A 57,671-nucleotide genomic window follows, 5' to 3' on the forward strand; every position below is an offset into this window, starting at 1 on the left:
AGGGTCGAGTAGACCTGCCCGTATGCCAGGGAACGGTTCTGGCCGAAGCGTTCGTCGTAGGCCCGCTTGAGGTCGTAACCGTGCCGCGAGCCGCCTTCCAGGAGCCCGAGCAAGGTGAGACCGATCGACATGGGGAGAACTATACACACGGTTTATACGCGCCATCTATACACCCGGTTCATAGATGGCGCGCACGGCGTAGCCGATACTTCGGCCGGGGATTTACCAGGGATTTCAAGGCGAGAGAACGCATGCTCGGCGATGGACCGACACCGGCACTCCCTCGGCGCTACGAAGGCGGCGTGCCCATGGAAAAATCGCGCTCGCCCGCGACGACTACGATCACGCCCGGTACCGGGGGACATCAGTGTCGATCACACCGAGGCGACGGGAGTTGCTCCTTGCACAAGACCGATCCCGGCCGGAGCAACGAGAACGCAGCGAGGAAACCCGCCCGCCTCGGAATGCGGAGAGCCACCGATACGGGGCCACGGCCGAGGATCCTCACCATACCGGCAGGCCGTACCCTGGCGCGTAAGCTTTCCTGTTCTGCGATGCGATGAACTTACAGCAGCTGTACCTGGCGCTGCTGGTGGGCGGCCTCGTCCTGCTGGCCAGCATCATCGCCACGCGCTTTGCCTCCCGCATCGGACTCCCCAGCCTGCTGGTGTTCCTGATGGTCGGTATCGCTCTCGGCGAGGACGGCCTGGGCGTGGATTTCGACGATGCCCAGATCGCTCAGAACCTCGGTACGGCGGCCCTGGCAATCATCCTGATCGAAGGTGGGCTGACCACCAAGTGGTCCGATGTGCGCAGGCTGCTGGCCCCTGCCGGGGTATTGGCCACCGTCGGCGTCGGCGCCAGTACGGTGATCACCGCCGCGGGCGCGCATCTCCTGCTGGGCCTGGACTGGCAGCTGTCCCTGCTGCTCGGCGCGATCGTCTCCTCCACCGACGCCGCTGCCGTGTTCTCCGTCCTGCGGGTGTTGCCGCTGCCCCGGCGGGTGGCCGGTCTGCTGGAAGCGGAATCCGGCTTCAACGATGCCCCGACCGTGATCCTGGTCCTGCTGTTCAGCACCACCCCATTGCAGCTGGAGCCGTGGAGCATCGCCGGTGACCTGCTCTACCAGCTTTCCCTCGGTGCAGCGCTCGGGCTCGCCCTCGGCTGGCTCGGCGCCAAGGCGCTGCCCCGCATCGCGCTTCCCGCCTCCGGTCTGTATCCCCTGGTCGTCTTCGGACTCGGCATCGTGGCCTTCGCCGCCGCCGGTGCGGCCCAGGCCAGTGGCTTCATCGCCGCCTACCTCACCGGAGTGGTGCTGGCCAACGCCGGACTGCCGCACCGCTCCGCCACACGGTCCTTCGCCGAGGGGCTGGGCTGGCTCGCCCAGATCGGTCTGTTCGTCCTGCTGGGCCTGCTGGTCACCCCCAGCGAACTGCATCACGAGCTGCTGCCCGCACTGGCCGTGGGACTGGTGCTGCTGCTGTTGGCCAGGCCCATCTCGGTGCTGGCTTCCGTGGCCGGGTTCAGGGTGCCGTGGCGGGAGCAGGCCTTCCTGTCGTGGGCCGGTTTGCGGGGAGCAGTGCCGATCGTGCTGGCCACCTTCCCCGTCGTACAGGGCGTCCCCGGCAGCGACCGCCTGGTGGACATCGTCTTCGTCCTGGTCACGGTCTTCACGCTGGTGCAGGGGCCGAGCCTGCGCCCGTTGGCGCGCAGACTGGGGCTGATCCCCGCCGAAGCCACCCGTGAACTCCAGGTGGAATCCGCACCCCTGGATTTCCTCGGGGCCGAGCTGCTGACGATCACGATTCCCTCCGGGTCCCTGCTGCACTACGTGACCATCGTCGAACTCCGGCTGCCCGACCCCAGCGTCATCACCCTGACCATCCGCAAGGGACATACATTCGTGCCCCAGCCCGACACCTGGCTGGAGTCCGGCGATGAACTGCTCATCGTCACCACCAGCACGCAACGCGAGGCCACCGAACGCCGACTGCGCGCGGTCAGCCGCCGCGGCAAGCTCGCACACTGGTTCGGCGAATACGGCGGTCCCGACTGAGCACGGCCGGAACGGCTCGTCGCAGCACCGGTGTTTGTGCCGACGTTGCGCCGGGGATCTCTATACGGGCGTCGTAGATCGCGATGAGGGTGAAGCATGGACGAGTCGCAGCACAGCCACAGCGCTACGGGCACGCTCGCTCGCGCCTCGATGGCGGATGCGGTGCGATTCACCGGAAAGGTCGTGCTCCCGATGCTTGCCGGTGGACTCATCGCACGCCGTCCGAGGGCGATGGCCGCGATCGAGCGATGGCAACTGGATCGCACGGCGGTGGCAGCACTGCAACGGCTGCGGCGACGCTACGGTCCCGGACCACTTCGGCTGCGGGTCGCGGGCCGCTCGCTGGTCCTGCTCCTGGCGCCGGCGGACGTGCAGCACGTCCTTGCCGAGTCCCCGGAGCCGTTCACCCCGGCCAGCCGCGAGAAAGTGGGCGCACTCGCGCACTTCCAGCCGCACGGCCTCCTCATCTCCCGGGGAAACGTACGCACGCAGCGGCGGCACTTCAACGAGACCGTGCTGGAGGCCGACCGGCCGCTGCACCGGCTCTCGGAATCCGTACTGGCCAAAACCCGTGCGGAGTTCGGCCTTGTGTCCGAGGACGCGGGCTCGGCGGGACATCTGGACTGGGAGATGTTCAGCACCGGCTGGTGGCGCACGATCCGGCGTATCACTCTCGGCGACGGCGCACGTGACGCCGAGAACGTCACCGACCTGCTCGGCAGCATTCGTGCCGATGCCAACTGGGCTTATCTCCGAGCAGCACGCACGGGGCTGCGGCACCGTTTCCTGCGCGAACTCCGCACCCACATCGACGCCGCGGAGTCGGACAGTCTGGCCGCACTGCTCCGCGAGACGCCGGCGGAGCAGGGGGTGGACCGACACGGCCAGGTGCCGCACTGGCTGTTCGCCTTCGACGCGGCGGCGATCGTGGCCTTTCGAGCGCTGGCCCTGCTGGCCACCCATCCGCAGCAAGCCCGGCAGGCCCGTGCGGAACTGGCCGGGCTCGACCTGTCCCGACCGCAGGAGCTGCCCTATCTCCGGGCCTGCCTTCTCGAATCGGTACGGCTGTGGCCGACCACGCCCGCGGTGCTGCGACAGAACATCACGGCAATACCGTGGCACGGCCGGATGATCCCGTCCGGGACCTCGTTCCTCGTGTTCACGCCGTTCTTCCACCGCGACCGGCAGACCGTGCCCCACGCCCACGAGTTCGCCCCGGACATCTGGCTGGACGGCCGTGCCGCCGACCACCCCGCCCTGGTGCCCTTCAGTGACGGAGCAGCCCGGTGCCCGGGGCGGAACCTGGTGCTGTTCGTGGCCGGCACCGTGCTGGCCACCCTGCTGCAGCGACACCGGTTCCACCTTCGCGCACCGGCACGTCTCGATGCCGACCACCCGCTGCCGTTCTCGCTGAACAACTACGGTCTCGACTTCGCGGTCGAACCGATACCGCGCTGAGCGGCGGTCGGTGCGAGCGCCGGTAACTCCCTCGCCCTCTGCACCACGACCAACCGGCCGGACACGCTCAGTCGGGACTGGCGAGACGGTTCCTCTCGTGCAACTGCTCCTTGATCTGCCCGATGCGCCGGGCGTCGTTATACAAATCGGCGTTGTGCATGGACTGCCGCAGCAGGTCGAAGCCGTCTTCCAGTTCGACCGTGAAGACATGCCGCGTCATGGTGGGCAGAACGCGCTGGAGTCGGTTGAGGAGTGTCCGCTGATCGCTCGGCTCCAGACGCGGCAATGCTCGCGAGAGAGCGATGAGTACGTCGCTGCAGGTCTGGTGTTGTCCCGAGATACCGGAAGCCGCGATGGCACCGGTGAGTCCGTCGATGATCCTGTCGGTCACCCGATCGTTGTAGACCAGCGGCAAGGGACCACCGAATGACTCGGCAGGTGGATGGATGTCCGGACCGCAAAAGTCCGCCAGCAGACTGTGCAGCGTCTCCACCGCAACCCGTGCCCCCTCCAGATCACCCGAGACCGCCGTGGCCGACCACGCCATGCTGCTCAATTGGTCCACGGCATACCCGGCATCGCGGTCGATGTCACGCATCCGGCCCAGGGTGAGCGCGTCGAGGACCGTCTCGGCAAGCCGATGCCGCTGCAGTGCGCTGCCACCGCGCACTTCGGCCACGGTGGCCCCCGGCACCACGTGATCGCCCATGGCCACGACCAGTTCGACCTCCACCGCACCCCCGGTGCGGTCCAGGGCCTCGGCCAGCAGTCTCCCGTCGATGTGCACGAGGTAGCCGACCCGTTCCGCGATGACCTCGGCGCTGGGCGCACCCTCCTGCTGCGACTGTGCCCGGCAGCGGGCCAGCAACGGTCGCTGGCCCGCCCGAGCGCGCAGCGCCATCTCCTGGATGAGCCACACGGTCGAACTCGGTCGCATCTGATCAACCGTGCTGTAGACGAACACCAGCAAGAGGATGAACGTGGCCGAGGACAGCAGCAGCGTCAACGTGCCCGAGATGATCGCCTCCCCCGGTGGCACGAGGGTGAGGATCAGCAGGCAATAGATGGTCAGGCCGATGAACATCCCGAAGAAGGACTGGTTGATCTTTCGACGCAGGAACTGATCGAAGACCACGGGGCTGTACTTCGACGACTGGTGCTGCACGGCCATGAGCAACACGAAGAAGATGATCGAGATGACCGTGAGCAGACCGGGGGTCACGGTCGACAGCAGCATGCTGGCTGCCTGTGGGGACACGACAACGGCCACGGCCTGACGCACGGCCTGCCCCCAGAGCCCCGCGTTGCGGTCCAGGACGATTCCCCCCGCCGCGAGGGCGAGCCACACGCCGGTGATCAGCAGCGGCAGCAACAGAAATTCCTGGAGCGCGTACCGTGCTCGGTTCCGATGGCGCGGGCGCGCCCGTCCACGGCGGTCGGTGCTGCCTCCGTCGACCTGTTCGGCCATGGCCGCACCGACCTCCGTTTCACCGTGGACAAGACTCATCCGCATCCGCATCGAAGGCTGCGGACACCAACCCGATGCACGCGACGAGCACACCGGGCTTCTCCGGGTATGCCCACCACGGCGCAATTCCTAACTCCTTCGCGAAGTCAACGATTTTCCGCGCACCTGCCTGATCGTCCCGACATCCGCTGCGAGCTCCGCCGAGCCGCGGCGGTACAACCGTGGGGACACAAAAAGTTGATCAGTAGCGGAGTTCCGCCGCAGGCTGCCCGCCCGTTCTCGGCCGGGATCGCCAGCGGGAATGTTGTGCTCCCGAAAGGATGTGAGGCTGCGTGCGCCGTCACGATCGATCCGCCGATACGACTCGTCGTGTGGCCGGTGATGCCGCATGATGCGCGCCGGACATGCGATCACCGGCCTGTGTGCCGGACTTGCCGCCGCACCCGCGTTGGGGGTGACCAGCCCGTCGGCGGTGGTGCTCGGCGGAGTCGTCACCGCCGGGGCCGCGTTGTTGCCGGATCTGGATCACCCGGGAGCCACCGCGAGTCGTCGGCTCGGTCGGCTGACCCGAGGTCTCTCCCATGGTCTGCGGGCCTGTTCCGCGAGCCTGTACGCGGCGACGAAAGGCCCCCGCGATGAGAACGGCAACGGCAAGCACCGGCACATGACCCACTCGCTGCTGTTCGCCGTGCTGCTCGGTGCGCTGGTGTGGTTCGGCTCCCAGCTCGCGGCCGAATGGCATCCGGCCGCCGGATTCGCCGCCGTCGTCGCGCCCGTCCTGTTCTGTCTGATGTTGGCCCAGGCCCAATTCGGACATTGGGTCGCCGTGGCCACCACCGCGGCCGCCATGCCGATCCTGACCGGCCAGGACGGACCTGTCGCCGCGATGAACGACCTGGCCGGGCCGATCGGCGTGCTGATCGGCCTCGGATGTTTCGTGCACTGCTTGGGCGATGCAATCACCAAGGCCGGGTGCCCGTTTCTGTTCCCGATCCCCATCGCAGGCGAAACCTGGTACGAGATCCGCCCACCTGCATTCCTGCGGTTCCGCGCCGGAGGCCGCGTGGAGAAGGTCCTGACCACGGTCGTGTTCATCCCGCTGGCCGTGTGGCTGCTGCTGATCACCCTCGCACCACTGGATCCGACCGGTCTCATGGCCACCATCGGGCTCTGATCCGGCACGTGTCGCTGCGCAGCGCCCAACTCGAGCCGCAGCGGCCGAGGCAGGCGAGTCGGTCCACCAGCGTTGGTCAATTTCTCGAGAAATTGACCACGGAGGTCTCAGGACACGGTGGTGCCGGTGCGGCGGGGCAACCAAATCCAGGCGATGGCGGCAGCGATCAGGATCAGCCCGGCACCGGCGAGGTAGGCCGTCTGTGAGGCGCTCATCCACGAGGTGGCCACCTCCTGTGCGAGAGCCTGCCCGCGCTCACCCAGCGACTCGGCGACCATCATCCCACCGGGCAGCGAGGACTCCGCCATCTGCTGGGCTTGTTCGGGAAGCCCGGTCAGCGCACCACTCACCTGTGCCGCATAGCTGCCACCGAGGATGCTGCCGAGCACGGCCACGCCCAGTGCGGCACCGACCTCGCGAGTGACGTCGTTGGTGGCCGACCCCATGCCGGCGCGTTCCTTGGGCACATGCGCCATGAGCTGGTCGGTGGCCGGTGCCATGGCCAGTGACATGCCGGTCGCCGTCACGGCCAGCGGAATCAGCAGATGCCAGTAGCCGGACTCCACCGTCAGCGTGCTCAGACCCGCCATGCCCAGTGCGGCCACCACCAGTCCCCCGGCGATGGTCATCCGGGGCCCGAAGCGCCCGACGATGCGTGCCACCTGCGGCGCCACGACCATCATCATGACCGCCATCGGCAGCATCGTCGTCGAGGCACCCAGCGGGGTGTAGCCGTACACGATCTGCAGGGTCTGGCTCAACGCGAAGAACACCCCGATCATCGCGAAGAACACCAGCGTCAACGCCACGGCCGAGGCCGAGAAGCCGCTGCTGCGGAACAGCCGGACGTCGAGCATCGGATCGGTCACCCGTCGCTCCCAGACGACGAACGCGGCCACCAGCACCAGCCCGATCGCGACCATGACCAGGGTCTGCGGGGCCAGCCAACCGACGTGCTGGGCCTGGATCAGCGCGTAGACGACCAACGTGATGCCTGCCGTGGACAGCAACGCGCCGAGCAGGTCGAGGCCGCCGTGCCCGCCTCCCCGACCGGTGCGTGTCGGGACGTAGCGGATACCGCCCAGCACGGCGAGCACCACGACCGGGACGTTGATGGCGAACACCGACTCCCAGGAGTAGTACTGGATGAGCAGGCCCGCGATCACCGGGCCGAGTGCGCTCCCGGCTCCGGAGATCGCCGCCCAGATGCCCACTGCCCTGGTGCGTTCCCCACTGGGAAAGACACTGGTCAGCACCGACAACGTCACCGGCATGATCATCGCGCCGCCGAGGCCGAGCAAACCGCGTGCTGCGATCAGCTCGGCACTGGAGGTCACGAACAGCCACACGTACAGCGAGACCGCACCGAACAGCACCAGTCCGGCCTGCAACATGCGCTTGCGTCCGTAGCGGTCGGCCAGCGCCGAGGTCGTGAACAGCAGTCCGGCGAACACCAGCGCGTAGGCATTGGAAAACCACTGCTGTTCGGCCGTGGAAGCCCCCAGGTCCCGGGAGAGCATGGGCAGAGCCACGCTCAGCGAGGTATTGGCCAGCATCGTGGCCGACAGCGCCAGACACAGGACGATCAGCGTCGCCCAGCGCCGCCGATAGACCGCCACATCGATGCCCTCGGCCAGCGCGCCGCTCTCCCCTGTTGTCGCCGCACCATCGACCGTGTTGCTCCGAGACACCCGTGCTCCCCTTCCGACACCAACCATAGTATGGCAGTACTGCCATATGTCACTGGTGACACCAGGCACAGTTGACTCTCACCTGCTGAACGACGAACCTGACACCATGACGACTGCTGCAACCGAGGCAACCGAGGCAGCCGGGGCCGCCGAAGCCGGCGACGACACCGCCGCCGAAGCCCCGATGGGCAGGCGGCAACGCAAGGCCATCCGGACCCGGGCAAGCATCGAGGACGCCGCCCTGCGGTTGTTCACCGAGCAGGGCTTCGATGCCACGACGGTGGAGCAGATCGCCGAGGCCGCCGACATCGCACCCCGGACGTTCTTCCGCTACTTTCCGAGCAAGGACGCGGTCCTGTTCGGTGATCTCGGCGGTGAGACCGAGCGAATGCGGACGATCATGGACAGCCGCGCCTCCCACGAGCACCCCATGCGGTCCCTTGCCGCCGCGATGCTCGACGCCGCAGAGCGGATGGAACCCGACCGCGAGCAGCACCTGATGCGGGCCGAGCTACTCCACGCGCTGGACAACGCCGGAGACTACGAGCTGCACCTGCTGCGGCAGCAGTGGATGCAGGATGTGACGAACCTGGTCGCCGAACATCTCGGTGTCGATTCGGGCACCGACCCGCGTCCCGGTGCCTGGTCGATGACGCTGGTGAGCTGCTTCGGTTCCGCCATGCACGCCTGGCTCGTGCGCACCGACGACAGCATCACCCTGCGGCACATCCTCAGCGGGGTTCTCGCCGCCACATCCGAGGGGTTGGAACAGGCAACCGACGAGATCGCCTCAGCACCACGCTAACTCGTGTCCTGGTAGGTCTTGTGCTTCCGTCGTGACTGAGCACCGGTGGCCGACGAGCAGAGCTGTGCCGGTTTCGGTGCAACTGCGCGCCCGTGTGCCGGGGAGAGGGTGGAAGTTTCAGGGAAAACTTCCGAGTCTCCCTCAGCACACGGTGATCAGGTGTTCGCCCTGGGCAACGAGTTCACCAATTACCGGGGCGCCCGGCACCTCTCCGGCCACCAGCAAGCCGCCGGATGTCTGCGCATCGGCCAGCAGCAGCGCCTCCTGCTCGGCAACGGCCGACAGGTCGACGTGCGGGTACACCCAGTCCAGGTTGCGCCGGGTGCCGCCGCTGACATAACCGTCACGCAGCGCTTCCCGCGCTCCGTTCAGATACGGCACGGCAGTCGAATCCACGATCGCCGACACACCGCTGGCACGGGCCGTTTTGAGCAGATGTCCAAGCAGACCGAAGCCGGTCACGTCGGTGGCGCACACGACACCGGCGGCGACGGCGTCGGTGGCAGCACGAGCGTTGAGCGTCGTCATCGTCTCGACGGCCTCGTCGAAGACCTCGCCGGTGGCCTTGTGCCTGCTGTTGAGCACCCCGATACCCAGCGGCTTGGTCAGCGACAACGGCATCCCGGCCCGCCCCGCGTCGTTGCGCAGCAGCGCTTCGGGATTCCCCACGCCGGTGACCGCCATACCGTACTTGGGTTCGGGATCGTCCACACTGTGCCCACCCGCGACGGGACATCCCGCCTGCGCACCGATGTCGGCGCCGCCGCGCAGGACCTCCCGTGCCAGCTCGAACGGCAACACCTCGCGCGGCCAGGACAGCAGGTTCACCGCCACCGCAGGCCGGGCACCCATGGCATACACATCGGACAAGGCGTTCGCCGCCGCGATCCGGCCCCAGTCGTAGGCATCGTCGACCACGGGAGTGAAGAAGTCCGCGGTGGCCACCACGGCCGTGTCCCCCGCGATCCGGACAGCGGCGGCATCGTCCCCATCGTCGAGACCGACCAGCAGCTCCCCTCCGTCCGACTGCTGCGGTCCCGTGAGCCCGGCCACCACGGATTCCAGCTCACCGGGTGGAATCTTGCACGCACATCCGCCGCCGTGCGCGTACTGCGTCAACCGATACGTCCGATCCTGGGCAAGATCAAGGCTCGTCATCACTGGGAGGCTAGGGCATGTCGGCCGTGTGCGCACTCCACCGATATGGTGGCGCGTGGAGGCGTATGGGTGCCTGGTGGCCCCCGCGGTCTTCAAAACCGACGTGGCCGAGTACCTCGGTCAGGCGGGTTCGATTCCCGTCCGCCTCCGCCATCTTCTCCCCCGGCCTGTTCTCCCCGGTCGGCCCGAATGGGCAGCGGCAGCCCCGGAGACAACCTCCAGCGTCAACGCTGTGACAAGCACCACCCACTCGGCCCGGACGAACGCCGGGCACTCGACTGACCGAGCATTCCCGGGTGTGTTAGAAATTGGCACCGAGGGGAGTACTTCCTCGGGTCGGCCCGGTCAATACGGACATGTACTGGTGTCCCCGGGAGACCGTCCGCAGCGGGCGAAGGAGACCTCGAACGTGCATGCCGTTCGAGGAGGGATCCCGTGTCTGGTCCGACCGCTGTTCTCGCCGCCCCGGCTGAGTCGATCGGTTCACCGGTGTTGTGGGCAATCAGCATCGCTGTGCTGCTGGCCTTGCTGGCCACGGACTTTCTCATTACCCGCCGCCCGCACGAGGTCACGATGCGCGAGGCCGTGGGGTGGTCGGTGTTCTACCTCGCGCTGCCGTTCGTCTTCGCCGTGTTCCTGTGGATGGCCTACAGCAATGGGCAGGCGCTGGAGTTCGTCACCGGGTTCGTGGTGGAGAAGTCCCTGTCGGTGGACAACCTGTTCGTGTTCATGCTCATCCTGTCCGGCTTCGCCGTACCGGAAGCACTGCAGCAGCGCGTGCTGCTGTACGGCATCGTCGGCGCACTGGTGCTGCGCGGCATCTTCATCGCGGCCGGTGCCGCCCTGCTGCAGGCCGGCACCTGGGCATTCCTGGTATTCGGCGCGATCCTGTTCGTCACCGCCGCCAAGATCCTGCACGAAGCACTCACCGGCTCGGCCTTCGACCGCGATGTGTCGCAGCTGCGTTCGGTACGGCTGCTGCGCCGGCTGATGCCGGTCACCGACGACTACCGCGGCACCCAGCTGACGGTCCGCGAACAAGGTCGGCGCGCCCTGACCCCGCTGACGGTGGTGGTCGTGGCGGTATTCGCCACCGACGTGGTCTTCGCCATCGATTCCGTGCCCGCCATCTACGGAATCACCGAGGACCCGTACCTGGTGTTCGCCACCAACGCCTTCGCCCTGCTGGGCCTGCGTGCCCTGTACTTCGTGCTGCACCGGGCGCTGGCCAAGCTCATCCACCTCAACCACGGCCTGGCCCTCATCCTCGCGTTCATCGGCGTGAAACTGGTGCTGCACTGGGCCCACGGAGTCTGGCCGGCAGTGCCGACCGTGCCCACCCCGCTGTCCCTGGCGGTCATCGTGCTGATCCTGACCACCGTCACGCTGACCAGCCTGTACACCCGCCGCGGCTCGGAAGAAACCACATCCGGGAGCTGACCATGCTCGAGTTGTTCCTCGGAGTCGGGCTCATCGAACTCGGCGCGACCGTGCTTCTCCTGCTCGCCCTGCTGATCACCTGCACCGCCCTGTGGGATATCCACCCACCCAAAGGGCCCCAGCGGTAAGTAAAGCGGCAGGGTCGTGAATCGTCGTGAATCGTCGTGAATCACGGCCCTGCCGCCCTGCCGCCCTGACGTCCGCCCGGCCGCCCTGCCGCGTCGGCGAGGCACGCTGTGGCGGTGCGCCCGCCCGAGCCGAGGGAGTGCCCGCTCGGACGAGTGAGCTCGCCGAAGCATGTTCACCAGCCATACGCTGGGCGGCGTGGACCTACTCCAGTCGGAGCGGACGTTCTCGCCTTACGGTCCGTCCCACTGGGCGATTCTGCTCCTGGCCGCTGCCGTGGCGTCACTGCTCGTCGGGATCGGCCGCCACTACCAGGGGGCCCGGGCGACCAGGAGGATCTCCCGCGCATTCGCCGTGGTGATCGTGGCATTCCAGTTACCACTGCAGATCCGCAGTCTGCTGCCCGCACAGTGGAACATCCATCTGTCCTTGCCGTTGCACCTCAGCGATCTCGCCTGGATCACCGCCGCATACGCACTGTGGTCGCATCGGTGGTGGGCTCACGCACCGACCTACTACTGGGGGCTCACGCTGACCACGCAGGCCATGATCACGCCTGCGCTCGACGCTCCCGGCTTCCCGCACCTCGACTTCATCGAGTTCTGGGGCCACCACTGCCTGGTGCTGTGGGCCGCCATCTACCTCACCTGGGGGGTCGGGATGCGGCCGGATTGGCGCGGCTACGCCGCCACGATGGGGGTCACCCTGACCTGGACCGTGGTGACACTGGGAATCAACAGCCTGCTCGGCACCAATTACGGTTTCCTGAATCACAAGCCGTCGAATCCATCCCTGCTGGATCTCCTGGGGCCCTGGCCCTGGTACCTGGCGGTGGAATTCGTCGTCCTACTCGCCGGGTGGGCCCTGATCACCTGGCCGTGGACACGCTCGCACGCCGACCGATGACCAACCGGGGGCGCATGGAGGCCGAGCGCTTCGCCCTGGCGGTACGAACCCGAACCCTGCCCTGGCTCGATCACGCACTCGGCGCGCATGCGGCCGGGCCGCATGCGAGTCTGGCCGGCGTGAGTCGCTTCCGGAACACACTGACGATGCCGGGCGGACGAGAGACCCGCAAGGAACTGTTCCATGCGGGTATGCGCGGCGCGATCGCCGCGATGAGCATGAGTGGAATGCGCGCGTTCACCGTGCACGTGGGCCTGCTCAAGAGTACTCCCCCCGAGACGATCGTCGGTGAGCACGGGCCGGAAGTGCTGCGTGAGCTCTCGGTGGATGCGCGGCACGTTGTCGTGGAATTGCTGCACTGGACCTACGGCGCCGGTGGCGGTGCCGTGTTCGGCTCCTTACCCGATGCCATCCGCCAGCGCCCGTGGGCCGGGCCCATCTACGGAATGCTGCTGTGGTTCGGTTTCCAGGTGATCCTGGTACGTCTGCTGGACTTACCGCAGGAAAGTCGCCGTTCCATCCGGGAAAGAACCGCACTCGTGCTCGATCACGCCCTGTACGGAGCGATCCTGTCGGAACTGCGGCGGCGCCCCCAGCGCTGAGCCCCAGCAGCGCTGACCTCCCGTGCACGGGCCCGCCTGACTCACCGGGATCGGTCGGGTTGGCAGGCGGGACACCAGACGGTGCCGCGCCCGGCAATCCTGGCGCGTTGCAAGCGAGTCCGGCAGCGGGGGCACCGACCTTCCTGCTGATCACGGTGGCCGGTGAGCCACGACGGACGGTCCGGCACGAGCCCTGCCCGGCAGGACTGCCGCAACACCGACCGCGTTCTCCGGTGCAGCAGCCGCCATTGGGCCTCGTCGAGATCGGCGGTCGCGTGCGTCGGATGGATACACGCGTGCCACAGGATCTCGTCGACGCACAGGTTGCCCAGTCCCGCGATACTCGCCTGATCCATCAGCGCGGACTTGATCCGGCGGCGGGTGCGGGTGAGGCGCTGCTGATATTCGGCACGGGACACCTCGCCCGCGTCCGGCCCCAGCGCGCTCAGCCTCGTGTCCACATCGGACTGCTGCTGGGCCAGTTCGAGCCCGGTGAGCTTGCGCATGTCGCGGTAGCGAAGCTCGCCGCACGAGAACCGGAACACGAGCCGATCATGCGCGTGTCGGCTTTCCTCGAAGGAACACCACAGCAGCATCCCCGTCATCCCGAAATGCACCAGCACACACGGTGCTCCCCCGCCTGCGCCGGATGTGGGGGCCGTCGGCAGCAGTAACCATTTGCCGTGCCGTCGCGGCTCCGTGAAGTAGCGGCCACACAGGGTTCCGGTGAACTCGGCCACGCTGGAGGCGCGCACGACCTGGGCATCGTGCACCTCCACCGATTCCAGGCGATGGCCTTCGGCGTGCTGGGCCACACGGCGAAAACCTTCCACATCGGGCAGCTCGGGCACACTCGAGTCCTACCCTGTTCCTTGCGTTGTGCAGACCTCGACTCTCGTGGTGACGGAGTTTCGTTTCTCACGATTAATTTCATTCTACACTGAAGCAATAGTGATAACAGTTATATGAAGCTCATGTCGCCGGATGCCGGAATCGCGTTCGGTCACCGGCTCCGAGTGCCGATCCATGCCCGTATAGTGATCGGCATGCACGATCACCGACGGCGTGTACCGGGGACCGATCGGGTCCTGGAGGAACCGCAGGTCGCCCTCGCCGCCGTCCGTCTCGGCCAGGAGCGGGTCAAGCAGGCGATTCGTTCGGCACAGCAGCAGGCACGCGACGGAGGTATCGAACCGGAACAGGTGGTCGAGACCGTGCTGGCCGGACTTCCGGAGTCGGCCGCCTGCCTGCGGCACGTTCTCAACGCGACCGGCGTGCTGCTGCACACCAATCTCGGACGCGCACCGCTGTCGGAGGCGGCCGTGCGGGCGCTGGTGGGTGCGGCGGGCACCACCGATGTCGAACTCGACCTGAGCACCGGACAGCGTGGTCCCCGGGGCGCGGCGGCGATGGCCGCACTGCTCGATGCCGTTCCCTCGGCGGAGGCGGCGCATGTGGTCAACAACGGCGCGGCCGCCCTCGCGCTGGCTGCCACCGCGCTCGCGCAGGGACGCGAGATCGTGGTGGCACGCGGTGAAATGGTCGAGATCGGAGACGGGTTCCGGCTTCCCGATCTGCTGGCCTCCACCGGTGCGCGCCTGCGCGAGGTCGGCACCACCAACAGGGTGCATCTCGAGGACTACCGCGCCGCGCTCGGACCGGACACCGGTTTCGTCCTCAAGGTTCACCCTTCCAACTTCGTCATCAGCGGGTTCACCTCCTCGGTCCCGGTCGCGGAACTGAGCGGGCTCGACGCTCCCCTCGTGGTCGACATCGGCTCGGGGCTGCTGGGGCCGCATCCGGTCCTGACCGAGGAGCCCGATGCCACCACTCCCCTCGGCCAGGGGGCCGATCTGGTGACCGCCAGCGGCGACAAGCTGCTCGGCGGGCCGCAGGCGGGCTTGCTGCTGGGGCGAAAGGACACGGTGCATCGGCTTCGTCGACATCCGCTGGCCCGCGCGCTCCGGGTGGACAAACTGACTCTGGCCGCTCTCGAAGCCACTGTCGGCGGCCCGATCACACCGACGGAACGCTCGCTGCGGCAGACTCCGGCGGAGCTGCTGAATCGTGCCGAACGGATCACCGAAGTCCTCGCCGGAGCGGGACTTGCCGCCACGAGCCGACCCACCTCGGCGGCCGTCGGCGGGGGCGGCGCACCCGGGGTCGAGTTGCCCAGTGCGGCGGTCGTCCTGCCGCAGCGGTTCGCCGGGCGACTGCGCGCCGGGAATCCACCCGTCCTGGCACGCGTGGAACGCGGCCACTGCGTCCTCGACCTGTACGCGCTCGCCCCGGAGGACGAGGACGACCTGATCCGGGCGATCCTCGCAGTGGAGGACTGATGCACGTCATCGCCACCGCAGGGCACGTCGACCACGGCAAGTCGACGCTGATCCGGTCGCTGACCGGGATGGAACCCGACCGCTGGTCGGAGGAACGCCGCCGTGGCATGACGATCGACCTCGGCTTCGCGTGGACCACCACCGCCGAGGGCGACACGCTGGCGTTCGTCGACGTGCCCGGCCACGAGCGTTTCGTCCCGAACATGCTAGCCGGGGTCGGGCCGGTGCCCGCGGTGATGTTCGTCGTGGCCGCCGACGAGGGATGGATGCCGCAATCGAGCGAGCACCTGCAGGCACTGCACGCCCTGGGCGTCCGGCACGGCATCCTGGTCGTGACCCGCAGCGACCTGGCCGACCCCGAACCTGCTGTCGAGCAGGCCCGCCATCATCTCGGCGACACGTCGCTGTCGGAACTGCCGGTGCTCCGGGTCAGCGGTGCCACGGGCGAGGGCGTCGCCGAGCTGCGATCCGCGCTGGAGAGGCTGACAGGCGATCTCGCCCGCCCGGACCAGCACGCCGATCCCCGGTTGTGGGTGGACCGTGCGTTCACCATCCGCGGCACCGGGACCGTGGTGACCGGCACCCTGCCCGCCGGGACGCTCACGACCGGCAGGCAACTGCTGCTGTATCCCCACGGCCACGAGGTCACCGTGCGCGGGATGCAGTGCCTCGGAGTCGAGACCTCGCATGTCGAGGCCGTGGCGCGGGTCGCGGTGAACCTGCGTGGTGTTCGACTCGAGGACGTCGGTCGGGGCGACGTCCTCGCCCCGCCGGGGCTGTGGTTGAGCACCGACGTGCTCGACGTGCGGTTGCGCGGCGCCGACTCCCGGGAACTGCCCCGGCAGTTGATGCTGCACATGGGTGCGGCGGCCGTGCCCGTGCGGGTGCGTCCACTCGGCGCCGACACGGCACGGCTGGCCCTGCGCACCCCGCTGCCACTGCGGATCGGCGACCGCGCCCTGCTGCGTGATCCCGGCGGCCACCGGGTTCCCGCCGGGGTCGTCGTGCTCGATGTGCGGCCGCCTGCACTCCGGCGGCGAGGTGCGGGAACTCGCCGCGCCCGGGAACTCGAGGACATGGGCGAACGGCCCGATGGTGCGGCCGAACTTCGCCGCCGCCGCGTCGTCCGCGCCGACGAACTCACCGGGATGGGGGCCACACCGCCGTCCGGCGCCCCGCAACGCGGAGGCTGGTTGCTCGACCCGTCGCACCGTGACGCACTCGCCACGCGAGTGGTCGAGCTGTTGTCCGAGTATCACCGGGAGTACCCGTTGGAGGGTGGAATGCCCACCGAAGCCCTCCGGCGTGCCCTGCACCTGCCCGATGCGGCGCTGCTCATCCCCGTCCTGCGAGCGGTCACCTCGGCCGGGGTGACCGTCCAGGACGGCCGCGTGGGTCTGGGATCGGCCTCGCTGCCCGAGCACGTCCGTGACGCGTTGTCGGCCGTCCACCGCATCCTGGCCGACCGGCCTTTCGTGGCTCCCACCGCCGAGGAACTCGACGAGCTCGGACTGGGCGCCAAGGAGATCGCCGCCGCCGTCCGGGCCGGTGAACTCCTCAAGCTCGACCAGGGCATCGTGTTGCTTCCCGGAGCGCTGGATCAGGCAGTGCAGCGGCTGTCGCAGCTTCCCTCCCCCTTCACGCCGAGCCAAGCCAAGCAAGCCCTCGCCACCACGCGCCGAGTCACCATCCCGCTGTTGGAGACACTCGCACGCAGGCGCTACACCGAGCGGCTCGACGACGGTTCGCATCGTTTGCGGTGAGCACCGCATGCGCTTTCCGCCGTGCGGTTCGCAAGCCTGCGCGGTTTGAAATCCCGTCTCCCGGGCATCCCCGTGGTGGACCGGCCCGGCTGAAACGCGGTCCGCGGCGAGCTTGCCCGGCTGCGCGCGACCGCACAGCGACGGTGGTGCGCCACGCCGGAGGAGGCACGTCATGGCACACAAAGTCTGGACGGGATCGATCAACTTCGGTCTGGTGTCGATCCCCGTCGGTCTCTACAGCGCCACCGAGAACCACACCATCCACTTCAACCAGTACCAGCGCGGCACCACGGACCGAGTGCGCTATCGCCGGTTCAACGAGCGCACCGGCGCCGAAATCGACTACGACAACGTCGTCAAGGGCCGCGAGGTGGGCGGCACCCTGGTAACCGTGGAGCAGGAGGAGCTCGACGCCATCGCGCCGGGGCGCTCCCGCACGATCGACATCACCACTTTCGTCGATATCGCCGAGATCGACCCGGTGTATTTCCAGAAGACCTACTGGCTCGCCCCCGACAACGAGCAGCAGAACCGGCCGTACCACCTGCTGCGGCGAGCCCTGGACAGGACGAACCGGGTGGGCATCGCACGTTTCGTGCTGCGGGGGAAGGAGTATCTCACCGCGATCCGCGCCGACAGCACGGTCCTCGCCCTGGACACGCTGTTCTTCGCCGATGAGGTCCGGGACCCTTCCGAGGTCGTGGATACACGTGCGGCGAGTCAGTCGTTGTCGGGGCAGGAGCTACGCATGGCCACCGACCTCATCGAGTCCATGAGCGGCGACTGGCAACCACGGGACTACTTCGACACCTACACCGCGCGGGTCGAAAAACTCCTCGAGGACAAAAGTCGGGGCAGGCAACCGGAACCGGCGGCGACTCCGCCCGAGCCCACCGATGTCGTCGATCTCGCCGAAGCACTGCGCCGCAGCACCGATCAGACCCGCAACGGCCGCAGTACCGAGGAATCGGCGGCAACCGTATCGGAGACAGCCGACAGGGAACCTGCCTCCGATACGGAAAACCGAACACCTCGGCAGCGGACCGCGAGCACACCGCGGGATCCTTCCCAGCTCACCAAGAGCGAGCTGGACAGGCGAGCGCGGGAGCTGCAGATCAAGGGACGCTCCAAACTGAACCGGAAGGATCTGGAGAAGGCGGTCACCGAGTCGGCCGGAGCGGGCTCGGGACGCAGCCGCCGATCCCGGAAGGTGTCCTGACACCGCCGTGTCGCAAGCACGCACATGAGGGTCGGGTGTGGGCAGCACCATGATCCGCTTTGAGCGAACACGGCTCAGGAATCCCACGTGCCGCTGCTCATGTTTGGCCGGATGAGTTCCCTGGGAATGCTCATACCGGAGCTTGTGAAGGAAAGAGGTAGTAATGAGCAGCTTCTTCGGCCCTGGCGGGTACGGTCCGAGTCCCTTCGACGACTTCCTGGCCCGCTTCCTCGGGGGCCAGGGCGGCTCCCCTCAGCAGCCCATGCAGCGGGTCGACATCACCCGGCTCATGAGCCAGCAGGCACAGGAACTCGTGGCAACGGCCGCGCGGTTCACGTCCGAGCGCGGTGGCCGCGATCTCGACACACACCACCTGCTCTGGGCAGCGACACAGGTCGACACCACACACGGCATGCTGGACCGGGCAGGAGCCAACCCGGCTTCGATCGCCCAGGAAATCGAGCAGCGACTCCCGCAGGGGGAAAGCACCGAGCAACCGCCGGCACTGACCCCCGCGGCCAAGCGGGCACTGCTGGATTCCCACCAGATCGCCCGGGCTGTCGGCTCGTCCTACATCGGGCCGGATCACCTGCTGCTGGCGCTGGCGGCCAACCAGGAGTCCACGGCGGGACGGTTGCTGGCCTCGGCCCACGTCACCGTGGAGTCGCTGCAGTCCAGCGCCGCGGGGGGACGCTCCCAGCAGCAGCCCGCGAGTGAGGCACAGCAGACCAGTCCCACACCGACCCTGGATCAATACGGCCAGGATCTCACCGCCCGCGCACGCGAAGGTGGACTCGATCCGGTCATCGGACGGGGCGACGAGATCGAACAGACCGTGGAGGTTCTGGCTCGGCGCACGAAGAACAATCCCGTGCTCATCGGCGAGGCAGGGGTCGGTAAGACCTCCGTGGTCGAGGGCATCGCCCAGCGCATCACCGACGGCGAGGTGCCCGACGTGCTCTCCGGCAAGCGCGTGGTGCAGCTGGACCTGTCCGGCGTCGTCGCGGGCACCCGCTACCGGGGTGACTTCGAGGAGCGGATGAACAAGCTTCTCGACGAGATCAGCAAGCACAGCGACGATCTGATCATCTTCATCGACGAGTTGCACACCGTTGTCGGTGCCGGAGGTTCCGAAGGAGCCGTCGACGCGGGCAACATGCTCAAGCCGAAGCTGGCCCGCGGCGAGCTGCACGTCGTGGGCGCCACGACGCTGGACGAGTACCGCAAGAACATCGAGAAGGATGCGGCGTTGGAACGCCGCTTCCAGCCGATCGATGTCGCCGAGCCCAGCGTCGACGACACGGTGCAGATCCTGGGCGGCCTGCGGGACCGCTACGAGGCACACCACCAGGTGCGGTTCAGTGACGATGCCATCAGCGCCGCCGCGGATCTGTCCCACCGCTACATCACCGATCGATACCTGCCGGACAAGGCGATCGATCTGCTCGATCAGGCAGGCGCACGCAAGCGTCTGAGCACCAAGACGCCGACCACCGACGTGCGCGAACTCGAGCAGCAGGCCGATCAACTCCTGCGGGACAAGGCCCAGGCCGTGTCCAATGAGGAATACGAGCGGGCCTCGGAACTGCGGGACCGGATTTCCGAGGTGCAACGCAACATCCAGGAACAGCGGCAGGGCTCCGACGGCATCCCGGTGGTCGAATCCGGCGAGATCGCCGAGGTCGTCTCGCGCGCCACGGGCATTCCGGTCACCCAGCTGACCGAGGAGGAAAAGGGCCGGTTGATGCGGCTGGAAGAGCAGTTGCACCACCGCGTGGTCGGCCAGGACGAGGCGGTCCACGCCATCGCCAGGGCGGTGCGGCGCTCCCGTACCGGCATGGGCGACCCGAATCGCCCCACCGGTACGTTCCTGTTCCTCGGACCGACCGGTGTCGGCAAGACCGAACTGGCCCGCGCGCTGGCCGAATCGCTGTTCGGCGACGAGGAGCGCATGGTCCGCCTGGACATGAGCGAGTTCCAGGAGAGCCACACGGCCAGCCGGATGGTCGGCGCACCTCCGGGCTACGTGGGCTACGAGGAGTCCGGGCAACTCACCGAGGAGGTACGGCGCCGTCCCTACTCGGTGGTGCTGCTCGACGAGATCGAAAAGGCCCACACCGATGTGTTCAACATCCTGCTGCAGGTCATGGAGGACGGCCGTCTCACCGACGGCCAGGGTCGCACGGTGGACTTCAAAAACACCGTTCTGATCATGACCAGTAATCTCGGCTCGGACATCATCTCGAACCGCTCCGGCGTGATCGGATTCAGCAGCCGGGAGAAGGATCAGGCCGAGGAGCCCGCCCGGGATCGGCTGATGGCCCGCCTTCGGGAGTCGTTCCGGCCGGAGTTCCTCAACCGCATCGACGAGATCGTCATGTTCCGCAAGCTGGAGGGCGAGCAGCTCCGGCGGATCACCGAGTTGATGCTGGACGAGACGAAGCAGCGGTTGCAGTCCCAGGACATCGACGTCGAGTTCGATCGTCCCGCCGTGGACTGGCTGACCGAACACGGCCACCAGCCCGAGTACGGGGCTCGCCCGCTGCGGCGCACCATCCAGCGCGAGATCGACGACGCACTGTCGGATCTGCTGCTGGAAGGAAGGCTGGAACACGGACAGCGGGTGGAAGTCGACGCGGCCGACGGGCAGCTCCGGTTCTCGGTGCAGCCTGCCGAACCCGCGTCCTCGTGATCGCGGAAATCGTGGTCACCCCGTGATCACGAGACGGCGCCTGCCGAGCGTCCGGTAGGTGACCGGCACCGCCGCGTACTTTCCGACGCGGCATGCGGCTTACGAAAGTGTGTTCGGCAGCACACTTTCGTAAGCCGCTTTTTCTCGCCGGCAACACGAGCGGTATGGACCACAACCACACATCAATGCCGGAGTATGTCCTCGGAACACATAGGTATGCAGGTGTGCGGTAGCTAACGTGCTCCGGTATGACGGATGCCGAGCCACCCAGCGCTTTCCCGCACGGCGCCGCCGCTCCCCCACCGAACGGCGACACCGGCGAGTCCGGCCTTTCCGCAACGACGGCACTGGTCACCGGCGCCGGTAGCGGGATCGGCAAAGCCTGCGCGCGGACGCTGGCAGCCGCGGGCGCGCAGCTCCACGTTCTCGATCGCGATGCCGAGTCGGTCAAGCGGACCGCGAGCGAAGCCGGGGGCACGGCGCACGTGGCCGATCTGGCCGATCCCGGCACCATCGCGGATCTGCCCGCCGACATCGACGTTCTCGTCAACAACGCCGGGCTCCAGCACGTGGCCCCGATCCACGAGTTCCCCCCGGAAACCTTCACCCTGATCCAGCAGATCATGGTGACCGCCCCGTTCCTGCTGATGCGGCACTGCCTGCCGCACATGTACACCCGGGGCTGGGGCCGCGTGGTCAACATCTCCAGTGTCCACGGCATCCGCGCCAGCCCGGACAAATCGGCCTACGTGGCGGCCAAGCACGCTCTTGAGGGAATGAGCAAGGTCGCCGCGCTGGAAGGGGCTGCACACGGTGTCACCAGCAACTGCGTGGATCCCGGCTACGTGCGCACGCCGCTGGTGCAGGACCAGATCGACGCGCAGGCCCGCCAACGGGGCATCGCCCCCGAGGAGGTCACCGACCAGGTGTTCCTGCAGCGAACCGCGATCAAGCGACTCATCGAACCCGAGGAGGTGGCCGCGCTCGTGGGATGGCTGTGCACGCCGATGGCCGGCTACATCACCGGCGCGTCCATCCCCATCGACGGGGCCTGGAGCGCCCACTAGTTCAGGAGGCGCCCGGCCCGAGTTACCACCCGCTTTTCGTCCACACAATCCGTCCACGCAGGAAGCGGTAACGCCATGTCCGCACCATCACCAGCGCAAGCAGAACCGTCCCGCCGGTCGATCTTCAAGATCGTCGGCGCCAGCATGATCGGCACGACCATCGAGTGGTACGACTTCTTCCTCTACGGGTCGGCCGCGGCACTGGTCTTCAATGTCCTGTTCTTTCCTTCCGGAGACCCACTGATCGGAACGCTGCTGGCGTTTTCCAGCTATGCGATCGGATTCGTGTTCCGCCCACTCGGTGGGCTGGTATTCGGGCATTTCGGCGACAAGATCGGCCGCAAGAAACTGCTCGTCATCAGCCTGCTGATGATGGGAGGCTCCACCTTCGCGGTCGGGCTGATGCCCACCTATGCCACCATCGGCATCGCCGCGCCGATCCTGCTGACCCTGCTGCGCGTCATCCAGGGGTTCGCCCTCGGCGGCGAATGGGGCGGAGCCGTGCTCATCGTCTCCGAGCACGGTGACAGTCAGCGCCGCGGTTTCTGGGCCTCCTGGCCGCAAGCCGGCGTGCCCACCGGCAATCTGCTGGCCACCGCCGTCCTCGCGATTCTGGCGGCGGTGCAGACCAATGCGGCATTCCTGGCCTGGGGATGGCGCATTCCGTTCCTGTTGTCGGGCCTGTTGGTGCTCGTCGGATTGTGGATCCGGCTGGCGGTCAGTGAATCGCCGGTGTTCACCGCTGCCGCCGAGCGGGCCAAGGACAAGGACGAGCCGGAGCAGATGCCGATCGTGCGGGTGCTGCGCTACCAGTGGCGCGAAGTCCTGATCGCTTCGGGGGCCCGGTTCGCGGAAAACGTGTGCTACTACGTCATCACCGCGTTCATCCTCACCTACATCACGAGCGCACTGGATCTGCCGAGAGGGATGGCCCTCAACGCGGTGCTCATCGCCTCCGCGGTGCACTTCGTGGCCATCCCGCTGTGGGGAATGCTGTCGGACCGGCTCGGACGCAAACCCGTCTACCTGATCGGTTCCCTCGGCACCGGCGCGTGGACCTTCGCGTTCTTCGGACTGCTGGACACGAAGTCGTTCGCGCTCATGACGCTGGCGGTCACCGTGGGGCTGGTCCTGCACGGGGCCATGTACGGCCCGCAGGCGGCGTTCATGTCGGAACTGTTCGGCACGCGGGTGCGGTACTCGGGTGCCTCGATCGGTTACCAGCTCGCCTCGGTCGTGGCGGGAGGGCTCGCACCCACGATCGCCGTGGCATTGCTGGCCGTGTTCGGCAGCTGGGTGCCGATCGCGCTGTATGTGGCCGCAGGGGCGGTGCTGACTTCGGTGGCCATCCTCTTCGCCACCGAGACCCGGGGCAGCTCGCTCGTCGACGCCGATGCCGACGAAGAGCCGGGCGTGCCCGCGAATCGGTAATCACGAAAGACGGGCGATCCCGGCCGCACCGCGACGTGCCGGGATCGCACGTCGTCCCGCAACCGGGTCCGTCCGGGTCGCGCATCGACCTTGCCGCCTGGTTACGGTCCCCGGCAGTCCACTGCCGACACGAGGCTGCCACGGTCGGTCTCCCCGTACGGACGGTCGAGTTCCGTTTCTCGCTCGTCCAACCGGGAATGGTCCACTGAGCACTTGACGCCCCTGTGGTGGCCTCGCCCCCCGAGGCGGGTTACTGAACAGAGTCACCCGACAAACTCGCTCGATAGGGTTGGCAGTACCCGCACGTTCACCTTCGCCGAGTCCCCGGCACAGCAGAGCCGAGCCGGCAACGCTGTGATCGTCGTACACGGGCTGAACCCGAGCACACTGCCCGAAGACCGCTGAACGCGATGCCCGCCGGCGGTGTCGCCGCAGGCGGCGGTAGCACCGCAGGCATCGAGCAGCCGTGGCTGTTCGGGGTCGGGAGTGCCGCGCTGCTGGCCGCCGCGGGCACGGTCGTGGCAGGACGACCTGGAGCACTGGCCGTTTCCCAGCCGGCCCCGGCTATGACATCGCCGTCTGGTACCACGGTTCACCGTTCCCCGGAGCCATGGGTACCTCGATCATCGAAGGCCACGTCGACTCCGCCACCGGCGGTCCCTCGGTGTTCTACCGCCTCGGTGCACTACGGCCCGGTCAGACGATCAGCATCGACCGTGCTGACGGCACCACCGCCGTGCTCCGCCTCGACCACGTCGAGCAGTACCCGAAACACGCTTTCCCGACCCGGCAGGTCTACGCCCACACGAGCACCCCCCAGTTGCGCCTGATCACGTGCGGCGGGGCTGGTCAATTTCTCGCGAAATTGACCCACCCGGCCGCACCGCAACGTGCCGGGATTGCCCGTGGTGCCAGGATGAGCACCATGCAAGACCCGGCCGAGCATCTGTTGGACCTGTTCGAGCTACTCACCGGCGACGGTACGAGCGAGCAGCTCGCCCGGGTTCCGGCGACGGCCCGCGCGGCGGGAGTCGATACGACCGCTCTGGCGCGGATCGAGCGAGCCGGTGTGCTCGCCCTACGCCTGCGCCACACGCTCACCGAGCACCGTCGCCGCGAAGCCGAACTGGCAGCGCTGTTCGACACCGCCGGTGACCTCGCGCGGGTCCGCGACGTGGATGCGGTACTGCGCGCGATCGTGCACCGCGCCCGCATGTTGCTGGGTACCGACATCGCCTACCTCAGCCTCAACGACGACGGCGAGGGCTCCACCTACATGCGGGTCACCGACGGCTCGGCCTCGGCACTGTTCCAGCAGGTCAGACTCGGGATGGGTGAAGGTCTGGGCGGTCTTGTGGCACAGACGGTGCGGCCCTATGCCACTCCCTCCTACTTCGACGACGAGCGATTCAACCACACCGAAGCCATCGATGCGGCCGTGCGCGACGAGCGACTGGTGGCCATTCTCGGCGTCCCGCTCAAGCTCGGTAGCTCCGTGATCGGCGTGCTCTACGCCGCCGAGCGGAACTCCCGGAAGTTCTCCCCCGACGAAGTGGCTCTGCTGTCCTCACTGGCCGACCATGCCGCGATCGCCATCGACACCGCCCGGCTGCTCGAGGAAACCCGCAGCGCGCTGACCGAACTCAACACCGCCCACGACACGATCCGCAATCACAACGAGGCGATGCGCCGCGCGGAACAGGCCCACGACCGGCTCACCGACCTGGTGTTGCGTGGCGCCAATGTTCCGGAAGTCGCCGGAGCGGTCGCGGAGGTGCTCGGCGGCGGCATTCTCGTGCACGATGCCGAAGGAACCGAACTGGCCCGGATCGATACCACACCATTGCCACCGCACGCACCGTCGGTCCGACGTTCGCGCACCAGCGGCCGGGCCGTGATGTGGCAGGACAACTGGGTCTGTGCCGTGCTGGCAGGTCCGGAACTGCTCGGCAGTCTCACTCTGGCAGGCCGTGGCGAACTGGCCGATGCCGACCGGCGGTTGTTCGAGCGCGCCGGAGTCGTCACCGCACTGCTGTTACTGCTGCAGCGCTCGACCGCCGAGGCCGAGGACAAGGTGCGCGGTGAACTCGTCACCGATGTGCTGACCACCTCCGAACGGGATCGTGCCGGCGTGCTCGCCCGAGCACGGCGGATCGGCGTCGATCTCAACGCCGCGCAAGTCGTGGCGGTGGCACACACCGGCGCGGCCGATCGCGAGCGGTTGGCCGCCGCGGCCTCCCGCTATGCCACCCAGGCGGGTGGGCTGGCCGGAGCGCACGGCAAGCACGTGGTCCTCGTGCTCCCTGCCCGCGACGCCGGTGCCACCGCGAACACGGTCGTACGGGAACTACGCGCCGCTGTGGGCGATCCGGTCACGGTCGGCGCCGCGGGCCCGTCCGAGGGGATCGACTCGGTTGCCGATACCCACGCCGAGGCTGCTCGCTGCCTGGAGGCGATGCTGACCCTGGGCAAACAAGGGCAGGGCGCCGCGCTGGCCGACCTCGGATTCCTCGCGGTCCTGCTCGGTGACCGCACCGACCTCACAGGCTACGTCGCCGACACGCTCGGGGCGGTGCTGGACTACGACGCCCGCCGGGGCACCGATCTCGTGCACACTCTCGAGAGCTACTTCGCCTGCGGCAGCAACCTCACCCGCACCGGCCAGGTGCTGCACGTCCACGTCAACACCGTGACCCAGCGACTGGAGCGCATCGCCACCCTGCTCGGTGCGGACTGGCACCATCCCGAGCGCGCCCTGGAGATTCAGCTCGCGCTGCGCCTGCACCACCTCACCCACCGGAGCCGCTCGACCGCTGCGGACTGAGCGCCCGCCATCCCTACCACCAATCCCGGCGGCACGCGACTCCGAATACCGGGTATGACGACTCCGAAGCGCAATAACCGGCTCGGCCTGCCCTCCGCGGCGCTGGTCGGTGTTCTGGCGGCGGCTTCGGCACTGGCGGCCGGGCATCTCGCGGCAGGGCTGATCGCTCCGCGCTCCTCGCCGTACCTGGCGGTGGGCAACACCGCGATCGATCTGACTCCCCAGCCGGTGAAGTCGATGGCCATCGACCTCTTCGGGACGGCGGACAAGGTGGCCCTGCTGGTGGGCATGGCTCTGGTCATGCTGCTGCTGGCCGTGGCGGCCGGGATGCTCTCGCGCCGTGGTCCGGTGCCGGGAATGGTGCTGATCGGATTGGTCGGTCTTGTCGGCATGGCCGCCGCTGCGGCACAGGACCTCGGTCCGCTCGGGCTGGTGGCTCCGGTACTCGCGACGTTGGCCGGCGTCGGTGCCTTCGATTTCCTGCATCGGGCCACCCGTGCACGTGCCGCGAGCCCCGCAGAAAGGCGGTCCCCGGAAAACGACGCCGCCACGCCCGGCGACATCGACGAGCAGCACGCCGAACGGGCAGGCGGAGACAGCGGGAGCACGGGCAGGCGCCGTTTCCTGATGTCCTCGGCCACGGTGGCCGTCGCCGCCGGGGCTGCAGGCTTCGGCGGACAGGTGCTGGCCGACCGGAAGGGCGTCCGAGCATCCCGGCAAGCGGTGGGCCCGCTCGTTCCCGCACGGAGAGCACCAACGATCCCGCCGGGAGCCGACTTCACCAAGTCGGGCACGCCGCCCTTCATCACCCCGAATCCGGACTTCTACCGGATCGACACCGCACTGAGCGTTCCGCAGGTCGGTACCGAGGACTGGCACCTCCGGGTGCACGGAATGGTCGAGAAGGAGCTGAACTGGACCTTCGACGATCTGATGCGGCGGCGCCTGGTCGAGAAGACGATCACGATGACCTGTGTGTCGAATCCGGTCGGTGGGCCCTACATCTCCACCGCGAACTTCATCGGCGTTCCCCTCCGCGATGTGCTGCTGGAAGCCGGGGTGCGTCCCGGCGCCGAGCAGGTCTTCAGCACCAGCGTGGACGGCTTCACCGCAGGAACCCCGGTCGATGCCCTGCTGGATCCCGACCGGGGTGCCCTGCTCGCGGTGAGCATGAACGGCACGCCGCTGCCCGCCGAGCACGGCTTTCCGGTGCGCATGGTCACGCCCGGTCTGTACGGCTATGTGTCGGCCACCAAGTGGCTGACCGACCTGGAACTGACCACCTGGGACAAGAGGACGTACTGGGAGGAACGCGGCTGGGCCGAGCGAGCGCCGATCAAGACCCAGTCCCGTATCGATACCCCACTCGGTTTCGGGAAGGTCCCGGCGGGACGGGTCACCGTGGCGGGGATCGCCTGGGCCCAGACGGTCGGCATCGCCCGCGTCGAGGTCCGCGCCGACGGCGGACCGTGGAAGGACGCGCAGCTGGCGGATCCGGTCAATATCGATACCTGGCGGATGTGGCGAACCGAGCTGGACCTGTCCCCGGGAGGTCACACCATCGAATGCCGCGCCACCGACCGCTCGGGGTATACGCAGACGCCGGAGCGCGTGCCGGTGGTTCCGGACGGGGCCACCGGCTGGCACTCGGTGTTTTTCACGGCCACATAGCGACAGTCGTAACCAAACCGTGACCTTTTGCGGGGCAATCCAAGCCACCACCGAACACGAATACCCATCACAAGGACGATTTCAGTCCCTTCAAGGAGATTCGATCGTAATGAAGAGCACTCTTCGCCGCGGTGCCGTGACCGGTGCCGCCACCTCCCTCGCACTCCTGCTGGCCGCCTGCGGCGGCGGCTCCCAAGCCGGTGACCAGGGCGGCGGTGGTCAGGAGCAATCCGCGCCGCAGTCCCAGGCGAGCCAGCAGGGATCGTCGGGAGGATCGGAGAACATGGCCCAGGGGGTCACCACCCCCGCCGACATCTATGGCCCCGCGGCTTCAAAGGTCCCCACCGAGGCGAGCAACGAGGGCTCGGTGCAGGGCATGATGGACGATCCGGTGGGCACCGCCGCGAGCAACAACCCGCTGCTGACGAGCCTCACCAAGGCCGTGCAGACCGCCGGGCTGGTGGACACGCTCAACAAGCCCAACGCCGGCTACACGGTCTTCGCCCCGGCGAACTCGGCGTTCGAGAAGCTGCCGCAGGAGACCCTCGACGCGCTGCTGACCGATCCGGCCAAGAAGGAGCAGCTCACCAACATCCTCACCTACCACGTGGTGCCCAAGAGGATGGACGCCGAGTCCCTCGGCCAAGCCGGAAGCGTCAAGACAGTGCAGGGCAAGGAGATCACCATCTCCGGCTCGGGCAAGAACATCGCGGTCAACGGCGCCAAGGTGCTGGTCGGTAACGTGCCCACGGCCAACGCCACGGTGTTCGTCATTGACGAGGTTCTGATGCCGTCGAAGAACTGACGACCGAGCACCACTGCCCCGAGTCACTTACGTCGCATGGCAGTGTGCGGGACGGGTGGTGCTGCTACCGCCCGTCCCGCACTCGTGTGCGCAACCGCCGAGTTCGTGCCCGGCTCGGCGGCCTCCGGCCAGGCCGTTCCGGCGACCACCGGGGCGACCGACGGGCGAGGGCGATCACAATGGATCCGCACTCCCGCGAGTCAGCGGAATACGCACCGTCCGCAGGAGCGCTCGGAAAGACACGGAGCCGGGTATACACGGAGGTCATGGTGCGCGTTCTCATCACCGGTGGTGCCGGCTTCATCGGCTCGCACGTGGCGGATCTGCTCGCCGCCACGGGGCATAAGGTGCGCTTGCTCGACGCGCTCCTGCCCGCCGCACACGGCGAGACCACGCGCCCGGACCACCTCGGCGAGCACGAACTGATGCTCGGGGACGCAGGTGACCCGGATGTGCTGGAGCGAGCACTGCGGGACGTCGACGTGGTCTGTCACCAGGCCGCGATGGTGGGGCTGGAGGTCGGTGTGTCCGACATGCCCGACTACGTCGCCCACAATGATCTCGCCACCGCACGATTGCTGACCGCGATGGACCGACACGCCATCGGCCGCCTGGTGCTGGCCAGTTCCATGGTCGTCTACGGCGAGGGCCGGTACTTCTGCCCGGAGCACGGTGTGACCCGACCCGGCGTGCGCACCAGCGAAGACCTGCAACAGGGCGTGTTCGACCCGCGCTGCCCGCAGTGCGGCGGCCTGGTGGAGCCCGGCATCGTCCCCGAGGAGGCGGCCACCGACCCGCGCAACACCTACGCGACGACCAAACTCACCCAGGAGCACCTGGCCGCGGTGTGGTCCCGGCACACCGGCGGGTCCGCCGTGGCCCTGCGCTACCACAACGTCTACGGCCCCCGGATGCCCAGCAACACTCCGTATGCGGGCGTGGCCTCCCTCTTCCGCTCGGCGCTGGCGCGGGGCGAGGCACCTCGCGTGTTCGAGGACGGAGCGCAACGCCGCGACTTCGTGCACGTTCGCGATATCGCCGCCGCCAACGTCGCGGCGATCGAACACGGCGCGGAGGGATTCACCGCCTACAACGTGTGTTCCGGTCAACCGCACACGATCGGCGAGATGGCCACTGCACTGGCTTCGGCCGCCGGGGGCGCGGAGCCGGTCGTGACCGGCCGCTTCCGTCTCGGTGATGTCCGGCACATCGTGGCCGATCCGCAGCGGGCCCAGCGGGAACTCGGATTCCGCGCGGAGATCGGCTTCGCCGAGGGTATGGCGGAATTCGCGACGGCGCCGCAGCGCGGGTGAACTCGCGACCGGTCTGCTCCCGGCAGCACTGTCGGTGGGCGGACCGGACCCGTTCCCGGAAGCCTCACGGCGGCACCATCACTGTCCGGTGGTCCGCCCCGGAGGCCTCTCCCCATTCGATGGGCTCGGCTCGGACGGCCGCGGCGAACTCGGACCCGGGGATCCGTGCGGCCACGCTGTGGGCCGCGCTCATCGTGTCCACATCGGACAGTTCCGGCAGCAACCGCACCCGCAGGCCCGAGGACCGCAGTGCCCGCAGGGTGAGCTCGCCGGTGTCCGGCCGGGATATAGGAACCTCGTGGAGGACCCCGGCCCACCGGGGATCTCGTAATCCCAGTGCCCACCAGCCTCCGTCGGCCGCGAGTCCCAGCACGGCATCGGGGCCCTGCGCACAGTGCAGCGGCTCGGTGGATTCCGTCAGCAGTTCGCCGGTCACCTGCGGGGTGTCCATGCCGATCTGGAGAACCGGATGCCGCGGCAGCAGCTCGGCGACGTCCGCGTGGGCAGTGGCCAACCGTTCGGCGAAATGCTCCCCGCGCTGTTCGACGACTCTCGTCGCGGCCAGCGCCGCCGTGATCTCGGCACGCCGCACGGCCCGTTCCGACGCGCCCGTCCATGCCACCACGGCCTGCGCGCCCGCGGCAGCGTGGACCGCACGGAGTGTGTCCAGCAGGCTCGCCGCCGCGATCGCAGCGGCCCGGTACGGCGTCGCCGGAGGCGACAGACGGGTCTTGGCACGGCCCGGTTCCGGCGACTTCGCAACCACCAACAAGGCCGCGGGATTCGCCGTGGAACTCGTCATGGGATTCATCGCAGGACTCCGATCATGTCCCGCACCGCCCGCACGGTGCCGAGCACGGACCCGGTCACCTTCGATTCCGTGCCCGCAGTGCGCGGCTGGTACCGCACCGGCATCTCCCGGATCCGCCAGTCGGACCGGCCGGCACGCAACAGCAGCTCCAGGGGATAGCCGAACGAGCGGTCCCGCACGTCGAGTCGCAGAAGCTCATCCCGCCACCCCACTCGGACAGGAGCCAGGTCCCGCACCGGGATGCCCCGTCGGCGCAGCATCGACGCCAGCACCGCATTGCCCGCACGCGCGTGCCAGGGCATCGCCGCGCGCTCGGTCGGCACCCGCCGCCCCACGACGAGATCGCCGGTACCCGCGCGCAGCTGCTCGATCAGCGGGGAGAGCCCACCGGGGTCCACCGAGCCGTCCGCATCGAGGACGCACACGATCTCGGCCCTGGCATGAAGCAACCCGGTGTGGACGGCGGCACCGTAGCCGCGGGCGGATTCCCGCACCACACGCGCCCCGAGCTCCTCGGCGATCTCCGGTGAACCGTCCGTGGAGCCGTTGTCCACGACCAACACCGGAGAACCGACGGTCTCGGCCACCGATCGCACGACGGCGGGAAGGGCCGCCGCCTCGTTCAGGCACGGCAGGATCACCTCCACCTGTTCGGCCATGGCGATCAACGGCACCGGCAGCAGGCGATGCCGCTGCGACGGGTGTCTTCGTCGGTGGTGCGCATCGTGGTCCTTCCGCTCGGTCATCGATTCCGGCTGCCACGGAGCCGATTTCGGCGGGCGCGGTTGGTCCCGCTATTCGGGGGTTCGGACCGCACCGCCGGGCGGATTGGTCGGCACCCGAACCGTGGCGGGCACCGTGCCCTACCCGACGGCCGGACCCGGCAGTCGATTCCGGCCTTTGTCGTGTCTAACAGAGATCTCCCCGTGTGCGTTCCGACTCACCCGGTCCAGCGACGTAATACTCATCCAATCGGTTTCATTCTTTCCGTTCCCGGTCCTGCCACGGTCGTCCTCGGGGACGAGCGTGGCCATCGACGGCACTGCGAGAGAGCGAGCACGCCACGTCACCCGAACGAATGGACGCCTCGACACGCGAAGGCGCCACGTTGAACCTTCTCTCGGGCGGTTTCTAGACTTGCTCGCGCCTCGCCGGACCTTCAAGGCGTCCGCACCAGTCCGCACATGGGCACGGTTCGCGACAGGCACCGAGCCACCGATGCGATGTGCTTCGGCGGCGACCGTGGCCCGGCGGCGAGTGCGGTGTCACACCGAGGACACCGGAGAGGAGAGCACATGCGCACTGTTGCCGGACGGACCGACCGCGTCGTCGTGGTAGGAGCGGGACTGTCCGGCCTGGCTGCCGCACTGCATCTGCTGGGCAGCGGGCGTGAGGTCGTCCTCGTGGAGCGCGATTCCCACCCGGGGGGCCGGGCGGGCCGCCTCGACGTCGAGGGATATCGCATGGACACCGGACCCACCGTGCTCACCATGCCCGAGCTGCTCGGTGACGCACTCGCGGCGGTCGGCGAGTCCGTCACCGACCGGCTGCATCTGACGCCGTTGGATCCCGCCTACCGGGCACGGTTCGCCGACGGCACGACCTTGGACGTGCACACCGACGCCGAGCGCATGGAACAGGCCGTCCGGGAGTTCGCCGGACCGGAGGAAGCCCTCGGCTACCGGCGACTGCGGCACTGGCTCGAGCAGCTCTATCACGCCCAGATCGCCACGTTCATCGACGCGAACTTCGATTCCCCGCTGGATCTGCTCGGGACGAACCTCGCACGGCTGGCCGCACTCGGTGGGTTCGGCAGGCTGGACGCCGCCATCGGGCGCTTCTTCACCGACGAACGGCTGCGGCGCGTGTTCTCGTTCCAGTCGCTGTATGCCGGGATGTCCCCGCACAGTGCGCTGGCCGCCTACGCGGTGATCTCCTACATGGACACCGTCGGCGGGGTGTTCTTCCCTCGCGGCGGGATGCGTGCCGTGCCCGACGCCCTGGCCGCCGCCGCGACCGAGGCAGGCGCCACGGTGTATTACGACACCGAGATCACCGAGCTGGAACGCAGCGGCTCGCGGATCACCGCCGTGCACACCTCCCGACAGGAGCGCATCCCCTGCGATGCGGCCGTGCTCACCCCGGACCTGCCCGTGAGCTACCGGCTGCTGGGCCGGACTCCCCGACGGCCGGGACCGCTGCGAGCAGCACCCTCGGCGATGGTCCTGCACACGGGCACGACCCGCGATCAATCCGAGCTCGCTCACCACACGCTGTCGTTCGGCGCGGCATGGCACCGCACCTTCCGGGAGATCATGCACCAGGGCCGGTTGATGAGCGATCCCTCGCTGCTGATCACCAATCCGACGCGCACCGATCCCGAGCTGGCTCCGCCGAGCAAGCACCTGCACCACGTGCTGGTGCCCTGCCCGAACCTCGACCGGGCGCGGCTCGACTGGGACCGCATGGGCGAAGCCTATGCCGAGGAGATCATCGGCAGGCTGCAGGACCGGCTCATGCCCGAGTTCGGTTCCTCCATCGAGGTCAGCCGGGTGGTCACACCACGGGACTGGGAAAGAGGAGGAATGCTGGCAGGCACTCCGTTCAGTGCTGCCCACAGTTTTGCCCAGACAGGGCCGTTCCGGCCGCGGAATCTGGTACGCGGGATCGACAACGCGGTCCTCGCCGGCTGCGGGACCACCCCCGGCGTCGGGGTACCGACCGTGCTCATCTCCGGCAAGTTGGCAGCTCGGCGCATCACCGGCGAGGCACGGACACCGGGGCGTACACGGGCCGCGCGCGCAGAGCGCGAAGCGGTGACCGGGATGGGCAGCAGCCCGGTATGACCCGACACGAGCTTCGTGCCGCCGGGATTCACGACCCCGAGCTCCGTGCGGCCTACCAGCGGTGCCGACATCTCAATGCCCGGCACGGTCGCACGTACTTCCTGGCCACGCGCCTGCTCAGTCCCACGCAGCGTCCCGCCGTTCATGCACTGTACGGGTTCGCGCGGTGGGTCGACGACATCGTCGACGATCTCGACCCGGCGCACGGCGCGCAGGCGCGGATCGAGGAACTCGACGCTCTGGACACGGCACTGCACAGCGGGTTGCGGGATGGACACAGCGAGCATCCGATCCTGGCGGCACTGGTGGACACGGCCACCCGATACGGGATCGCACACAGCCACTTCACCGAGTTCATGCGCTCGATGCGCGAGGACCTCACCGTCACCGACTACCCCACGCGGGCCGCGCTGGACTCCTACGTGTACGGCTCGGCGAACGTGATCGGGCTGCAGGTCCTTCCGGTGCTGGGCACGGTGACCAGCCACGACCGGGCCGCACCCCGCGCGGCGGCCTTGGGCAACGCCTTCCAGCTGACCAACTTCCTGCGGGATCTCGACGAGGACCTGGGACGCGGGCGCGTGTATCTTCCCGCCGACGAACTCGCCGCGTTCGGGGTGGACCGGGAACGGCTCCTGTGGTGTCGGCGTGTGGGCAGGCCGGACCGCCGGGTCCGGCGCGCCTTGGCCGATCAGGTGGCCCGCACCCGCGCGATCTATCGCTACGCCCAGCCGGGTATCGACATGCTCGATCCGATCTCACGCCCGTGTGTGGCCACGGCGTTCACCCTGTACGGAAAAATACTCGACGAGCTGGTCGAATCCGATTACGACGTGTTCGGCAGGCGGGTCGCGGTGTCGTCGGCATGTCGCCTCGGCGTGGCCGGAACCGCCGTGGCCGGTGTCGTGGCAGCCCGCACCCGCGCGCGGCTGACCGGTGGGCGCCACCCGCTCTCGTCGATCACTGCGAATTCGCTCGAGGTGAGGTAACGGTGAGCACATGAACTCGATCTCCTCCACAGCCACCCCGGAACTCGTCGTCCTGCTCGACGAGGATGGTCACGCGACCGGCACCGCCGCCAAGACCGAGGTCCATGGCAAGGAGACCCCCCTGCATCTGGCGTTTTCCTGCTATGTGTTCAATCCGGAAGGCCGGCTCCTGGTCACCCGGAGGGCCCTGCACAAACGGACCTGGCCGGGCGTGTGGAGCAACTCCTGCTGCGGGCATCCGGCCCCCGACGAACCCCAGGAGGCGGCCGTGCATCGCCGGGTGCGCGAAGAACTCGGGATCGAGCTGCGCGACGTCCGCGTGTGCCTGCCCGATTTTCGCTATCGCGCCGTCGACGCGACCGGAACGGTGGAAAACGAGCTGTGCCCGGTCTACACAGCTCTCGCCACCGAGCACCCCGTCCCCGAGGAGACCGAAATCGTCGACTGGGCCTGGGCGGACTGGCCGGAGTTCGTACGACTCGCCGAGCGGGCCCCCTGGGCCATCAGCCCCTGGGCGGCCGAGCAGGCTCCGCTTGTCGCGGCTCGTCTGGACAGTGACCGGAACCGGTGAACGATGGACCGGTTCCAGTACCTGCTGCTGATGGCGGCGTGCCTGGTGATCACACTGCCGCTGGAGATACTGGGAGCACGTGTGTATCGCAGACCCAAGCGGCTGCTCCGCACGCTGCTTCCGGTCCTGGTGGTCTTCCTCGCCTGGGACATCATCGCGATCGCCCGAGGGCACTGGACGTTCCATCCCGACTACACCACCGGATGGTCACTGCCGGGAAACCTTCCGGTCGAAGAGCTGGTGTTTTTCGTCGTCATCCCGATCTGTGCACTGCTGACCTACGAATCCGTCGATCGGATGCTCACGGCGCTGCGGCAGCGCTGCACGCCCGAGGCACCGGCCGCTCCGGCCGTACCGAGCGATCCCGGTACACCGACCGACGCAGGCACACCGACCGACGACGAGGATCGGCTCGGCTCCGCCGGGAATCGGCGACGATGATGTGGGAATACACCGTACCGGCGGTCGCAGCCGTCCTCGCCGTGGTGGCCGGGGAACTGTTCTGGCTGCGCACCGGTCTGTTTCGCCGTCCCGCGTACTGGCTGAGCATGGGCATCGTGTTCGCGTTCCAAGTACCGGTGGACGGCTGGTTGACGAAGTCCTCCGCACCGATCGTGCTCTACGCTCCGCAGATGATGACCGGCCTGCGGGCGCCCTGGGACATCCCCGTGGAGGACTTCCTGTTCGGCTTCGCCCTGATCACGACGACCCTGCTGCTGTGGGAACGCCATCGGCGGAAACCGGAGGTCCGATGACGACACCGCAAGATCCGGCACCACAGGACCCGATACCACAGGACCCTGGCCCGGACGGGATTCTCGACGAGTTCGACGCGACAGCCGGATCGTACGATCGGCTCGTCGGAGCCAATCCCGGCTACCATCGACACCTGACCCTGTCCGCGCGGCGATTGCGCCTCCCCGACGAGGGCCGCGGTTTACGCCTGCTGGATATCGGCTGCGGCACCGGTGCGTCGACGGCCGCGCTGCTGCGCGCGGCTCCCCGGGCACGCATCGTCGCCGTCGACGGTTCGCGCGAGATGCTCGCCCACGCCCGCCGTAAATCGTGGCCGGACACGGTCGAATTCGTCCACGCACGGATGGACCGGCTCACCGAGGTAGGAGTCACCGGTCCGTTCGACGGCATTCTCGCCGCGTACCTGGTGCGCAATCTCCCCGATGCCGAGGCGGGCTTGGCCGCTTTGCTCGCTTTGTTGCGTCCCGGCGCGGGGCTGGCGGTGCACGAGTACTCGGTGCGCGGCCGTATTCCGGCGCGGCTGGTCTGGAACGCCGTGTGCTGGAGCATCATCATCCCGGCAGGGCGGGTCGCCACCGGACGCACCGATCTCCATCGCTACCTGTGGCGCAGCGTACTGGATTTCGACAGTACCGCCGTGCTCGAGCAGCGGATGCGCGCGGTCGGCTTCACCGGTGTCCGCAGGCACCGAATGACCGGTTGGCAGCGCGGCATCGTGCACACCTTCCTCGGCCACCGACCGCTGCGCACGCGGGGGCGGACATGGTGACGGGCGGCGCAGGCGCAGCCCGCAGCAGGCCGGACCGTGAGAGGGCGGAACGCACGAGGCCGGGACGGGACAGGAAGGCGGTGCTGCACCCGGCTCGAGGAGGCCGCCCCGATGTCGGGCACCTGCCGCACCGGCCCCGCGTTGCGATCATCGGCGGCGGTATCGCGGGACTGTCCGCAGCAGCCTGCCTGGCCGAGCGGGGTGCCGACGTTCGACTCCTGGAGCGTGAGCACTATCTCGGGGGGCGAGTCGGCGGCTGGCAGACCGAACTGGTCGACGGGCACCTCGCGACCATGAACCGCGGTTTTCACGCGTTCTTCCGCCAGTACTACAACCTGCGCAACCTCTTGCGCCGGGCCGATCCGGAACTGGCCGGGCTCGTCGGCATGTCGGACTACCCCCTGGTGCACAGTGCCGGATACCGGGACACCTTTGCCGGCCTACCCCGCACTCCCCCGCTCAACGCTCTGGCATTCGTGGCGCGCAGTCCCACTTTCACCTGGCGCGACGTGACCAGACTGCGTACCCGTGCGGCCCTGCCCCTGGCCCATGTGTCGGTGCCCGGTACGTACGAGCAGCTCGATCACCTCGACGCCGCGAGCTTTCTGGACCGGATCGGATTTCCGAAAGCAGCCCAGCACCTCGCCTTCGAGGTGTTCTCCCGCAGCTTCTTCGCCGACCCCGGCGAGTTGTCGGCCGCCGAACTGGTCACGATGTTTCACATCTATTTCCTGGGTTCCAACGAGGGGCTGCTGTTCGACGTCGCCGCGGACTGCTTCCCCCGGTCTCTGTGGCATCCGCTGCAGTGCTACCTGCACCGTCAGGGGGTCCACATCCATACCGGGACCACCGTGGAGTCGATGGGGCCCGGTAGGCACCGCCGGTTCTCCGTCCAGCTAGCACATCCGCAGTCGGGCCGCGAGGCACTCGACGTCGATGCCGCTGTGCTGGCCACCGACCTCGCAGGGCTGCGCACCCTCCTGCAGAACTCCCCGCAGCTCGGCGACAGCGCATGGCGCCGACGCATCGCAGGGCTGCGCAGCGCTCCCCCGTTTCTGGTTTCCCGGCTGTGGCTGGACCGACCGGTTCGGCACGAGCGCCCCGGCTTCCTCGGCACGAGCGGTTACGGGCCGCTGGACAACGTCAGCGTGCTGGAACGCTACGAGCGCAGTGCCTCCGAGTGGGCACGCAGGCGCGCCGGGTCGGTGATCGAGTTGCACTCCTACGCGCTGGCGGGCAGCCCCACGGTCGACGAGCTCCGCCCGCGCGTGCTGGCGGAGCTACACCGCGTCTACCCCGAGACAGCTCGGGCCACCATCGTCGACGAGCGCCACGAGTTACGCGCCGACTGCCCGCTGTTCCCGCCGGACGGTTTCCGCGAGCGACCCGGTGTGGCCACCCCCGATGCGAACCTGGTGCTGGCAGGTGATTTCGTTCGGGTCGACCTGCCGGTGGCGCTCATGGAGCGCGCTGCCACCGCCGGGATGTGTGCGGCCAACGAACTGCTGGCCGGATGGGACACGCGGGGGCACGCGCTGTGGAGCGTGCCCGACCAGGGACGGTTCGCCGCCCTGCGAAAACTCGAACCGACACGTTGATGCGTGTTTTCCACGGCTTGCGCAGGTGCTCCCGCGAACAAGCCATCCCGCAGGCATCACATCGGCCTGCGGCGGCCATCGTCAACTGGCGGTGAAAAAGACGCCGTCCGTTCCCCTGCCACAGGTGTAGTCGAACCCTCCGAGTGCGTTGCCGTTGGGCTTGCCTACACAGGTGAAGCCGTGGCTGCGGTAGGACTCACCGAGTCGTCCCTCGACGTCCGCAGCGACATCACGGGCGAGATCGCAACCGACCCCGTCGGCACGGATGGTGAACGCCCCGTAATCGGAGGCAGGAGCGAAAGCCACGTCCCCGCACGCGCGCCGGTCCACTCCGTCGGTGGTCGAAACAGTGGTATCACCGGCTTGGGGGGACTGCGTGGGCTGTGGGGTGGCCGCCACCGTTGCCGCACCGCCCAGCGCGGTGAGCATTGCAGCCGCGACCGCGGCTGTCTTTCCCATCATGTTCAGCAGCCTCCGTCCGTTCGGCAGGTGCCTATTGTGCTTGCATTCCTGAAGACGCACCGAGCGCCCACAGGTTGACCACGTCACCGCCCGAAAACGGCCACGTCCACAATACTAACCCGGCCAGCGACCCGTGCTCCGCAACGCGTAACGGCGTTCGGCATAGGCCAGATCGTCGCGCCACAGGCGCAGTGCAGCCCATCGCATCATCGGCCGCATCGCCCCGGCTGCGCTGCGGGCCACGCGGAACCCCGGGCGTTCGGAATGCGCCACCGTCGCCTCGATCACGGCGGTGCGCGGTTGTCCGGCGCTGTCGTGGCCGAGCGGTGTCGCATGGGTCTCCACGACGCTGCCCGCGCCTTCGCCCTCCACGATGTGCATGACCACGGTGCGCGGCTCCGGGCAGGTGAAGGTCGCGGTCACCGGCACACCGATGTGCCGGGACAGCCGAAAGGACACCTCGACGTCGAACCGGTCGCGCTCGGCCTCGTCGAGCCCATCGGCCTCCGGGGCACGTAGCACTTGCAGATTGGCGAAGGAGTACGGATGAAACCAGGACCCGTGCCAGGGATCCAGCCGGTTGGCCACCACATCCTCGGGCTCGCACGTCCCCGTCATCGTGGCCACCGCCTCGATGCTGGCTTCCTGCGGCGGGCGGCGTGGGATGACGGGTTCCGGCAGCGGTTGTTCCCCGCCGACCTCGTCCAGCCGGACCCAGACCATCACTCCGTCGTCATGGGCGGGAAACGGCGTCCACCACGGTCCGCCCCGTTCTCCCAGCTTCAGACCGTGCCATCGGCACACGAGCTCGCCACAGTGCACCCGAGCCCGACTGAGCGGGGCGCCGAGATGCGGGCAGGCCCCCGGTCCCGCGTGCACACGGCCGTCACCGGTGCGCCAAGCCACCACTTCCGCCCCCGCGACCGTGCGACCGTACGGCCGGTCCGCGGTCACTTCTCGGCTGGCAGCCAGCACGAACCAGTTCCCCGATGGGCGGGCCAGTGCTCGCTTGAGCGCCGCCTCGATCAGGGCGGGATTCGCCGATTTCCAGGTTCCTTCCTGCTCGGCCCAGCGCGGGCTGCGCAGGCGCCGTATCGGGAGATTGCGCACCCATTCGGCTCGTTTCGCCGCCAACCCGGCCACGATCGCACCCTTCCGTCGATATCGATCGGCCTTCATGCCCGGACCCGGTGACCGCGATGATCACCGGTCGGCGGTGAGACTACCGCTGCCCGAGTTGTCTCGCCGTGCGGCGGGGAAGCCGGGCAGAGCAGACGAGCACGAGCTGGTCGGTGTTCTGCCGGATGCCGAGCTCACTGACCGCTCTGCAGTGCCTGTGCGGCCATCCGGGAACACACACCGAGATCCTCGGCCGCCGCGGCGGCCTGATCGAGCGCGAGATGTGCCAATTGTTGTTCCGGCACGCCGGGGTTCTCGTATTGTGCTGCCAGCGCGTCCAGAAGCTGGGCAAGTTTCGTTCCCACTTCGGTCACGGTCAGTAATGCGTCACGCGCCGACCCCTGCTGCTGACCTGCGGGGACCGTCCGCCAACTGGCCTCCAGATTCTCGATGGCTTGCGTCAATGCCCCGGCATCGTGGGCCACCATGCTCCACGAACGCAGCCCAGTCATGAGTTCCCTTCCTCCCGGCGTGAACGGAACACGCCAACCGAGCGTCAATCACCTGTCGCCACGTCGGCGACGATGCGAGAGACATACCCCGCGCCCGGCTGAGATCACACTTCGCATTCGTTGTGACCTCGCTCTCCGACACATTCGTGTCCACTTCCCTCGCTCGGGGTAGGGTTGCCACCACTCCGCAGGACCGCCACGCCACGGACCGCCACGCCGCAGGGTTCGCCTGCTCGACAGCACTCGGGTACGGCACGTGTACTGGTGATGCACACAGTGGATCTCGCGGCGGAAGGTCATCCATGAGCAACGAGCGCACGATCGTCGTCGGGATCGACGGATCACGGCCCTCCACTGCCGCGTTGCACTGGGCACTGGGCCAAGCCGAACTCACCGGCGCCGGGATCGAGGCGATCACCGCCTGGGAGTATCCGGCTTTCTACAGCTGGGAAGGCGGCGCCGTACCTCCCCGCGAGTTCGAGGGGGCTGCCAGTATCACGGTCGAGAACACGGTGGACACCGCACTCGACGAGCGGGGCTCCTCGGTGCCTGTCCGCACCCGGGTGGTGCAGGGAAACTCGGCGCAAGCTCTGCTCGAGGCCGCCGAGAACGCCGAGTTGCTCGTCGTGGGCAGTCGCGGACACGGGGGCTTCGTCGGCGCCCTGCTGGGTTCGGTCAGCCAGAAGTGTGCCCAGCACTCGAAGTGTCCGGTGGTGATCGTGCACTCCGATCCGGCGGAGCAATGAACTTCCGGGCCCCGACCGCCTACGCGGGCCCCGGTGTAAATTTCGCGAGAAATTTACCAACCCCCGGGTCACGCGACCGCCTGTGCAGGCTCCGGAGCAGGCACTCACACGTCGGTCTGATGTGAGGATCGCCCCGCGGGCAGTTCGCCCTCGCGTTCGGTTTGCCCGCGCTCGTCCTGCTCGGCCTCCTCCCGGCCGGCCTGTTCCAGCGCCTCGCTCTCGCCGGCGGGATCGGGCCAGAGCAGGCTGCCGGGTACGGGCCTTCCCGCCGCGCCGAGTTTGTTCATCTTCTTCGGCACCGGAGCCGCCTGGTAGGGCAACTCCTCGGGGTGCCCGTGCGAGTCGACCGGCCCCAACGGCTGATGCACCTCGACGAACTCGCCGTCGGGTTGCCGTTTGATGATGCCGGTTTCGATACCGTGCTCGAGCACGGCCCGATCGGCGCGCTGCAGGCCGAGGCAGACCCGGTAGGTGATGTAGTACGCGATCGGCGGCCCGATGAGCAGTGCGATACGCCCCATCCAGGTCGTCGCGTTCAGCGAGATGCCGAACTTGAACGCGATGATGTCGTTGGCTCCCGTGACCAGCAGGACCGTGAAGAAGGTGATCGCCATCATGCCGAGGCTGGTCCGCACCGGAACGTCCCGCGGACGCTGCAGCAGATTGTGGTGCGCGGTGTCCCCGCTGAGCTTGCGCTCGATCGTCGGATACATCGCCGCCAGGACGAAGATCACGCCCATGAGAAACGCCGTCGGCCAGAACACCGCCGGGATGGTGAACGAATTGGCGATATAGATCTCCCAGGGCGGCCACAAGCGGCTCGAGCCCTCCGTCCAGAGGATGTACCAGTCCGGCTGCGAACCCGCCGAGACCTTCGAGGGGATATAGGGGCCGAGATTCCAGACGGGGTTGATCTGGAGAACCCCGCCCATGATCGCCATGACTCCGGTGGTCACGGCGAACAGTCCACCGGCCTTGATCGCGAACCCCGGCATGATGCGCACGCCGACGACGTTGTTCTCACTGCGCCCGACCCCGGGGAACTGGGTGTGCTTCTGGTACCACACCAGTGCCAGGTGCACCGCGATCAGACCCAGAATGATGCCGGGCAGCAGGAAGATGTGGAACAGGTAGAAGCGGGGAATGATTTCGTCGCCGACGAATTCACCCCCGAACAGCAGCCAGTGCAACCACGTGCCGACGACCGGAACCGACAGGGTGATGCCGGAGGCGATCCGGACCCCGGTGCCGGACAACAGGTCGTCGGGCAGTGAGTAGCCGGTGAAGCCCTCGAACATGCCGGTGATGAACAGCAGGATGCCGATCACCCAGTTGGCCTCCCGCGGGCGTCGGAACGCGCCGGTGAAAAAGATCCGGAACATGTGGGCCACCAGTGAGGCCAGGAACAGCAATGCGGCCCAGTGGTGGACCTGGCGGGCGAACATCCCTCCTCGGATCTCGAAGGAGAGGTCCAATGTGGTCTCGTAGGCGCGGGACATCGCAATCCCGCGCATGTTGGTGTAGACGCCCTGATAGACGACCTCGGACATCGACGGATCGAAGAAGTACGCCAGGTAGGTCCCGGTCAGCAGCAGGATGATGAAGGTGTACAGGGCGAGTTCTCCGAGCAGGAACGACCAGTGCGTCGGAAAGACCTTGTTCATCTGCCGTCGCAGACCCGGCGCCATCTGGTAACGCGTGTCCATCTCGTCGGCCTGCTGCGCCATCTTGCGATAGGCGGCACTCGACGACTTGGTCGGCCGCGTCAACCTGCTCATGACACGCACGCCTCCCTTCCGAGGATCAGGCGACCATCGGCAGGTGTAGCCGCAGGGAGATCTGCCCGCTGAAGAGCGTAGCCAGCCCCCCGGTCACACGCGACCGGAACAACACCCGACCGGTGGGTGGTTCCCACCGGTCCGGGCCGTGTTGATCACCCGCCACGCGGGTATGCCTCCACCGATGAAGCCAGTGCCCTCCACGACGGGAGCAGATCACCATGACTCAATCGGGATCACAGAGTCCGACCATGGACAGCTTTCTCGACCGAGTGGCCGAACGCGCCGGTCTGTCCACCCGGCAGGAGGCCGATCGACTTGCCAGAGCGACGATGAGTGCCCTGTCGGAACGGATCACCGCGGGACAGATCAACGATCTCTCCCCCGGACTTCCGCCCGAACTGGGCACGGAACTCGCCGGCCACACGGGTCAGGCCGTGGCTTTCGACAAGTCGACCTTCCTCGACCGCATCAGCGGCGAGATCGAGACCGTCGATCTCGACGAGGCCGAACGGCAGATCCGCGTCGTGTTCGCGGTGCTGCGGGAGTGGGTACCGGACGAGGAGATCGACGACACCCTCGGTCAACTGTCTCCCGAGCTCGCCGACATGTTCCGGCCGAGCTGACACCGCACCCCCGGCCGCGTGAGCAAGTCGCGCACGTGGCCGGGCCAGCACCATCGGTGTCCTTCTTGACGTCCTCCTTCCGGGGGAGCCGCTTCAGCGGGCTGAACGAGACCAATTCGGTTAATCTCCCCTCCAACTGCGATCTCGTCGAAAGGACGCTGCACGGTGATCCCGCCCTCCACGCAATCACCACGGCGTGTACTGCTGATCAGCGCCACGATCGGCGAGGGGCACAATGCGACCGCGCGCGCGATCGAGGACTCGGCACGGCGCCTGTGGCCCGACTGCGAGGTGGCGTGGCTGGACAGTCTCGAGGTGATGGGCCGCGGCGTCGGCCCCGCGTTCCGGTGGATCTACGTGTTCAATGTGGAGTCCACACCGTGGCTGTACAACCTGTTCTACGACGCGCTGTGGCGCTATCGGTGGTTCGCCGACGCGTCCCGTCGTTTCGTCGGTTCCTGGAGCGGACGACGGCTGCGGCCCCTGATCGAGCAGTACCGGCCGGACCTCATCGTCTCGACCTATCCCATGGGTACGGCAGGGCTGGACTGGTTGCGGCGCCGGGGGAAGTTGGATGCCACCGTCGCCGCCGTGGTGTCCGACTTCTCTCCGCATCCGTTCTGGGTGTACTCCGAGATCGACCAGCACTACGTGATGAGCCAGGCGAGTTTGGGCGCTCTGCACCAGGCGCAGCCCGATGCTGCGGGCGCGGTGTGTGTACCACCCGTGATGCCCGCGTTCCGGCCTGCGGACAAAGGAGAGTCCCGCCGCCGGATGGAGCTGCCCGAGACGGGGTTCCTGGCTCTGATCTCCTGTGGGTCGCTGGGCTTCGGTTCGATCGAGCGGGCCGTGGACGCTGCGCTGCAAGTGACGAACGTGGCCCGTGTCGTGGTGACGTGCGGCCGTAACGAGCAGCTCCTGCATCGGCTCGCACAGCGCCGTCGATCCGAGCCTCGGCTGGTTCCGCTCGACTGGGTCGATGACATGGCAACACTCACCGCGGCAGCCGACGTGGTGATCACCAACGCCGGCGGCGCGACCGCTCTGGAAGCGCTCGCCTGCGGCCGCACCGTCGTGATGTTCGAGCCGATCGCCGGGCACGGTCACGGCAACGCGGACGTGATGGCCCGTGCAGGACTCGCCGAGTTGTGCCCGGCACAATCCGATCTCGTCGAGGCATTGCAACGGCTCAGTACGGACCCGCAGCACTTACGCGCCATCGAGCAACGCGCGCTGGAACACACCGATTCGGGTGACTTCACCCAACAGGTCGCGGCACTGGCGGAACTGCCCCGGCACCGGGGTAAACAGACGCTGCACGCCCAGGATGCCTTCTTCGTACACGCCGCCACCCACGCGGTGCCGCAGCAGACCGGTGCGATCCTGCTCGCGGAGGGCGGCCGTGCCGAGATCTCGACCGCGGACTGGGTCGACCACATCGCCGGGCTGATCACCCGGAACGCACCGCACCTCCCCATGTTGCACCGACGCCTGGTCCGGCGCCGCGGTCGCCGTCCGTGCTGGGTCACCGACCGGGTCGAGGTACCCGAGCATCTGCACAGTCGCGTCGTCGGCGGCGACAGTGGTGTGCAGTGGCAGGACGCGGTTACCGAGTTCTTCGCCACCACGGTCCGCACCGACCGGCCACCGTGGGAGCTGATGTTCCTGCACGATGCCGACGAGGGGAAAACAGCGCTGCTGGTGAAACTGCACCATGCGCTCGGCGATGGTGTGGCCGTGACGAGCACCCTGGTGCGGTTGCTCGCCGATTCCGACACCACGCAGCCGGTGACTCCCGCCCGTCCGCGCGTGCGTGCTCGACCGCGCGTGCGCCAGCGAGCGCGGCAGGCCTGGCAGATGACGCGTGGGCTGGTGAGCCTGGCCGGCGCCGGAACCGCCCCGCCCAGCGAGCTGGACGGCATCAGCACACCGGAGCGCCGGTTCGGGTGGGTGGAGCTGTCCGCGGCGAAGGTATCCGCAAGCGCCCGCGCCCACGGCGTCCGCAACAGCGTGCTGCTGATAACCCTGATCGCGGAGGCCCTGCACCGGCTGCTGGATGAGCGCGGCGGCAGCGTTCCGGGACAGGCCCTGCGGGCCATGGTGCCCAGAACCACCCGCTCCCCACGCGCGAGCGACGACATGGCTGCCTCCGGTAATCGCACGGTCGCCATGTCCGTCGATCTTCCGGTCGGACCGATGGCGCCGGAGGACCGGCTGGCCGAAGTGGCCGGACACCTGGAAAGCACGCAACGCTGCGGGCAGCCGATGGCAGCCGGTGCGGTGATGGCCGCGCTGGGAATACTGCCCGATCCCGTGCACCGGTGGGTGGTCCGCCGCGTGTACCAGCGCCGATTTTTCAACGTGGTTGTTTCGGCGCTGCCCGGAGCTCGGCGCGCACCACGCATTGCGGGCGCTCCCATTGCGGGAGTGCTGCCCGTGATGCCCCTGGCCAACGGGGTTGGGCTCGGGGTCGGTGCGATCACGTGGGGGGACATGGTCGGTATCGGGATCACTGCCGACGCGAGGCTGGCCTCGGCGCCGCAGCAACTGGTCGATCACATGCATGCTGCTTTCGACGACCTGCAGGATCTGTGCGAACAGGGCGCCGGTCCGTGACCTCCGGTGGTGCTTGGCTGGTCGTGGCCGTCCCGTGCGCTTTGGTGGGTGCGGCCAGTTTCGGGATGGCGGGCGCCGTGCAGCAGCGCGCCACGAAGCAAGTACCGGACACCCGGACGCTGAATCCGCGGTTACTGCTGGAACTGGTACGCAAACCGATCTGGGTGGCCAGTGTACTGACGGTGATCATCGGCTTGTCACTGCAGGTCGTGGCCCTGGCATTCGGGCCTTTGATGCTGGTGCAGCCGCTCTTGGTGACCAGCGTGCTGTTCGGAGCCCTGTATGCGGCCTGGATGTCCGGGCGACGCCTCGACCGGATTGTCATGGCAGGGGCGTTGACCTGCATGGCGGGACTGTCCGCGTTCCTGCTGCTGGCCCGGCCGAGCGGAGCGGGTGACGGTGTCATCGAGCGGCGAACCCTGCCACTGGCCATCGCACTGGGTGTGGTGTTCCTGCTGTGCATGCTCGCAGCATCGAGCTTTCCCGGCGAAATCCGGGTGATCGCGCTGGCTCTGGGGACAGGCGTGCTCTACGGAATCACCGCAGCACTGATGAAGGTGGTGACGGGCCAGATTCGCATGGGCGGCATCGGCGAACCGTTCCAGCACTGGGTGCTCTACGTGGTATGCGTGATCGGCCCGTTCGGTTTCCTGCTCAACCAGAACGCGTTCCAGCAAGGCAAACTGGTCTCCCTGGTACTGGCGGTGATCACCACCGTGGACCCGCTGGTGGGAGTGGCCATCGGTATCTTTTGGTTCGGTGAGCACACGGTCTCCACACCCGCCGTCCTGACCGGCGAGGCACTTGCGGGTGTCGCCATCATCGGCGGAATCGCCATGCTTGCTCACCGCGGAGAATATCTGCGGCAAGAAGCGGAACGCACCACCCCCGGAAACCCTCCAGGAGAGATACATGGGGATGACCCTGCGCGGTCGTAGCGCACTGATCACCGGAGCCTCCTCCGGGATCGGTGCGGCCACCGCCTCGGCATTGGCCGCCGTGGGTGGCAGGCCTGTCCTGGTGGGTCGGAACGAGGAACGGCTCACCGAGGTCGCCCGGCACACCGGTGGCCGGGTCCTCGTGGCCGATCTGACCGATCCGGCCGATATGGACACCGTCGCAGCCGCAGGCTGCGACGTCGATTTACTGATCAACAACGCCGGAGTCGGCTGGGCAGGCGAGCTCGGTTCGATGACCGCCGAGGACGTGTCGAGCCTGATGGCGCTCAATCTCACCGCTGCCGTACAACTCACGCGGGCCGTGCTTCCCGCGATGGCACAACGACGCCGAGGGCACGTGGTGTTCGTGTCCTCCATCGCCACCGTCGGAGTACGGGAGGAGGCGGTCTATGCGGCCAGCAAGGCCGCACTCCGCGCCTTTGCCGCGAGCGTGCGCCACGAGCCCGATGCCCGGCACGTCGGTACGACGACAGTGCTGCCCGGAGCGGTACGCACTCCGTTCTTCACGGGCCGCGGCAGGCCGTACGACCGCCGCTATCCTCGCCAGGTCTCTCCCGAGGAGGTGGCCACCGCTCTCCTGCGAGGAGTCGAACGTGGCCGTACGGAGGTATTCGTACCACGCTGGCTGACCGTCGCGGCGCGCTTACACGGTGCCGCACCCGCGACCTTCCACCGGATCGCCGGGCGCTTCGGATAGTCCCGCCGCAGAATCCCCCGCTAACCCGACGAGCAGAGCTGTGCCAATTTTCGACAAAACTGCACGTCTTGTGCCCGGGGAGCGGGTGAAGTTTTCGGGAAAACTTCACCCGCTCCCCGGGCACAGTGCTCATATACGGGGCTCATGCCGCCAGGATCCGGGGCGTTTATCCTCGCATCGCACGCAGTGATTCCTTCAGGGAACTCATCGTGGCCATCACGGAGGTCGGCTCGTAGCCGCAGTGGGCCATGCAGTTCGCACATCGGGAATCGCGACCCCGGCCGTAGGATTCCCAGTCGGTGTCCTCGATCAACTCCCGGTAGGACTGGGCGTAGCCGTCGGCCATGAGGTAGCAGGGACGCTGCCAACCGTACAGCGAGTACGACGGAATCGCCCACGCGGTGCAACCGAAGTCGACCTTGCCCTCGAGGAAGTCCAGGAACAACGGCGAATGATTGAGCCGCCACTTCTTGCGTCGACCGTCGGCGAAGGCCTTGCGGAACAGTTCCCGCGTTTCCTCCACGCCGAGGAAGTGCTCCTGGTCCGGAGCCTTGTCGTAGGCATAGGCCGGCGAGAGCATCATCTGGTCGACGTCGAGTTCGTCGTTCAGGTAATCCAGCACCTCGATCACGCTCTGCGGCGTGTCGGTACTGAAGAAGGTGCTGTTCGTCGTGATCCGGAACCCGCGCCGTTGAGCATCTCGGATGTTGTCCACGGCCTGGGCGAACACACCTTCCTGGTTCACCGAGGCATCGTGGCGTTCTTCCAGCCCATCGATGTGTACCGCCCAGGCGAAATAGGGGGACGGCTTGATTTTATCGATCTTTCGGGGCATCAGCAGAGCGTTGGTGCACAGGTAGACGAACTTCTTGCGTTTGACGAGTTCTTCGACGAGGGTCTCGATCTCCGGATGCATCAGTGGCTCGCCACCCGCGATGGAAACGACCGGTGCGCCACATTCCTCGACCGCCCCCAGGGCCTGCTCCACCGGCATGCGCTGTTTGAGGACGTTGGCCGGATGCTGGATCTTGCCGCATCCGGCACAGCCGAGGTTGCAAGCGAACAGCGGCTCCAGCTCGAGAGTCAGTGCGAATTTCTCGCGGCGCAGGATTTTCTGCTTGGCCAGGTAGGCGCCGACTCGAACGGCCTGACGAAGTGGAATGCCCATCACGAAACCTCTTGGGACGGATCGGAGCGGATAATGTCGTCCGTGCGGCATCGACCGGTTGCACTCGCCCACCGGACCAGGGGCTCCCCGATGCTGCGCAACCGGCGCAGTGCCGCCACTGCTCGGTGGGCACTGGCCACCCGCAGCAGCGGTTCGCGGGGCGTGTCCAGCACGACCCGCACCACCGCGACGGGGCGGTCCCCCGCCGCGGTGGCCAGTTCTGCCGATTCCATGTCCACGGCAAGCGCACCGGTACGTGCGAGAGCGGCGCGTTCACCCCCGTGCACCACATGGTCGGTGGTCACGATCGGGCCGGTGTGCACGGTCAGACCTCGGCTACGCAACTCGTCGACCAGGAACCGGAAGGCAAGTGCTCGTTCCGTGGTGTCCGGACCACGGCTTCGGCTGCCCACGACGATGTCGCCGCTGCGCACTTCCGGAGTCAATCCCCCGCACAGACCGGCAATCGCCATCGCGTCGAAGTCACGCCCGACCAGCACCGTGGCACTGCGCGCGCTACGCCGCAATCCGGAGCCGGTGCGGTGTACGACCACTCGTGCCGGGTCGGCCCCCGCGACGCCACGTCCGAAGGCATGGCGGAGGGCCCGGGCTTCCATCCCGAGCGGTGCGCACACCAGCAACCTCGATGTCATGGCCTACCTGCCGTCGACCGCGCGCCGATAGCGCCCGAGGGCATTGAGCGGGAAGATCTGCCGGTACAAGTGGTAATTGATGTAGAAGTCGCCGGGGAAGCCGGTACCGGTGAACTGGGGTTCGTCCCATCCTCCATCCGGACGCTGGACGGCTTCGAGGTAATCGATACCGGAGCGCACCGGAGCCGTGTCGTGCCTGTCGAGGGCCAGCAACGCAAGCAGCGCCCACGCCGTCTGCGAGGGTGTGGAAACACCCCGGCCGATCCAGCCGGGCTCCTGATAGGAACGCAGGTCTTCGCCCCAGCCTCCGTCGGCGTTCTGGTGCTCCTCCAGCCACCGCACGGCACGCATGAGCGCGAGGTGGTCGCGGTCCAGGCCCGCCCGCACCAGTGCGGGTACCGCGGCTCCCGTACCGTAGATGTGGTTGGCGCCCCAGCGGCCGAACCACGAGCCGTCACTTTCCTGATGGGTGAGCAACCATTGCACTCCCCTGCGCACCGCGGTGTCGTGGCCGTTGCCGAGTACGCACAGCGCTTCGACCGCGTGTGCCGTGACATCCGCCGACGGCGGATCGATGACCGCCCCGAAGTCGCAGAACGGAAGTTTGGTGACCAGTTGCCGGGTGTTGTCGGCGTCGAACGCCGCCCATCCGCCATCGCGGGACTGCATCCCCTTGAGCCAGCGCCTGCCCCGTTCGATCGCGCCCTGCACTTCCGGGAGCTCGGAAGCACCGACCCGGTTCAGTGCCAGCAGCGCCTCGGCGGTGTCGTCGATGTCGGGATATCCGTCGTTGTCGAACTCGAAGGCCCAGCCGCTCGGCGGCAGCTCCGGGCGGCGCACCGCCCAGTCCCCGCGTACTCCGATTTCCTCGCTGCAGACGAACTCCACCGATCGGCGCAGCGCGGGATGGTCCGAAGGTACGCCGGCGTCGGACAGCGCCTGCATACTCAGTACGGTGTCCCAGACCGGTGACTGGCAGGCTTCCAGGCGACGCAGCACGCCGGTGCTGGTCTGCTCGCGAATCAGGAAGCGTTCCAGTCCGGCCAGGCCCTCCCGCAGGACCGGGTGGTCGAGCGGATATCCGAGCACGTTCAGGGCCATCAACGAGTACACCCACGGTGGCTGAATACCGCCCCAGGACCCGTCGGCTTCCTGCCGTGCCACGATCCATTCGGCCGCCCGGCGCATCGCGTGCTGCCGCACCGACCGCACGGGAAAGCGCTCGTAGCCGTGCAGGACACGGTCGAGCCCGTGGAAGAAGCGTTCCCAGGACAGTAGCGGGACCCCTGCACTCCCGGGCTGGGCACTCCCGGGATTGCGGCCCGAACGCAGTTCCGCCACGCCGATGCCGAGATCGCGCTGTGGTTGCAGACTACACAGGACGGTCAGCGGTACGACGGTCTGGCGGGCCCAGCATCCCCAGTCGGCGACGTTCAGCGGCACCCACGACGGCAGCAGGATGAGCTCGGGAGGCATCGCCGGAAGGTCCTGCCAGGACCACTCACCGAACAGCGCGAGCCAGATCCGGGTGAACACTCGTGTGTTCTCGAGCCCGCCATGGTCGAGAATCCACTGCCTGGCGCCGGCCATGTGGGCGGCATCGACGTCGTCACCGGCGAGCTTGAGTCCGATGTAGGCTTCCACGGTGGTGGACAGGTCCCCCGGCCCATCGTGGAAGGTGGCCCATGTGCCGTCCGAGCGCTGCTGGGAGCGGATCCAGTTCGCCGCCTCGATGGTTTCCGGTTCGGTGCGGATGCCGAGGAACTGACGCAGCAACAGGTCCTCGGCGTCCATCGTCACGTTGGTTTGCAGCTCGCCCTTCCACCAGCCATTCGCATGTTGCAGCGACAGCAGGTGGTCCCGCGCCGCCGCCAGGGCGTTTTCGCCCCGTGCGGGAGAAGTGGTGATCTGCTCGGTTTCCTCCGGCCGGTCGAGCACTTCCGGTTGCTCGGCCATCTCCGCCAGTTCGGTCTGCCGGTGCAGCGATTCCGTCAACGTTGCCTCCGCAGGATGTAATCGGCGAGTTCGGTCAGCCCCTCGGTCGCGGTGCCACAGTCGGCGAGCTCGAGATGTCGCCGTGCGGAAGTCAGCCTGCGTTCGCACTCGTTCTGTGTCCACTCGCGCGATCCGGCCTTGTCCACCAGTTCCGCGGCTTCGCCGAGCTGGCCCTCGTCCAGTGGGTCGGGCTGGGCATACAGTTCCCGCAGTCGGAATCCCGCCGCGGTGCCCGATGTCATGGCATGCACCACCGGAAAAGACTTCTTGCGGGAACGCAGATCGGACAGCACGGGCTTTCCGGTCACGTCCGGGTCCCCCCACAGCCCGAGCAGGTCGTCGACGAGCTGAAAAGCCATCCCGAGTTCGCGACCGAAGGCGTCCAGTTGTTCCACCGCTTGCCGGGGGGCTCCGACGAACAGGGCGCCGATCGAGGCCGAGCAGCCCAGCAGCGCTCCGGTCTTACCGGCCACCATGGTGCGGCACTCGTCGAGGGTGACATCCATCCGCTGTTCGAAATCCAGATCGGCGGCCTGGCCCGCGATGAGTCTGCTGATCGCGGTCGACAGGGACCGTGCCGCGTCGACGGCCTGCGGCGACGGATCCTCCAGCAGCATGTCGGTGGACAGTGCCAGCAACGCATCCCCGGCAAGCAGTGCCGCCGAGCGCCCGAAGACGGTCCATGCGGTGGGGCGATGCCTCCGGGAGAGGTCTCCGTCCATCAGATCGTCATGCAGCAGCGAAAAGTTGTGCACGAGTTCCACGGCGGCGGCCGCGGGCAGCGCCCCGCCGTAGTCGCCGCCGCCACCTTGGGCGGACAGCATCACCAGTGCGGGACGCAACGCCTTGCCCGATCGTGTTTCCGGAGCACCGTCGGCATTGATCCAACCGAAGTGGTACTCGCTGACCCGCCTGGTGTCCGGATCGAGCCGGCTGAGGACCTTGCGAAGTTCCGGATCGACGAACTCCTGGGCGGTTGCCAACGCAGACGGAATGGTTGCTGTCATGTGGTCACCTCCACGCCACTCGGTGATCGATGCTGGTGGCGAGATCGACTACTTCGGCGGCGCGGTCGCCGCTGGAAACGGCCCCTTCGAGCGTGTCCGGCCATCCGGTGTCGGTCCACGCACCCGCCAGAACCAATCCGGGCACGCCGGTTTGCGCACCCGGGCGCGAGGCTCGGATCCCGGGTTCCGGCAGGAACGTGGCAGCCGGTTCTCTGGTGACGAAGAAATCCAGCACGGCGGCACGATGTGCTCGCGGGAACAACTCCCGCAGGGCGGGCAAAAATCGATCGCGCAGTTCCTTCGTTCGCATGGCCAGGTGATCGTGGGCCGCCGACAGGGACACCACCAGGTACTGCCCCTGGTCGACGCCCGCAGCGGTAGTGCGGTCGAAGACCCACTGCACGGGTGAATCGATCGCCGCTGCCAGCTCCAGGTCGGTGACCGGGCGGTCGTAGTGGACGTGCACGTTGACGATCGGAGTCGAAGACAGCCGCGCCCAGGAGCTCGGCTCGGGCAGGTCGAGATCACCGAGCAGTTTCGTGGCTGCCGTGTGCGGTACCGCCACCACGACGGCATCCGCGTCGAGTTCGGTCTCGTCATGGTCGGCCTCGCCATGCTCGTCCGCCGTGACTCGCAGTCCGTTCTCCACCTGCCGCACCGCAAGCGCTTTGGTGCGCAAGCGGATCGTGGCCCCGGCTGCGCTCAGCGCCCGGCGTGCGGGGAGATCGTGCAAGTCGCCCAGCGGGAGCTGCGGGATTCCGATGTCGCCACCGGTGGTGGTGTCCAGCACTCCGGTTCGGAACACCTTCACGGCCATGGCCAGCGAGACCTGCCACGGCTCTGCGTTGAGCGCGGCCACGATCAGCATTCCCCACAACACCTGCACGGTGCGCTCCGGCTCTTGCCGGTCACGGAGCCACTCACCGAAGCTGATGCTCTCCAGCGAAGGATCGTCCGGATCGAGGTGGCGCAGTGCCAGTGCAGTGCGCAGTGCCGCCCATCGTTGCCGCCACGTGAGCGCCCGGTGATTCAGCAGCGCAGGCAGCAGGTGGGCCGGGGCGGGGAGCCGACCTCGCCGAAGCAGCCAACCACGCCCACCGGGTGCGACAACGGGCACGTGGAAGCGCGGCTGCACGTGCACACCACCGAGCACTCCCAGCCGCCGCAGCAGCGCGGCATAGCTCGAATAGCAGCGCAGGAAGACATGCTGGCCGGTGTCGACCGTCATCTCGCCGCGGCGAAACGAGTACGCGGCCCCGCCGAGCCGAGGACGGGACTCCAGAACGGTCACATCGAAACCGGCGTCACAGCAGCGCAGTGCCGCGGCCACACCCGACACACCGCCGCCGATCACGACCACTCGCCCACGGGTCACGGCGTCATCCCCGCCAAGGACCGTGTCGCAACGGCGACCTTCTGCCTGGCAGGCAACGACATCCTCGTGCGCATCGCCGTGTGCGGTTCGGCGATGATGCGCTGCAGCAACTCGTGGTAGATCCCTGCCATGGCAGCACAGCAAGCGCGACTGCGGTGATCGAGCATCGGCAGCAGGCGGAATCCTTCGGCGTACCACTGCTCGGCACGGCCTGCCTCGAAGCGGATCAACTCCCCCAGCGCCGTGGGGTCATCGGCCAGCATTCCGTCCTCGGTCAGTTCCAGCCCCACGCCGAAGTGCTCCATGTCCTGCCGTGGCAGGTACACGCGACCGTTGCGTCGGTCCTCCAGGACATCGCGCAGAATATTGGTCAACTGCAGGGCAACACCCAGCGCATCCGCGCGCGCTCGGGCCGTCGGCGAATTCTCGGCACCGAAGACCGCCAGCGACAGCCTGCCGATCGAGCCCGCCACGCAACGACAGTAGTGCAGCAGCTCATCGAACGTCGCATACCGCTGACCACGTACATCGGCCTCACAGCCCTCGACGAGTTCGTCGAACACTTCCAGCGGGATCGACATCCGGTGGCTCGCATCCGCCAGTGCCACGAGGACGGGGTCGGCCGATCCGAGGTTCGCCGAACGCAGTTCGTCACGGACGTGGGCGAGCTTGGTGACCTTGTCCGTGTACGGCAACTCGCCGTCGCCGATGTCGTCGACGCGGCGAGCGAACGCGTACACCGCCGACAGGGCCCGCCGCTTCGGTCCGGGCAGCAAGCTGATGCCGTACGAAAAATTCTTCGCCTCCGCGCGGGTGATCTCCTCACATTGCCGGTAGGCGCTGAGCACCCGCGTCGTCGTACTGTCGGACCTTGCTCCGGTCAGGCACAGCCGCGCCCACTCGCCGAGTGCACGGGTCTTGTTCGGCCGCACTGTGACGGAAACCGGATCGTGTCCGGCCGCTGCGAAAGCACGCACGGTGGCTCGTCCACCGGCGACATACCCGGCCACGGCCAGGCGTGCGATCCCCGAAAGGCGGGACACCAGCGGCGTTCCCTCGTCGAGCAACTGCCGAGCTCGATCCACTTCGAACCAGATCAGATTGCGCAGTTCCGCCGAGGTGCTCGGGGTGGTGAGTTCCTGCTCTGTGCAGGAGAAGTGTTCCAGGTCCTCTGTGGGGAGATACACGCGATCCCGCTGGGCGTCTTCGACCACGTCCTGGCAATGCTCGAGGATTTGCAGTGCGGTGCAGATCCGATCCGACAGCGCGATCAGGTCCGACCGGGCGTAACCGAAAATGTGCAGGACCAGCTCACCCACCGGATTGGCCGAGTGGACACAATAGTCGACGAGCTCGGCGAATGTCCGGTAGCGACGTACCCGCTGATCCTGCCGGTTGGCCGCGATCAGTCGCGCCAGCAACTCCCGGGGAATACCGCATTCACGCACAACCGGCACCAGCGCCTGGAACAGCGGAATGCGCGGGGTGCCGGTGTAGACACGTCGGAGATCGTGCTCCAACAGGTCCAGCAGGCCCTCACGGGGACCGCATGCTTCATCGCCGGCATAGTCGACGAGCCGGGCATACCCGTACACGGCGAGCAAACGGCGACGAATGTGGCGAGGCAGCACGCGTGAAGCGACGGTGAAATTCTCCGAGTCGGCTTGTGCGAGCAGCGTCTCGGCGGCGGGCAACTGTCCGGGAAGGACCACCTCGAACGAGCCTGTCGGTTGTTGACCGGCATGTGCACGTTCCGGGAGCGCAGCCATTCCCATCTCCCTACTCAGCGCAGACGATCTCGAAGGCAACTCTCGTTATCGTATGGCTCTGCTCTCGCTTCCGCAGGTCGAATGTGTCACCCGAAAGAAGGGTTTTTCCCTTCGGTCCTACAACGACAGGAGTAACAACAGGGATTGCCGACCCCGGTTATCCCGTGCGGGAAAACCGGGGTGTCGCCGCAAAAGGAGACAGGACCGGTCGGTACCGACGGTCAGGAAGAATCCGTCTGCACCTGCCGCCCCTCGGCCATACGTTCGATGATCCTCGCCGGATCGCCGGTCACCAGAGCTCTTCCGCGCGCCACCCGATCCCGGCGGTATCGGGGTTCCCGATTCAGCGTGTCCAGCGTGCCGAGCAGCCCCTGTTCATCCATGACGATGTCGGTGAGGCCCAGCCGGGCCAGCGCCTCGGTGTCATCCCGGCCGTGCCCGGTGATCGGCCGGAAGGTCACCACCGGCAACCCACAGGTCAACGCCTCCTTGGCACTGAGTCCACCCGCGTTTTCCACCAGAACGTCCGCTGCGGCCATCAGCCCCGCCATATCCGCCACCCAGCCCAGGACGATGCCTGCGCGCAACCGCTCGACACGTCGACGCAGTTCCTCGTTGCGGCCGCAGACGACGACCGGTACCCATCCCGGATGAGCCGCGATCGCCGTGACCGCTCGTTCGATGGCCCCCATCCCCAATGAGCCCGCGACGACGAGTGCGATCGAAGCATCGCTCGGAACGCCGATGGCACGCCGGGTCTCCTCCGGATCCGCCTGCGGCGTGTCGAAATCGGGGCGGACCACCGGGCCGCAGACGGCCGCGGGTCCACCCGAGCGGCGCGTAGCCTCCTGGGCCGCCTCGGAAGAGATGCACACGTTGAGGTCGGCATCCGGGTGCGTCCACACGCTGTGCACGGAAAACGTCGTGATGAAGGTGACCGCGGGACAGTGCAGTCCCCCGCGACCGCGAAGCCGGGCAACAGCCAGCGCGGACAGATGGTAGGTCGAGACCACGACGTGTGGCCGGAAATGCTCGATCAATCGACGCAGACGGGGCAACGCCAACAGGACGGGCACTCGCACCCGCTCTCCGGTTTCCTGCCGAGCGCGGAAGAACTTCTGGTAGATCGCCTCGTAGAGTCGCGGCGTACGGTTGACCAGCCACGGGTACAGGCGCTCCAGCCAGCGGCCGGTCGGTCCGAGCATCAACCGGTTGAGATCGGCGATGAGCACCTCGTGGCCACGGGCGAGCAGGCGCCGCTCGAGTTCTCGACTGATCTGCAGGTGCCCGCCACCCATCGCGGCCGACACGATGAGGACACGATGGGAAGTCGGCTCCTTTCCCTCGTCCACGTCGCTGTCCACTGCTGTTTCGGCATCCACGACCACACTGTTTCCCCGTCCTCGACACAGGAAACGGCAAGTATGCCGTTTACACCTGCTCGTGTTAGGGAAGGAGTAGGTGCGGAGGATTCGACGGCCACCGGAAATCGCCTCCGGAGGCCGGAACCGGAGTCGGGAGCTGGAGACCGGAGGTAAGTCGCCGTGGTCTACATCCTGACGATCCTCGCCGCACTCATCGTGGGCATCGGAACCGTCGTCGAGCAACGAGCCGCGGCACAATCTCCTCCCGAGTACAACCTGTCGGTGAAACTGCTGTTGTGGCTGGTGCGGCGGCGGCTGTGGTTGCTCGGTGTCGCCTGTTCGTTGGTGGGCAACATCGTGTTCGCCTTGGCACTCGGCGGAGGTAACGTAGCGCTGGTGGAAGCCGTGTACCTGGCGCGGCTGCTGTTCGCCCTGACCCTGGCCGCCCTGTGGCGCCGACATCGAGTAGCTCTTCGC

Annotated in this window: 49 protein-coding genes and 1 tRNA gene (2 of these 50 only partly in view); 32 read left to right on the forward strand and 18 right to left on the reverse strand. The window is 67.6% G+C overall.

Features of this window, described 5'->3' with window-relative positions; translation table 11 throughout:
* Positions 1 to 131 carry the start of a PadR family transcriptional regulator gene (locus tag JOF55_RS00560; protein WP_310267853.1) on the reverse strand. 394 nt of this gene lie to the left of the window's left edge, so the window shows 131 of its 525 coding nt (coding positions 1-131); the start codon lies at positions 129 to 131; the stop codon falls past the left edge of the window.
* 428 nt (positions 132 to 559) lie between these two features.
* On the opposite strand from JOF55_RS00560, the gene JOF55_RS00565 reads away from it, so the two are divergent.
* Positions 560 to 2,056: a potassium/proton antiporter gene (locus JOF55_RS00565; protein ID WP_310267856.1), complete on the forward strand. Its 1,497-nt coding sequence runs from the start codon at positions 560 to 562 to the stop codon at positions 2,054 to 2,056.
* 96 nt (positions 2,057 to 2,152) lie between these two features.
* Entirely contained in the window at positions 2,153 to 3,514 is a 1,362-nt protein-coding gene (locus JOF55_RS00570; RefSeq protein ID WP_310267859.1) for a cytochrome P450, read from the forward strand.
* A 67-nt stretch (positions 3,515 to 3,581) separates the two neighbouring features.
* Here the strand turns inward: JOF55_RS00570 and JOF55_RS00575 are convergent, their stop codons facing one another.
* Positions 3,582 to 5,021: a DUF2254 family protein gene (locus JOF55_RS00575; protein WP_310267864.1), complete on the reverse strand. Its 1,440-nt coding sequence runs from the start codon at positions 5,019 to 5,021 to the stop codon at positions 3,582 to 3,584.
* A 349-nt stretch (positions 5,022 to 5,370) separates the two neighbouring features.
* On the opposite strand from JOF55_RS00575, the gene JOF55_RS00580 reads away from it, so the two are divergent.
* Entirely contained in the window at positions 5,371 to 6,156 is a 786-nt protein-coding gene (locus tag JOF55_RS00580) for a metal-dependent hydrolase (RefSeq protein ID WP_310267867.1), read from the forward strand.
* Positions 6,157 to 6,263: 107 nt separating this feature from the next.
* Here the strand turns inward: JOF55_RS00580 and JOF55_RS00585 are convergent, their stop codons facing one another.
* Positions 6,264 to 7,847 (reverse strand): MFS transporter, encoded by a 1,584-nt coding sequence (locus JOF55_RS00585; protein ID WP_310267869.1) that lies wholly within the window; start codon positions 7,845 to 7,847, stop codon positions 6,264 to 6,266.
* A 106-nt stretch (positions 7,848 to 7,953) separates the two neighbouring features.
* On the opposite strand from JOF55_RS00585, the gene JOF55_RS00590 reads away from it, so the two are divergent.
* The gene (locus JOF55_RS00590; RefSeq protein ID WP_310267871.1) at positions 7,954 to 8,652 is read left to right on the forward strand and encodes a TetR family transcriptional regulator; all 699 of its coding nucleotides are present in this window, start codon (positions 7,954 to 7,956) and stop codon (positions 8,650 to 8,652) included.
* Between the two features lie 141 nt (positions 8,653 to 8,793).
* Here the strand turns inward: JOF55_RS00590 and selD are convergent, their stop codons facing one another.
* Positions 8,794 to 9,810 (reverse strand): selenide, water dikinase SelD, encoded by a 1,017-nt coding sequence (gene selD / locus JOF55_RS00595; protein WP_310267873.1) that lies wholly within the window; start codon positions 9,808 to 9,810, stop codon positions 8,794 to 8,796.
* A 57-nt stretch (positions 9,811 to 9,867) separates the two neighbouring features.
* Between selD and JOF55_RS00600 the strand changes: the two genes are divergently transcribed.
* The 5 genes from JOF55_RS00600 to JOF55_RS00620 all read left to right on the forward strand — a co-directional run bounded on the left by JOF55_RS00600 (position 9,868) and on the right by JOF55_RS00620 (position 12,884).
* Positions 9,868 to 9,963, forward strand: a tRNA-Sec gene (locus JOF55_RS00600).
* Between the two features lie 282 nt (positions 9,964 to 10,245).
* A complete protein-coding gene (locus JOF55_RS00605) occupies positions 10,246 to 11,250 on the forward strand; it encodes a TerC/Alx family metal homeostasis membrane protein (RefSeq protein ID WP_310267874.1) in 1,005 nt (334 codons plus the stop codon).
* A 2-nt stretch (positions 11,251 to 11,252) separates the two neighbouring features.
* A complete protein-coding gene (locus JOF55_RS00610; RefSeq protein WP_310267875.1) occupies positions 11,253 to 11,378 on the forward strand; it encodes a hypothetical protein in 126 nt (41 codons plus the stop codon).
* Between the two features lie 196 nt (positions 11,379 to 11,574).
* Positions 11,575 to 12,282, forward strand: a complete 708-nt coding sequence (locus JOF55_RS00615) for a YwaF family protein (RefSeq protein ID WP_310267876.1) — start codon at positions 11,575 to 11,577, stop codon at positions 12,280 to 12,282.
* Positions 12,279 to 12,884, forward strand: a complete 606-nt coding sequence (locus JOF55_RS00620) for a hypothetical protein (RefSeq protein WP_310267878.1) — start codon at positions 12,279 to 12,281, stop codon at positions 12,882 to 12,884. The genes JOF55_RS00615 and JOF55_RS00620 overlap by 4 nt, the downstream gene beginning before the upstream one ends.
* Before the next feature lie 41 nt (positions 12,885 to 12,925).
* Here JOF55_RS00620 and JOF55_RS00625 read toward each other — a convergent pair whose 3' ends face one another.
* Positions 12,926 to 13,735, reverse strand: a complete 810-nt coding sequence (locus JOF55_RS00625) for an Fpg/Nei family DNA glycosylase (protein ID WP_310267879.1) — start codon at positions 13,733 to 13,735, stop codon at positions 12,926 to 12,928.
* A gap of 195 nt (positions 13,736 to 13,930) precedes the next feature.
* On the opposite strand from JOF55_RS00625, the gene selA reads away from it, so the two are divergent.
* From selA to JOF55_RS00675, 10 genes are all read left to right on the forward strand, one after another.
* Positions 13,931 to 15,223: an L-seryl-tRNA(Sec) selenium transferase gene (gene selA / locus JOF55_RS00630; protein WP_310267881.1), complete on the forward strand. Its 1,293-nt coding sequence runs from the start codon at positions 13,931 to 13,933 to the stop codon at positions 15,221 to 15,223.
* Entirely contained in the window at positions 15,223 to 16,986 is a 1,764-nt protein-coding gene (gene selB / locus JOF55_RS00635; RefSeq protein ID WP_310267884.1) for a selenocysteine-specific translation elongation factor, read from the forward strand. Before selA ends, selB begins: the two co-directional genes overlap by 1 nt.
* A gap of 172 nt (positions 16,987 to 17,158) precedes the next feature.
* A complete protein-coding gene (gene ku, locus JOF55_RS00640; protein ID WP_310267887.1) occupies positions 17,159 to 18,205 on the forward strand; it encodes a non-homologous end joining protein Ku in 1,047 nt (348 codons plus the stop codon).
* 163 nt (positions 18,206 to 18,368) lie between these two features.
* Entirely contained in the window at positions 18,369 to 20,897 is a 2,529-nt protein-coding gene (locus tag JOF55_RS00645; RefSeq protein WP_310267890.1) for an ATP-dependent Clp protease ATP-binding subunit, read from the forward strand.
* A gap of 248 nt (positions 20,898 to 21,145) precedes the next feature.
* Entirely contained in the window at positions 21,146 to 21,964 is an 819-nt protein-coding gene (locus JOF55_RS00650; protein WP_310267893.1) for a 3-hydroxybutyrate dehydrogenase, read from the forward strand.
* Positions 21,965 to 22,039: 75 nt separating this feature from the next.
* Complete coding sequence (locus JOF55_RS00655) at positions 22,040 to 23,395, forward strand: MFS transporter (protein ID WP_310267895.1); 1,356 nt, start codon at positions 22,040 to 22,042, stop codon at positions 23,393 to 23,395.
* Between the two features lie 466 nt (positions 23,396 to 23,861).
* Positions 23,862 to 26,219: a helix-turn-helix domain-containing protein gene (locus tag JOF55_RS00660; RefSeq protein ID WP_310267898.1), complete on the forward strand. Its 2,358-nt coding sequence runs from the start codon at positions 23,862 to 23,864 to the stop codon at positions 26,217 to 26,219.
* A gap of 54 nt (positions 26,220 to 26,273) precedes the next feature.
* Positions 26,274 to 27,890 (forward strand): molybdopterin-dependent oxidoreductase, encoded by a 1,617-nt coding sequence (locus tag JOF55_RS00665; RefSeq protein WP_310267901.1) that lies wholly within the window; start codon positions 26,274 to 26,276, stop codon positions 27,888 to 27,890.
* 109 nt (positions 27,891 to 27,999) lie between these two features.
* Positions 28,000 to 28,695, forward strand: a complete 696-nt coding sequence (locus JOF55_RS00670; protein WP_310267904.1) for a fasciclin domain-containing protein — start codon at positions 28,000 to 28,002, stop codon at positions 28,693 to 28,695.
* Between the two features lie 269 nt (positions 28,696 to 28,964).
* On the forward strand, positions 28,965 to 30,008 hold the full coding sequence (locus JOF55_RS00675) for an NAD-dependent epimerase/dehydratase family protein (protein WP_374727335.1): 1,044 nt from the start codon (positions 28,965 to 28,967) through the stop codon (positions 30,006 to 30,008).
* Positions 30,009 to 30,072: 64 nt separating this feature from the next.
* On the opposite strand, the gene JOF55_RS00680 is transcribed toward JOF55_RS00675, so the two are convergent.
* Both JOF55_RS00680 and JOF55_RS00685 read right to left on the reverse strand, forming a co-directional pair.
* Entirely contained in the window at positions 30,073 to 30,810 is a 738-nt protein-coding gene (locus JOF55_RS00680; protein ID WP_310267908.1) for a TIGR04282 family arsenosugar biosynthesis glycosyltransferase, read from the reverse strand.
* 5 nt (positions 30,811 to 30,815) lie between these two features.
* Positions 30,816 to 31,478 (reverse strand): glycosyltransferase family 2 protein, encoded by a 663-nt coding sequence (locus tag JOF55_RS00685; protein WP_374727336.1) that lies wholly within the window; start codon positions 31,476 to 31,478, stop codon positions 30,816 to 30,818.
* A 636-nt stretch (positions 31,479 to 32,114) separates the two neighbouring features.
* Here JOF55_RS00685 and crtI point away from each other — a divergent pair.
* The 7 genes from crtI to JOF55_RS00720 are packed head-to-tail and all read left to right on the forward strand — an operon-like array spanning position 32,115 to position 38,348.
* Complete coding sequence (crtI, locus tag JOF55_RS00690; protein ID WP_310267914.1) at positions 32,115 to 33,665, forward strand: phytoene desaturase family protein; 1,551 nt, start codon at positions 32,115 to 32,117, stop codon at positions 33,663 to 33,665.
* Entirely contained in the window at positions 33,662 to 34,654 is a 993-nt protein-coding gene (locus tag JOF55_RS00695; RefSeq protein ID WP_310267917.1) for a phytoene/squalene synthase family protein, read from the forward strand. The genes crtI and JOF55_RS00695 overlap by 4 nt, the downstream gene beginning before the upstream one ends.
* A gap of 10 nt (positions 34,655 to 34,664) precedes the next feature.
* Positions 34,665 to 35,225 (forward strand): isopentenyl-diphosphate Delta-isomerase, encoded by a 561-nt coding sequence (gene idi / locus JOF55_RS00700; RefSeq protein WP_310267919.1) that lies wholly within the window; start codon positions 34,665 to 34,667, stop codon positions 35,223 to 35,225.
* Positions 35,226 to 35,228: 3 nt separating this feature from the next.
* Positions 35,229 to 35,666, forward strand: coding sequence for a lycopene cyclase domain-containing protein (locus tag JOF55_RS00705; protein ID WP_310267922.1), 438 nt, complete (start codon positions 35,229 to 35,231; stop codon positions 35,664 to 35,666).
* Positions 35,663 to 35,980, forward strand: a complete 318-nt coding sequence (locus tag JOF55_RS00710) for a lycopene cyclase domain-containing protein (RefSeq protein WP_310267925.1) — start codon at positions 35,663 to 35,665, stop codon at positions 35,978 to 35,980. The genes JOF55_RS00705 and JOF55_RS00710 overlap by 4 nt, the downstream gene beginning before the upstream one ends.
* Positions 35,977 to 36,750, forward strand: coding sequence for a class I SAM-dependent methyltransferase (locus JOF55_RS00715; RefSeq protein WP_310267929.1), 774 nt, complete (start codon positions 35,977 to 35,979; stop codon positions 36,748 to 36,750). The genes JOF55_RS00710 and JOF55_RS00715 overlap by 4 nt, the downstream gene beginning before the upstream one ends.
* Entirely contained in the window at positions 36,744 to 38,348 is a 1,605-nt protein-coding gene (locus tag JOF55_RS00720; protein WP_374727195.1) for an FAD-dependent oxidoreductase, read from the forward strand. Before JOF55_RS00715 ends, JOF55_RS00720 begins: the two co-directional genes overlap by 7 nt.
* A gap of 81 nt (positions 38,349 to 38,429) precedes the next feature.
* Here the strand turns inward: JOF55_RS00720 and JOF55_RS00725 are convergent, their stop codons facing one another.
* The 3 genes from JOF55_RS00725 to JOF55_RS00735 all read right to left on the reverse strand — a co-directional run bounded on the left by JOF55_RS00725 (position 38,430) and on the right by JOF55_RS00735 (position 40,441).
* Positions 38,430 to 38,810, reverse strand: a complete 381-nt coding sequence (locus JOF55_RS00725; RefSeq protein WP_310267936.1) for a hypothetical protein — start codon at positions 38,808 to 38,810, stop codon at positions 38,430 to 38,432.
* Positions 38,811 to 38,924: 114 nt separating this feature from the next.
* Entirely contained in the window at positions 38,925 to 39,989 is a 1,065-nt protein-coding gene (locus JOF55_RS00730) for a Rieske (2Fe-2S) protein (protein ID WP_310267939.1), read from the reverse strand.
* A gap of 134 nt (positions 39,990 to 40,123) precedes the next feature.
* The gene (locus JOF55_RS00735; RefSeq protein WP_310267943.1) at positions 40,124 to 40,441 is read right to left on the reverse strand and encodes a hypothetical protein; all 318 of its coding nucleotides are present in this window, start codon (positions 40,439 to 40,441) and stop codon (positions 40,124 to 40,126) included.
* A gap of 302 nt (positions 40,442 to 40,743) precedes the next feature.
* Here JOF55_RS00735 and JOF55_RS00740 point away from each other — a divergent pair, with 302 nt between their 5' ends.
* A complete protein-coding gene (locus JOF55_RS00740) occupies positions 40,744 to 41,187 on the forward strand; it encodes a universal stress protein (RefSeq protein WP_310267947.1) in 444 nt (147 codons plus the stop codon).
* Positions 41,188 to 41,291: 104 nt separating this feature from the next.
* Here JOF55_RS00740 and qcrB read toward each other — a convergent pair whose 3' ends face one another.
* Positions 41,292 to 42,965, reverse strand: a complete 1,674-nt coding sequence (qcrB, locus tag JOF55_RS00745; protein ID WP_310267950.1) for a cytochrome bc1 complex cytochrome b subunit — start codon at positions 42,963 to 42,965, stop codon at positions 41,292 to 41,294.
* A 251-nt stretch (positions 42,966 to 43,216) separates the two neighbouring features.
* Here qcrB and JOF55_RS00750 point away from each other — a divergent pair, with 251 nt between their 5' ends.
* From JOF55_RS00750 to JOF55_RS00765, 4 genes are all read left to right on the forward strand, one after another.
* Entirely contained in the window at positions 43,217 to 43,591 is a 375-nt protein-coding gene (locus tag JOF55_RS00750; protein WP_310267953.1) for a DUF2267 domain-containing protein, read from the forward strand.
* Between the two features lie 165 nt (positions 43,592 to 43,756).
* Positions 43,757 to 46,207, forward strand: coding sequence for a WS/DGAT domain-containing protein (locus tag JOF55_RS00755; protein ID WP_310267957.1), 2,451 nt, complete (start codon positions 43,757 to 43,759; stop codon positions 46,205 to 46,207).
* Positions 46,204 to 47,145 (forward strand): DMT family transporter, encoded by a 942-nt coding sequence (locus JOF55_RS00760; RefSeq protein ID WP_310267961.1) that lies wholly within the window; start codon positions 46,204 to 46,206, stop codon positions 47,143 to 47,145. The genes JOF55_RS00755 and JOF55_RS00760 overlap by 4 nt, the downstream gene beginning before the upstream one ends.
* The gene (locus JOF55_RS00765) at positions 47,126 to 47,863 is read left to right on the forward strand and encodes an SDR family NAD(P)-dependent oxidoreductase (protein ID WP_374727337.1); all 738 of its coding nucleotides are present in this window, start codon (positions 47,126 to 47,128) and stop codon (positions 47,861 to 47,863) included. The genes JOF55_RS00760 and JOF55_RS00765 overlap by 20 nt, the downstream gene beginning before the upstream one ends.
* Positions 47,864 to 48,029: 166 nt before the next feature.
* Here JOF55_RS00765 and hpnH read toward each other — a convergent pair whose 3' ends face one another.
* The 7 genes from hpnH to JOF55_RS00800 form a co-directional block, all read right to left on the reverse strand.
* Entirely contained in the window at positions 48,030 to 49,031 is a 1,002-nt protein-coding gene (gene hpnH, locus JOF55_RS00770; RefSeq protein ID WP_310267969.1) for an adenosyl-hopene transferase HpnH, read from the reverse strand.
* Entirely contained in the window at positions 49,031 to 49,684 is a 654-nt protein-coding gene (locus tag JOF55_RS00775) for a phosphorylase family protein (RefSeq protein WP_310267972.1), read from the reverse strand. Before JOF55_RS00775 ends, hpnH begins: the two co-directional genes overlap by 1 nt.
* A gap of 3 nt (positions 49,685 to 49,687) precedes the next feature.
* A complete protein-coding gene (shc, locus tag JOF55_RS00780) occupies positions 49,688 to 51,640 on the reverse strand; it encodes a squalene--hopene cyclase (RefSeq protein ID WP_374727338.1) in 1,953 nt (650 codons plus the stop codon).
* 35 nt (positions 51,641 to 51,675) lie between these two features.
* Positions 51,676 to 52,686 (reverse strand): polyprenyl synthetase family protein, encoded by a 1,011-nt coding sequence (locus JOF55_RS00785; protein ID WP_310267978.1) that lies wholly within the window; start codon positions 52,684 to 52,686, stop codon positions 51,676 to 51,678.
* Between the two features lie 4 nt (positions 52,687 to 52,690).
* Positions 52,691 to 54,061, reverse strand: coding sequence for a hydroxysqualene dehydroxylase HpnE (hpnE, locus tag JOF55_RS00790; RefSeq protein WP_310267982.1), 1,371 nt, complete (start codon positions 54,059 to 54,061; stop codon positions 52,691 to 52,693).
* Positions 54,058 to 55,830 carry a squalene synthase HpnC gene (gene hpnC, locus JOF55_RS00795; RefSeq protein WP_310267985.1) on the reverse strand — a complete coding sequence of 591 codons (1,773 nt, stop codon included), beginning with the start codon at positions 55,828 to 55,830 and terminating at the stop codon, positions 54,058 to 54,060. The genes hpnE and hpnC overlap by 4 nt, the downstream gene beginning before the upstream one ends.
* Positions 55,831 to 56,051: 221 nt before the next feature.
* A complete protein-coding gene (locus tag JOF55_RS00800; RefSeq protein WP_310267989.1) occupies positions 56,052 to 57,212 on the reverse strand; it encodes an MGDG synthase family glycosyltransferase in 1,161 nt (386 codons plus the stop codon).
* A gap of 162 nt (positions 57,213 to 57,374) precedes the next feature.
* On the opposite strand from JOF55_RS00800, the gene JOF55_RS00805 reads away from it, so the two are divergent.
* A protein-coding gene (locus JOF55_RS00805; RefSeq protein ID WP_310267992.1) for a DMT family transporter crosses the window boundary here: on the forward strand, positions 57,375 to 57,671 show its 5' portion. It continues 960 nt past the right edge of the window; 297 of the gene's 1,257 nt are visible here — the first part of the coding sequence; it begins with the start codon at positions 57,375 to 57,377; its stop codon lies beyond the right edge, outside the window.

The sequence above is a fragment of the Haloactinomyces albus genome (genome assembly GCF_031458135.1).
GTDB lineage: Bacteria > Actinomycetota > Actinomycetes > Mycobacteriales > Pseudonocardiaceae > Haloactinomyces > Haloactinomyces albus.

Bases quoted from the DNA above. Each gene is read 5' to 3' on its own strand.
- JOF55_RS00565 (WP_310267856.1), top strand. From the start codon at position 560: ATGAACTTACAGCAGCTGTACCTGGCGCTGCTGGTGGGCGGCCTCGTC.
- JOF55_RS00570 (WP_310267859.1), top strand. From the start codon at position 2,153: ATGGACGAGTCGCAGCACAGCCACAGCGCTACGGGCACGCTCGCTCGC.
- JOF55_RS00575 (WP_310267864.1), bottom strand. From the start codon at position 5,021: ATGAGTCTTGTCCACGGTGAAACGGAGGTCGGTGCGGCCATGGCCGAA.
- JOF55_RS00580 (WP_310267867.1), top strand. From the start codon at position 5,371: ATGATGCGCGCCGGACATGCGATCACCGGCCTGTGTGCCGGACTTGCC.
- JOF55_RS00590 (WP_310267871.1), top strand. From the start codon at position 7,954: ATGACGACTGCTGCAACCGAGGCAACCGAGGCAGCCGGGGCCGCCGAA.
- selD (WP_310267873.1), bottom strand. From the start codon at position 9,810: ATGACGAGCCTTGATCTTGCCCAGGATCGGACGTATCGGTTGACGCAG.
- JOF55_RS00610 (WP_310267875.1), top strand. From the start codon at position 11,253: ATGCTCGAGTTGTTCCTCGGAGTCGGGCTCATCGAACTCGGCGCGACC.
- JOF55_RS00620 (WP_310267878.1), top strand. From the start codon at position 12,279: ATGACCAACCGGGGGCGCATGGAGGCCGAGCGCTTCGCCCTGGCGGTA.
- selA (WP_310267881.1), top strand. From the start codon at position 13,931: ATGCACGATCACCGACGGCGTGTACCGGGGACCGATCGGGTCCTGGAG.
- selB (WP_310267884.1), top strand. From the start codon at position 15,223: ATGCACGTCATCGCCACCGCAGGGCACGTCGACCACGGCAAGTCGACG.
- ku (WP_310267887.1), top strand. From the start codon at position 17,159: ATGGCACACAAAGTCTGGACGGGATCGATCAACTTCGGTCTGGTGTCG.
- JOF55_RS00645 (WP_310267890.1), top strand. From the start codon at position 18,369: ATGAGCAGCTTCTTCGGCCCTGGCGGGTACGGTCCGAGTCCCTTCGAC.
- JOF55_RS00650 (WP_310267893.1), top strand. From the start codon at position 21,146: ATGACGGATGCCGAGCCACCCAGCGCTTTCCCGCACGGCGCCGCCGCT.
- JOF55_RS00655 (WP_310267895.1), top strand. From the start codon at position 22,040: ATGTCCGCACCATCACCAGCGCAAGCAGAACCGTCCCGCCGGTCGATC.
- JOF55_RS00665 (WP_310267901.1), top strand. From the start codon at position 26,274: ATGACGACTCCGAAGCGCAATAACCGGCTCGGCCTGCCCTCCGCGGCG.
- JOF55_RS00670 (WP_310267904.1), top strand. From the start codon at position 28,000: ATGAAGAGCACTCTTCGCCGCGGTGCCGTGACCGGTGCCGCCACCTCC.
- JOF55_RS00680 (WP_310267908.1), bottom strand. From the start codon at position 30,810: ATGACGAGTTCCACGGCGAATCCCGCGGCCTTGTTGGTGGTTGCGAAG.
- JOF55_RS00685 (WP_374727336.1), bottom strand. From the start codon at position 31,478: ATGGCCGAACAGGTGGAGGTGATCCTGCCGTGCCTGAACGAGGCGGCG.
- crtI (WP_310267914.1), top strand. From the start codon at position 32,115: ATGCGCACTGTTGCCGGACGGACCGACCGCGTCGTCGTGGTAGGAGCG.
- JOF55_RS00695 (WP_310267917.1), top strand. From the start codon at position 33,662: ATGACCCGACACGAGCTTCGTGCCGCCGGGATTCACGACCCCGAGCTC.
- idi (WP_310267919.1), top strand. From the start codon at position 34,665: ATGAACTCGATCTCCTCCACAGCCACCCCGGAACTCGTCGTCCTGCTC.
- JOF55_RS00705 (WP_310267922.1), top strand. From the start codon at position 35,229: ATGGACCGGTTCCAGTACCTGCTGCTGATGGCGGCGTGCCTGGTGATC.
- JOF55_RS00710 (WP_310267925.1), top strand. From the start codon at position 35,663: ATGATGTGGGAATACACCGTACCGGCGGTCGCAGCCGTCCTCGCCGTG.
- JOF55_RS00715 (WP_310267929.1), top strand. From the start codon at position 35,977: ATGACGACACCGCAAGATCCGGCACCACAGGACCCGATACCACAGGAC.
- JOF55_RS00720 (WP_374727195.1), top strand. From the start codon at position 36,744: ATGGTGACGGGCGGCGCAGGCGCAGCCCGCAGCAGGCCGGACCGTGAG.
- JOF55_RS00725 (WP_310267936.1), bottom strand. From the start codon at position 38,810: ATGATGGGAAAGACAGCCGCGGTCGCGGCTGCAATGCTCACCGCGCTG.
- JOF55_RS00730 (WP_310267939.1), bottom strand. From the start codon at position 39,989: ATGAAGGCCGATCGATATCGACGGAAGGGTGCGATCGTGGCCGGGTTG.
- JOF55_RS00735 (WP_310267943.1), bottom strand. From the start codon at position 40,441: ATGACTGGGCTGCGTTCGTGGAGCATGGTGGCCCACGATGCCGGGGCA.
- JOF55_RS00740 (WP_310267947.1), top strand. From the start codon at position 40,744: ATGAGCAACGAGCGCACGATCGTCGTCGGGATCGACGGATCACGGCCC.
- qcrB (WP_310267950.1), bottom strand. From the start codon at position 42,965: ATGAGCAGGTTGACGCGGCCGACCAAGTCGTCGAGTGCCGCCTATCGC.
- JOF55_RS00750 (WP_310267953.1), top strand. From the start codon at position 43,217: ATGGACAGCTTTCTCGACCGAGTGGCCGAACGCGCCGGTCTGTCCACC.
- JOF55_RS00765 (WP_374727337.1), top strand. From the start codon at position 47,126: ATGACCCTGCGCGGTCGTAGCGCACTGATCACCGGAGCCTCCTCCGGG.
- hpnH (WP_310267969.1), bottom strand. From the start codon at position 49,031: ATGGGCATTCCACTTCGTCAGGCCGTTCGAGTCGGCGCCTACCTGGCC.
- JOF55_RS00775 (WP_310267972.1), bottom strand. From the start codon at position 49,684: ATGACATCGAGGTTGCTGGTGTGCGCACCGCTCGGGATGGAAGCCCGG.
- shc (WP_374727338.1), bottom strand. From the start codon at position 51,640: ATGGCCGAGCAACCGGAAGTGCTCGACCGGCCGGAGGAAACCGAGCAG.
- JOF55_RS00785 (WP_310267978.1), bottom strand. From the start codon at position 52,686: ATGACAGCAACCATTCCGTCTGCGTTGGCAACCGCCCAGGAGTTCGTC.
- hpnC (WP_310267985.1), bottom strand. From the start codon at position 55,830: ATGGCTGCGCTCCCGGAACGTGCACATGCCGGTCAACAACCGACAGGC.